The 57671-nt window shown below is 52.0% G+C and carries 46 protein-coding genes and 2 pseudogenes (1 of these 48 running past the window's edge); 36 read left to right on the forward strand and 12 right to left on the reverse strand.

Annotation, left to right across the window (positions count from 1 at the left end; all coding sequences use genetic code 11):
• Positions 1 to 19: 19 nt before the first annotated feature.
• Positions 20 to 919 (reverse strand): DMT family transporter, encoded by a 900-nt coding sequence (locus tag KDC22_RS15555; protein ID WP_211723710.1) that lies wholly within the window; start codon positions 917 to 919, stop codon positions 20 to 22.
• Between the two features lie 121 nt (positions 920 to 1040).
• Between KDC22_RS15555 and KDC22_RS15560 the strand changes: the two genes are divergently transcribed.
• Positions 1041 to 1922 (forward strand): LysR family transcriptional regulator, encoded by an 882-nt coding sequence (locus KDC22_RS15560; RefSeq protein ID WP_211723711.1) that lies wholly within the window; start codon positions 1041 to 1043, stop codon positions 1920 to 1922.
• A 121-nt stretch (positions 1923 to 2043) separates the two neighbouring features.
• On the opposite strand, the gene KDC22_RS15565 is transcribed toward KDC22_RS15560, so the two are convergent.
• Positions 2044 to 2937 (reverse strand): putative RNA methyltransferase, encoded by an 894-nt coding sequence (locus KDC22_RS15565; RefSeq protein WP_343222017.1) that lies wholly within the window; start codon positions 2935 to 2937, stop codon positions 2044 to 2046.
• A 236-nt stretch (positions 2938 to 3173) separates the two neighbouring features.
• Positions 3174 to 4493: a transcriptional regulator gene (locus KDC22_RS15570; RefSeq protein WP_211723713.1), complete on the reverse strand. Its 1320-nt coding sequence runs from the start codon at positions 4491 to 4493 to the stop codon at positions 3174 to 3176.
• Positions 4494 to 4734: 241 nt separating this feature from the next.
• On the opposite strand from KDC22_RS15570, the gene KDC22_RS15575 reads away from it, so the two are divergent.
• The 5 genes from KDC22_RS15575 to KDC22_RS15595 all read left to right on the forward strand — a co-directional run bounded on the left by KDC22_RS15575 (position 4735) and on the right by KDC22_RS15595 (position 10240).
• Positions 4735 to 5961 carry a M20 metallopeptidase family protein gene (locus tag KDC22_RS15575; RefSeq protein ID WP_246553600.1) on the forward strand — a complete coding sequence of 409 codons (1227 nt, stop codon included), beginning with the start codon at positions 4735 to 4737 and terminating at the stop codon, positions 5959 to 5961.
• Between the two features lie 29 nt (positions 5962 to 5990).
• Positions 5991 to 6830 carry an enoyl-CoA hydratase/isomerase family protein gene (locus KDC22_RS15580; RefSeq protein ID WP_173127057.1) on the forward strand — a complete coding sequence of 280 codons (840 nt, stop codon included), beginning with the start codon at positions 5991 to 5993 and terminating at the stop codon, positions 6828 to 6830.
• Positions 6820 to 7656 (forward strand): enoyl-CoA hydratase/isomerase family protein, encoded by an 837-nt coding sequence (locus KDC22_RS15585; protein WP_211723715.1) that lies wholly within the window; start codon positions 6820 to 6822, stop codon positions 7654 to 7656. Before KDC22_RS15580 ends, KDC22_RS15585 begins: the two co-directional genes overlap by 11 nt.
• Before the next feature lie 22 nt (positions 7657 to 7678).
• A complete protein-coding gene (locus KDC22_RS15590; protein ID WP_173127061.1) occupies positions 7679 to 8887 on the forward strand; it encodes an L-serine ammonia-lyase in 1209 nt (402 codons plus the stop codon).
• A gap of 192 nt (positions 8888 to 9079) precedes the next feature.
• Complete coding sequence (locus KDC22_RS15595; RefSeq protein WP_211723716.1) at positions 9080 to 10240, forward strand: Gfo/Idh/MocA family protein; 1161 nt, start codon at positions 9080 to 9082, stop codon at positions 10238 to 10240.
• A gap of 128 nt (positions 10241 to 10368) precedes the next feature.
• Here KDC22_RS15595 and KDC22_RS15600 read toward each other — a convergent pair whose 3' ends face one another.
• Positions 10369 to 11262 carry an AraC family transcriptional regulator gene (locus KDC22_RS15600; RefSeq protein WP_211723717.1) on the reverse strand — a complete coding sequence of 298 codons (894 nt, stop codon included), beginning with the start codon at positions 11260 to 11262 and terminating at the stop codon, positions 10369 to 10371.
• A 125-nt stretch (positions 11263 to 11387) separates the two neighbouring features.
• On the opposite strand from KDC22_RS15600, the gene KDC22_RS15605 reads away from it, so the two are divergent.
• Both KDC22_RS15605 and KDC22_RS15610 read left to right on the forward strand, forming a co-directional pair.
• Positions 11388 to 12275: a sugar phosphate isomerase/epimerase family protein gene (locus KDC22_RS15605; protein ID WP_173127071.1), complete on the forward strand. Its 888-nt coding sequence runs from the start codon at positions 11388 to 11390 to the stop codon at positions 12273 to 12275.
• A gap of 16 nt (positions 12276 to 12291) precedes the next feature.
• Positions 12292 to 13335 (forward strand): Gfo/Idh/MocA family protein, encoded by a 1044-nt coding sequence (locus tag KDC22_RS15610; RefSeq protein WP_211723718.1) that lies wholly within the window; start codon positions 12292 to 12294, stop codon positions 13333 to 13335.
• A 1024-nt stretch (positions 13336 to 14359) separates the two neighbouring features.
• Here KDC22_RS15610 and KDC22_RS15615 read toward each other — a convergent pair.
• Positions 14360 to 14566 (reverse strand): DUF1657 domain-containing protein, encoded by a 207-nt coding sequence (locus KDC22_RS15615; protein ID WP_036728736.1) that lies wholly within the window; start codon positions 14564 to 14566, stop codon positions 14360 to 14362.
• 245 nt (positions 14567 to 14811) lie between these two features.
• Between KDC22_RS15615 and KDC22_RS15620 the strand changes: the two genes are divergently transcribed.
• The 10 genes from KDC22_RS15620 to KDC22_RS15665 all read left to right on the forward strand — a co-directional run bounded on the left by KDC22_RS15620 (position 14812) and on the right by KDC22_RS15665 (position 25631).
• The gene (locus tag KDC22_RS15620; protein ID WP_211723719.1) at positions 14812 to 15672 is read left to right on the forward strand and encodes a DUF421 domain-containing protein; all 861 of its coding nucleotides are present in this window, start codon (positions 14812 to 14814) and stop codon (positions 15670 to 15672) included.
• Positions 15673 to 15786: 114 nt separating this feature from the next.
• Positions 15787 to 16764, forward strand: coding sequence for an aldo/keto reductase (locus KDC22_RS15625; RefSeq protein ID WP_173127674.1), 978 nt, complete (start codon positions 15787 to 15789; stop codon positions 16762 to 16764).
• Positions 16765 to 16924: 160 nt separating this feature from the next.
• Positions 16925 to 18358, forward strand: a complete 1434-nt coding sequence (locus KDC22_RS15630) for a spore germination protein (RefSeq protein WP_211724057.1) — start codon at positions 16925 to 16927, stop codon at positions 18356 to 18358.
• Positions 18355 to 19515, forward strand: a complete 1161-nt coding sequence (locus KDC22_RS15635) for a Ger(x)C family spore germination protein (RefSeq protein ID WP_211723720.1) — start codon at positions 18355 to 18357, stop codon at positions 19513 to 19515. The genes KDC22_RS15630 and KDC22_RS15635 overlap by 4 nt, the downstream gene beginning before the upstream one ends.
• Positions 19516 to 19531: 16 nt before the next feature.
• Positions 19532 to 20620 carry a GerAB/ArcD/ProY family transporter gene (locus tag KDC22_RS15640; RefSeq protein ID WP_211723721.1) on the forward strand — a complete coding sequence of 363 codons (1089 nt, stop codon included), beginning with the start codon at positions 19532 to 19534 and terminating at the stop codon, positions 20618 to 20620.
• Between the two features lie 100 nt (positions 20621 to 20720).
• A complete protein-coding gene (locus KDC22_RS15645) occupies positions 20721 to 21698 on the forward strand; it encodes an AAA family ATPase (protein ID WP_211723722.1) in 978 nt (325 codons plus the stop codon).
• 3 nt (positions 21699 to 21701) lie between these two features.
• Entirely contained in the window at positions 21702 to 22790 is a 1089-nt protein-coding gene (locus tag KDC22_RS15650) for a DUF58 domain-containing protein (RefSeq protein ID WP_211723723.1), read from the forward strand.
• Positions 22787 to 24115 (forward strand): hypothetical protein, encoded by a 1329-nt coding sequence (locus KDC22_RS15655; protein WP_211723724.1) that lies wholly within the window; start codon positions 22787 to 22789, stop codon positions 24113 to 24115. The genes KDC22_RS15650 and KDC22_RS15655 overlap by 4 nt, the downstream gene beginning before the upstream one ends.
• A 15-nt stretch (positions 24116 to 24130) precedes the next feature.
• On the forward strand, positions 24131 to 24565 hold the full coding sequence (locus tag KDC22_RS15660) for a MerR family transcriptional regulator (RefSeq protein ID WP_211723725.1): 435 nt from the start codon (positions 24131 to 24133) through the stop codon (positions 24563 to 24565).
• Positions 24566 to 24668: 103 nt separating this feature from the next.
• Entirely contained in the window at positions 24669 to 25631 is a 963-nt protein-coding gene (locus tag KDC22_RS15665; RefSeq protein WP_211723726.1) for an alpha/beta hydrolase, read from the forward strand.
• 104 nt (positions 25632 to 25735) lie between these two features.
• On the opposite strand, the gene KDC22_RS15670 is transcribed toward KDC22_RS15665, so the two are convergent.
• Positions 25736 to 27799: a beta-galactosidase gene (locus KDC22_RS15670; RefSeq protein ID WP_211723727.1), complete on the reverse strand. Its 2064-nt coding sequence runs from the start codon at positions 27797 to 27799 to the stop codon at positions 25736 to 25738.
• Positions 27800 to 27946: 147 nt separating this feature from the next.
• Here KDC22_RS15670 and KDC22_RS15675 point away from each other — a divergent pair, with 147 nt between their 5' ends.
• From KDC22_RS15675 to KDC22_RS15695, 5 genes and pseudogenes are all read left to right on the forward strand, one after another.
• On the forward strand, positions 27947 to 28780 hold the full coding sequence (locus KDC22_RS15675) for a helix-turn-helix transcriptional regulator (RefSeq protein WP_211723728.1): 834 nt from the start codon (positions 27947 to 27949) through the stop codon (positions 28778 to 28780).
• Between the two features lie 183 nt (positions 28781 to 28963).
• Positions 28964 to 31591, forward strand: coding sequence for a hypothetical protein (locus KDC22_RS15680; protein ID WP_211723729.1), 2628 nt, complete (start codon positions 28964 to 28966; stop codon positions 31589 to 31591).
• A 49-nt stretch (positions 31592 to 31640) separates the two neighbouring features.
• A pseudogene (locus tag KDC22_RS15685) lies at positions 31641 to 32306 on the forward strand (ABC transporter ATP-binding protein); the annotation flags it as partial.
• Between the two features lie 269 nt (positions 32307 to 32575).
• On the forward strand, positions 32576 to 33976 hold the full coding sequence (locus KDC22_RS15690) for an ABC transporter permease (protein ID WP_211723730.1): 1401 nt from the start codon (positions 32576 to 32578) through the stop codon (positions 33974 to 33976).
• 24 nt (positions 33977 to 34000) lie between these two features.
• Positions 34001 to 35104 carry an efflux RND transporter periplasmic adaptor subunit gene (locus KDC22_RS15695; protein ID WP_246553602.1) on the forward strand — a complete coding sequence of 368 codons (1104 nt, stop codon included), beginning with the start codon at positions 34001 to 34003 and terminating at the stop codon, positions 35102 to 35104.
• 514 nt (positions 35105 to 35618) lie between these two features.
• Here KDC22_RS15695 and nagZ read toward each other — a convergent pair.
• Positions 35619 to 36986, reverse strand: coding sequence for a beta-N-acetylhexosaminidase (nagZ, locus tag KDC22_RS15700; protein WP_246553604.1), 1368 nt, complete (start codon positions 36984 to 36986; stop codon positions 35619 to 35621).
• Between the two features lie 116 nt (positions 36987 to 37102).
• Here nagZ and KDC22_RS15705 point away from each other — a divergent pair, with 116 nt between their 5' ends.
• The 3 genes from KDC22_RS15705 to KDC22_RS15715 all read left to right on the forward strand — a co-directional run bounded on the left by KDC22_RS15705 (position 37103) and on the right by KDC22_RS15715 (position 39919).
• Positions 37103 to 37606 carry a ferritin gene (locus KDC22_RS15705; protein WP_173127115.1) on the forward strand — a complete coding sequence of 168 codons (504 nt, stop codon included), beginning with the start codon at positions 37103 to 37105 and terminating at the stop codon, positions 37604 to 37606.
• A 354-nt stretch (positions 37607 to 37960) separates the two neighbouring features.
• A complete protein-coding gene (locus KDC22_RS15710; RefSeq protein ID WP_173127119.1) occupies positions 37961 to 38824 on the forward strand; it encodes a cation diffusion facilitator family transporter in 864 nt (287 codons plus the stop codon).
• Positions 38825 to 39013: 189 nt separating this feature from the next.
• On the forward strand, positions 39014 to 39919 hold the full coding sequence (locus KDC22_RS15715) for an NUDIX hydrolase (RefSeq protein WP_211723731.1): 906 nt from the start codon (positions 39014 to 39016) through the stop codon (positions 39917 to 39919).
• On the opposite strand, the gene KDC22_RS15720 is transcribed toward KDC22_RS15715, so the two are convergent.
• The gene (locus KDC22_RS15720) at positions 39911 to 40054 is read right to left on the reverse strand and encodes a hypothetical protein (protein ID WP_211723732.1); all 144 of its coding nucleotides are present in this window, start codon (positions 40052 to 40054) and stop codon (positions 39911 to 39913) included. The genes KDC22_RS15715 and KDC22_RS15720 overlap by 9 nt on opposite strands.
• 789 nt (positions 40055 to 40843) lie before the next feature.
• Here KDC22_RS15720 and ltrA point away from each other — a divergent pair.
• The gene (gene ltrA / locus KDC22_RS15725) at positions 40844 to 42136 is read left to right on the forward strand and encodes a group II intron reverse transcriptase/maturase (protein ID WP_211721745.1); all 1293 of its coding nucleotides are present in this window, start codon (positions 40844 to 40846) and stop codon (positions 42134 to 42136) included.
• A 540-nt stretch (positions 42137 to 42676) separates the two neighbouring features.
• Here ltrA and KDC22_RS15730 read toward each other — a convergent pair.
• On the reverse strand, positions 42677 to 43909 hold the full coding sequence (locus KDC22_RS15730) for an MFS transporter (protein WP_425517042.1): 1233 nt from the start codon (positions 43907 to 43909) through the stop codon (positions 42677 to 42679).
• A gap of 478 nt (positions 43910 to 44387) precedes the next feature.
• Here KDC22_RS15730 and KDC22_RS15735 point away from each other — a divergent pair, with 478 nt between their 5' ends.
• The 7 genes from KDC22_RS15735 to KDC22_RS15765 all read left to right on the forward strand — a co-directional run bounded on the left by KDC22_RS15735 (position 44388) and on the right by KDC22_RS15765 (position 51484).
• The gene (locus tag KDC22_RS15735; protein ID WP_246553605.1) at positions 44388 to 45587 is read left to right on the forward strand and encodes a metallophosphoesterase; all 1200 of its coding nucleotides are present in this window, start codon (positions 44388 to 44390) and stop codon (positions 45585 to 45587) included.
• A gap of 279 nt (positions 45588 to 45866) precedes the next feature.
• Complete coding sequence (locus tag KDC22_RS15740) at positions 45867 to 46313, forward strand: MarR family winged helix-turn-helix transcriptional regulator (protein ID WP_211723733.1); 447 nt, start codon at positions 45867 to 45869, stop codon at positions 46311 to 46313.
• A gap of 117 nt (positions 46314 to 46430) precedes the next feature.
• Positions 46431 to 47249, forward strand: a complete 819-nt coding sequence (locus KDC22_RS15745; RefSeq protein WP_211723734.1) for an NmrA family NAD(P)-binding protein — start codon at positions 46431 to 46433, stop codon at positions 47247 to 47249.
• 85 nt (positions 47250 to 47334) lie between these two features.
• Positions 47335 to 48012, forward strand: a complete 678-nt coding sequence (locus tag KDC22_RS15750; RefSeq protein ID WP_211723735.1) for a response regulator transcription factor — start codon at positions 47335 to 47337, stop codon at positions 48010 to 48012.
• Between the two features lie 38 nt (positions 48013 to 48050).
• Entirely contained in the window at positions 48051 to 49397 is a 1347-nt protein-coding gene (locus KDC22_RS15755; protein WP_343222021.1) for a sensor histidine kinase, read from the forward strand.
• A 282-nt stretch (positions 49398 to 49679) separates the two neighbouring features.
• Positions 49680 to 50804, forward strand: a complete 1125-nt coding sequence (locus tag KDC22_RS15760; protein WP_211723737.1) for an ABC transporter permease — start codon at positions 49680 to 49682, stop codon at positions 50802 to 50804.
• Positions 50801 to 51484, forward strand: a complete 684-nt coding sequence (locus tag KDC22_RS15765; RefSeq protein WP_211723738.1) for an ABC transporter ATP-binding protein — start codon at positions 50801 to 50803, stop codon at positions 51482 to 51484. The genes KDC22_RS15760 and KDC22_RS15765 overlap by 4 nt, the downstream gene beginning before the upstream one ends.
• Positions 51485 to 51814: 330 nt before the next feature.
• Here the strand turns inward: KDC22_RS15765 and KDC22_RS15770 are convergent.
• Together KDC22_RS15770 and KDC22_RS15775 are read right to left on the reverse strand one after the other, a co-directional pair.
• A pseudogene (locus KDC22_RS15770) lies at positions 51815 to 52668 on the reverse strand (SDR family oxidoreductase).
• 48 nt (positions 52669 to 52716) lie between these two features.
• Positions 52717 to 53409 (reverse strand): GntR family transcriptional regulator, encoded by a 693-nt coding sequence (locus tag KDC22_RS15775; protein ID WP_173127149.1) that lies wholly within the window; start codon positions 53407 to 53409, stop codon positions 52717 to 52719.
• A gap of 123 nt (positions 53410 to 53532) precedes the next feature.
• Here KDC22_RS15775 and uxaC point away from each other — a divergent pair, with 123 nt between their 5' ends.
• A complete protein-coding gene (gene uxaC, locus KDC22_RS15780) occupies positions 53533 to 54969 on the forward strand; it encodes a glucuronate isomerase (protein WP_211724062.1) in 1437 nt (478 codons plus the stop codon).
• An 824-nt stretch (positions 54970 to 55793) separates the two neighbouring features.
• On the opposite strand, the gene KDC22_RS15785 is transcribed toward uxaC, so the two are convergent.
• Complete coding sequence (locus tag KDC22_RS15785) at positions 55794 to 56627, reverse strand: helix-turn-helix domain-containing protein (protein ID WP_343222022.1); 834 nt, start codon at positions 56625 to 56627, stop codon at positions 55794 to 55796.
• A 159-nt stretch (positions 56628 to 56786) separates the two neighbouring features.
• Between KDC22_RS15785 and KDC22_RS15790 the strand changes: the two genes are divergently transcribed.
• Positions 56787 to 57671, forward strand: partial view of a Gfo/Idh/MocA family protein gene (locus KDC22_RS15790; protein ID WP_211723739.1) — the 5' portion only. It continues 279 nt past the right edge of the window; 885 of the gene's 1164 nt are visible here — the first part of the coding sequence; its start codon is at positions 56787 to 56789; the stop codon falls past the right edge of the window.

A 57671-nucleotide genomic window follows, 5' to 3' on the forward strand; every position in this document is an offset into this window, starting at 1 on the left:
ATGTATAGGTTGCACACCATTATAAGCCAGCCCGCCGTTTCTTGAGCATTCTTGCAGGCGGGGCGATATGGATTCTGCCGAGCAGCTCGGAGGCTAGAATACCCAGCAGTACAAGAGCCGCACCGGCATAGCCCTGAAGCGAGAGCTGCTCATGTACGAACCAGTAACCGAAGAAGGCAGCAAATACCGGCTCCAGGGCGAAGATCAGACCTGTACGTGTCGGTGTTGTGTACTTCTGGGCAACAGGCTGCAGGATGAAGCCGCAGGCGCTGCAAAAGATCCCCAGGGCCAGAATCGCGGTCCAGCCCGGAAGGGTGGACGGCAGCGAAGGGGTCTCGAAGATAGCCGACAGAATGAAGGCATACCCTCCGGCGAAGCCCAGCTGCAGGATGCCGATGTTCAGCGAGTCACTGGACTCAACAGCCCGGCCTGTCACAAGAATCTGTACAGCGTAGAATACAGCGGACAGAATGCAGAGGAGATCGCCGGGCCGGACCTGCAGCGAGCCGTTCAGGGTGAGCAGCCCGATGCCGCAAATAGCGAGGGTCGCACCGAAGATCTGCGGGGGTGCGACTCTTTTTTTGAAGATCAGAACCTCCAGCAAGGGGACAAACACAACGGTCAAGGCGACCAGGAACCCGGCATTCGAGGTCGTAGTGGTCTTCAGTCCAAAGGTAATACAGGTAAACACCCCAAGCAGCAGAAAGCCGAGCAAGGCCCCGTATTTCATTGTTCTGGCATCCACGCTGCGCAGCCGTTTACGGAACAGCAGAGCCGCCAGTACAAAAGCAAGCCCGAAACGCAGTGCAATCAGATTGAATTCTCCCAGTGTGCCAAGTCCCATCTTCATGAACAGGTAGGAGGAACCCCAGAACAGGGTTACTGCCATGAGCATCAGCTCGGCCTTTAGCGGCTTCATTCATCCATCATCCTTCTTTATTTCAAGTGAGTATAGTATAATACGCTCGAATACATAAGGTAACTGAATGTTTATCATAGGATACATGAGTATATCTCATGTAATGAGCGGAGGTTCAGGCATGAGTCTGATCAAGTATGAAGTGTTCCTCAAAGTAGTAGAATTGGGCAGTCTGACCAAAGCCGCCGAAGTGCTGGGCTTCACCCAATCCGGCATCAGCCATACGATCAGCAGTCTGGAGAACGAATTCGGCTTCCCGCTGCTGGTGCGGAATCGTTCCGGTGTGAAGCTGACGGTGAACGGGGAGCAGGTGCTCCAGCCAATCCGTGAAATCCTTAACTGGAATGAACAGCTGAAGCAGCAGGTCGCAGATATTCACGGTCTGGAGACAGGGACAATTACGATAGGCACCTTCACAAGCGTATCCGTTCACTGGCTGCCGGACATGATCAAACAGTTCCGCAAAGAGTACCCTTACATTGAGTTCAAGCTGATGGAGGGAGGGTATCTCGAGATTGAGCAGTGGATTGAGGCCGGAGTGGCTGATTGCGGCTTCCTCTCGCTGCCTACCCGGGAGAAATTCGAGGTGTTTCCGCTTAAGCAGGACCGGATGCTGGCGATTCTTCCCCTGGACCACCCGCTGAGCACAGCCCCGTATATGCCGCTGGCCCAGATCGCCTACGAGGATTTCATCATTCCGAGGCCCGGCTCGGACTATGATGTGCAGCGGGTGCTGGAGAAGGCGGGAATTAAGCCGAACATCAAGTTCTCGGCAGGGGATGACTATGCCATAATCGCAATGGTTGAAAAAGGCCTGGGCATCAGCATCCTCCCGGAGCTGGTCACCCGGTTCCAGCATGAGCATGTGGCGATGCTGGAGCTGGAGGAGCGCAGCTTCCGTTCTCTTGGCATTGCGGTCAAGTCGATGAAATATGCTTCTCCTGCAACGAGGCGGTTCCTGCAGCATGTGCAGAATTGGTCGTCCGGCCAGGAAGGGATTTGACTTGATAAATCCAGCTGTTCGGTGAAAATAAAAGCAGCGGCAGTCTAAGACTTGATAAACAAAGTCTTAGACTGCCGCTGTAGTCGTTCAGCTAACGTTTCCCGTTTAATGAAATTTTACGTTATTGTTTTTTACCAATCAAGATTTTGAAGTCCATAGTGACTTGTTTCAGATTCATCTTTTGGATTTTCTTTTTACGATAACTGGACACCCCCCAAGATAAAGGCGTCATACCGAGCAACGGATCAATTAAGGACTCATTCAGACTTGCTGGATATCGAATGCTTACAATGTCTAGCAGCTTGAACTGTTTATTGAAATAATTGATTATAGGTCCATTAGAATAAACCTGTTTATTTGACCCCTCATGCAAAACTTCTCTTATTTCTTTTAAGTGATCCTGTTCAGGAACAACTTTAATTACCATACCTTGATCCATAATCATTCTCTTGAATTCCGAATAATTTGCCGGAGAAAGGATATTAACAATGTAATTAAACTGCTGATTTGCAAATGGACAGTTTGCAATGTCCGCGACACACCATATCGCATTTGAATATTCAGCTGCTGCAGAACTAATTCCTTCTTTTGAAATATCGATTCCTACAGCCAAGAGAGGATTTGATTTTTTCTTTTGCATTTCTACTTGTATACGATTTAAATGTGAGCCTTCTCCACAACCTGCATCCAGTATACTCAAAGGTTCATCGCTCTGAAGTTCACTCATCATAATTTCACTTATCACAGCGTGTAAAGGATTAAATAAACCGCTTTGGCTGACCGCTCTTCGGTTATCAAATATCTTCTGATCATATTTAGTATTGCTGGCCCGAGAGGATAGGTTGAGATATCCACACTTGGCTATATCAAAACAATGCTGATTTTCACACACTAAACTTTTCAAATCGACCAGTTGCATCTGTTTTTTACATAGCGGGCAGATAAATATCTCCTGAAATTTCTCGATTCTCTCAGCGCTGATTACTCTTTTCCTTTTAATAAACACAAAAATCACCCTTCCATTCGTAAATGATGAATGAAAAAAGGTGCAGACAAATAAACCCAGGACTTTTAATTAAAAAGCTGGGCTATGTCAGCTGCACCTATCATTATCTTAAACGAATGAATTTGATGATCATGATTGAGCTCTCCCTCAATGGATAAATTAAAGCAATTCAATATTAACATGGTTCACCAAGTGTAACAAACTATTGCATTAAACTGCCCGTGAAGCATTGACAGTCTAATACTTTATTTTTCTGTGCTTAATTTACGCCCTTCTTTGTCGAGAAACAACAGCTCGTAGTATTTTTTCGGCCGGCCTTTACTGTTGTCACGTTTTTCAAATACGGTTTGGACGTATTTTTTTTCTTCAATTTTGTTAAGGATACGGTTTGCACCTTTGACGGTAATGGACAGACACCCGGCAACATCCTCAGAGGATAATTTATTGGTTCTCATCATTTCCGCATAGGACATGATTTTCTGCAAATTGATGTTGTTTATTCCAATATTTTTGGCCAATGCGATAATTTCCGGGTCCCCCTGTTCAGAGAACTGGATGACATTCATGCTCCGCATGGGGCCGATAACCTGCTGATCCTCGTTAATAAAAAAGCTGCAGCTGCCCGTAAAGGCTTCCGCCTGCCGGTGGGCCTTGGTGGCGTTGACGTTAGCCTGAAAATACTCGTGCCCCGAGCCCCATCCGATCTTCACCTTGTCACTTATGAATCCTTCCAGATACTCCAGCAGGGTGCAGTTATGCGCGTTAGAGGTGATTCTCATGAAATGTCCGTAGGTGGTGTATAGTTTGACATGGCCATCTGAGATTTGAGCCGTGTCAGCCAGATTCACGCTATGCAGAAACCTGCCAACCAGGGCTTTCAGCTCTTGAAGCAGCTCTTCAGATGGTGGCTGCTCATTGTGGACCGATAAGTATGCGACAACGGCCCGCTGGTTCTTAAGCTTGCGGATGGTAATCTCGTTGATGATCTCGCTTAGGGTCTCTTTAACATCTTCCAAAGTGGGCCGGATCAAGATATATCTGACTCCGTGCTTTTGGAGCTCTGGAACAAAGTGGCCGAACGCCGTAATGGACAGATCAATCTTCTTGTCCTCCCACAGCGTGATATGGTTCTCCAGCATGGTCTCCACCCGTTCGAACAGATCTCCGCTGTCAACGGGCTTCCCTTCATGAGTCAGGTATTGCTGGAATTCACTGAAGGAATCAATAACATACGCATAATCCACATAGATCCTTGATATATCAAGCCCTGGTTCAGTGACCAGCAGCCGGAAAAGCTCTCTATACAGAAGGTTCTCATTATCCTGCAAAATGTGAATAGGGACCTTCTCATCCAGGCAATCCTTATCTATTGACTCATAAAGCATTCTGCCGCTGACCACAAATCCATCCACCGAATCTAAGTTCTGCAGATACAGGTCTGTTGTTTGTCCGAAGGTGCTGATGGTAAGGAACCGGAACTGGCATATGGGCCGCATTTCTTCTTCAATGGCGCGGAAATAATCCATATGGCTCTCCGGCGTGATAATACCCAGCTTGATTTTCATAGTATATTCCTTTCAAAAGACAATGCAATCAAAAGAGTTATATCACAATAAATGTGATATTACAACGTTCCGGCAGCCCTTGAAATGATGTTCTTAAAATGTCTAATAATCTCTTGACAGCGAATAAATTCAAAAGTATGATGAAAGTGTTCTTAAAAAGTCTTAAAATATTAAAAGTCATAAATATGAAGGGGGCTATTTAAACTCTGTATTTACATTCATTCAATTTGTGTTACGGGAGATGTTCATTGTGATTGAAGAAGCTGGAGACGATTTGAGTATGGCTCATCAGCTGCAGGACAAATTGGTCATGTACAGGCATCATCTTCATGCGATTCCGGAGCTTGATTTAAGTTTGCCCAGGACAACTGCTTACGTAAAAGAGGTGTTGGAGTCGATGGGGCTTAAGCCCGCTCCCGTAGGGGAATCAGGGCTAACGGTTACCATTGGCGGACAGCATGGCGGGAAGGTGGTTCTTCTCCGTGCAGATATGGACGCTTTGCCGATTTCAGAGGAAACGGAGCTTGCATACGCGTCGTTGAACGGGAACATGCATGCTTGCGGTCATGACATGCATACTTCCATGCTGCTGGGAGCGGCGGAGATCCTGAAGGCTAACGAAGAGCAGCTTCGCGGGACGGTTAAGCTTATGTTTCAGCCGGGTGAAGAGACGCTGCACGGGGCAAAAATGATGCTTGAAAATGGGATTCTCGACAATCCTAAAGTGGATGCAGCCATGATGCTTCACGTGTTGACCGGAATGCCACTTCCTATCGGACAATTTGTAGTGCCTGAGGAAGGTGGAGCGATCTCTGCTTCTTCGGATTGGTTCGAAATCATCATCCGCGGAAGGGGCTCACATGGCGCAATGCCCGAGGCCGCAGTGGACCCCTTAAATGTGGCTGCTCATCTTCATCTGGCGCTGCAGGGTATCCTCAGCCGGGAAATTTCGCCGATTGATAATGCAGTACTTACCATCGGCGTGATGGAAGGCGGAAGTACAAACAATGTGATTCCCGATACGGCCAGATTGAAAGGCAGTGTGCGCACATTTAACACCCTATTGCGGGATAAAGTGGAGACCCGAATCCGTGAAATTAGCGCAGGGATCGGAGAAACTTTTCAGGCCAAGGTGGAAGTGATCTATACAAGAGGCTGTCCTGAAGTGAAAACGGATGGCGGGCTTAATGAGCAAATGAGGGTTTCGGTTGCAAATACCTTTGGTGACGGTTCCTACATTGGTATAACTGAGCTGGTACCCGGCGGCAAATTAATGGGCTCGGAAGACTTCGCCTTTGTCTCACATGCGGTGCCAAGTACCACAGTGTTTCTTAATGCAGGCAATATCGAAGATGGTTATAGTTACCCTGTACACCATCCTAAGACAATGTTCTCGGATGAGGTGCTTCATAGAGGGGCTGCGGCTTATGCAGCTTTTGCCAGAGATTGGCTTGAAAGTAACAGTTAAGCTCAAAACCAAACTTAGGAGGAATTACAATGACAGAGAGACGTATGATTGGACCCACCAAATTTGAAGAGTACTCGGAGAAATACAAGGAATTCCTGTTAATGACCCGCCGTGACGGAATCATCGAAGTGCGGCTGCACACCGACGGAGGTTCGTACAAGCACAATTGGGAAGCCCATACCGCCTGGTCTCATGCCTGGTCAGATATTGGCCGTGACCCTGAGAACGAAGTCATGATTATTACGGGAACCGGGGATAAATGGCTGATTGGCGATCCTGAGGTCTGGAATACGAAATTCATGGACTGGCCGAAGCAAAAGAAGCTCGAACAGTATCATGAATCACTGAGACTGCTTGAAAATCTGATCTTCTGCATTGACATTCCGACCATCGGGGCGGTCAACGGGCCGGGAACGCACTGTGAACTCGCAACGCTCTGCGATATTACCATTTGCACGGAAGACGCGGACTTTTTCGATCCGCATTATCTGGGAGGCACGCCTCCAGGAGATGGAATGCTGCTAACACTGCAGAACATGATCGGTTTCAAAAAAGCAGCCTACTACGCATACACCGGTAAGAATATCAACGGTCAGACCGCCTTGGATCTGGGTATTGTCAGTGAAGTTCTGTCCCGTGAGCAGCTTCTTCCACGCGCTTGGGAGCTCGCGGAGATGATCATGCAGGCACCGCGTTCAACGAGACATCTGTCTCACTCCATTATCTCCCGGCCATGGAAGCAGGCTCTGGTCGCCGATCAGGGATTCCAGCTTGCCCACCAGATGTACGACATGGCTATTGATGAAGAAGGAGCACTGGAGCGGCTGAAGAAAATGCAGGGACGCCTTATGGGCAACGATGTTCAATAGAAAGATGACGGGACCTACCCGGCTCGAAGAATACTCGGAGAAGTACAAGGACTTATTCCTCATGACCCGCCGCCGCGGCATCCTAGAAGTGCGTATGCACACTGACGGGGGACCTTTACAATTCGACTGGCCGGTCCAAGCCGCATATGGTCACGTATGGTCAGATATTGGCCGTGATCCTGAGAATGAGGTCATGATTCTTACAGGGACAGGAGAGTTATGGCAGACCGGCAATCCTGAAGTCTGGAATACGAAATTCATGGATTGGCCGAATCGCCGGAAGCTGGAAATGTACCATGAATCACTTAGAATGATTGAAAATATGGTTCAGTGCATCGACATCCCCACGATTGGGGCGGTTAATGGCACTGGTGCACACTGGCAGCTGGGAACGCTTTGTGATATTACCATCTGTGCGGAAGACACGGCGTTCTTCGATGCCCATTATCTGGGCGGTGTTCCGCCTGGAGACGGAATCGTCCTGGCACTTCAAAGGATACTGGGAACCAAGAAAGCGGCATACTATGCATACACGGGCTTGAACATTAATGCTCAAGAGGCATTAGATCTCGGTCTGGTCAGTGAGGTCCTGCCTCGTGAACAGCTTCTTCCACGGGCATGGGAGCTGGCAGAAATGATCATGCAGGCACCCCGCTCTACAAGACATCTTACGCATTCGATAGTGTCGCACCCGTGGAAACAAGCTTTTGCAGAGAATCAGGGTCTTCAGCTTACTCACCAATTGGTTGACATGGCTATTGATGAAGAAGGGATTCATGAGCGGCTGATGAAGCTTAAGGAACGTTTTCAGAGGAATGAGCAATAGCCAGAAAGGGGATAAGGGTGCTATGAGATCGTTGACTGAGCTATTTAAAATTGGCAGCGGACCGTCCAGCTCCCATACTATGGGGCCGGAGAAGGCGGCCGGGATCTTCAAATCAGAGAATGAAGACGCAGATGAGTTCAAGGCGTTGATCTATGGTTCCCTTGCCAAAACAGGCAAAGGCCATTTGACGGACAAGGCTATTCTTAGAGCACTTTCACCCGTTCCGGCGGAGGTTGAATTTGTTCCGCAGGCTGATTTTGTTCTGCCGCATCCCAATACGATGGACTTGTTCGCTTACAGAGAAGGGCAGCAAACCGCATCCATGCGTGTTCTAAGCATCGGCGGCGGGGATATCGTTATTGAAGGGCGGGAGGAGGTGCGGGGACCTGATGTCTACCCGGAGAACAGCTTTGCTGAGATCAGTACCTTTTGTAAAGCGAATCATATCCGCTTAAGCGATTACGTTGAGCAGCGTGAAGGCAAACAGATCTGGGATTTCCTCCAAGGAATTTGGGAAGCGATGAAGCGTTCGATCGACGAAGGGCTGTCTGTCACAGGTATTCTGGAGGGCGGTCTGAATGTCGAACGAAAGGCGAAATATCTGTATCATCAGCGGGATACGGATGAGAGCCCGGAGACGAGGGAGAACCGGATCGTCAGTGCGTACGCTTTCGCCGTCAACGAACAGAATGCCGCCGCCGGCACAGTCGTAACGGCTCCAACCTGCGGGGCCTGCGGTGTTGTACCCGCCTCGCTCCGTTATATGCAGGAGAAGCTGCAAGTCCCGGACGAACAGATTCTCCGGGCGCTGGCCGTAGGCGGGCTCATTGGCAATCTGGTCAAGCAGAACGCCTCGATCAGCGGTGCTCAGTGCGGCTGCCAGGCGGAGGTGGGCACGGCTTGCTCTATGGCAGCGGCAGCGCTGGCTGAGCTGTCCGGGATGGAGATCGGCCAGATTGAGTATGCGGCGGAGGTTGCCATGGAGCATCACTTGGGGTTAACCTGTGATCCTATTAACGGATTGGTTCAGATCCCTTGCATTGAGCGGAATGCTGTGGGGGCGATGCGGGCGATCAATGCGCTGAGTCTGGCTAAGTTCTTGTCTGGTACCCGTAAAATATCCTTTGATCTGGTTGTACAGACCATGTACGAAACTGGCCTGGATATGAACAGCAGGTACCGTGAAACTTCAGAGGGCGGGCTCGCTAAGTTCTACAACATGGGCAGTTAACTGATAATGATATCGCTATAGACGAGGAACGTCCCTTGCTGCCGGTTGGCAGAAGGGGCGTTCTTTCGTTTTGCGGGAGGACCTGTAGGATGGAGCCGGCTGTAAGAAAAGAAGTGATTTGACGGAGGGCGGCCGGGATGAGAAAATGTATGCGTGTACATGCAGCAGTGAATTAAGTAGAGGAGGCACCAAATGGAACAGCTACGCATTGGAATGATAGGTTATAAATTCATGGGCAAGGCCCACAGCAATGCTTACCGCAGCCTGCCGATGTTCTTCCCGAAGGCAGTTAAGCCGCACATGTCGGTCATCTGCGGACGCAATGAGGAAGCGGTTACAGAGGCAGCAGCACAGCTTGGCTGGTCGGAGAGTGTAACCGACTGGAAAGAGCTGATCGGGCGTGACGATATTGATCTGGTCGATATCAACGCGCCGAGCAATGCCCATAAAGAGATAGCTCTTGCAGCCGCGGCGGCAGGCAAGCATATTTTTTGTGAGAAGCCGCTGGCCCTGAATCTGGAGGATTCCCGTGAAATGCTGGAGGCCGCAGAAGAAGCGGGAATCGCTCATATGATCGGCTTCAACTACCGGTTCTCCCCGGCTGTCAGACTGGCCAAACGGCTGATCGAGAGCGGGCGTCTGGGTACAATCTATCATTTCCGTGCCTGGTTCCTGCAGGACTGGATTCTTGACCCGGAATTCCCGCTCGTCTGGCGGCTGCAGAAAGAGATTGCAGGCTCGGGATCGCATGGCGATCTGGGGGCGCATCTGATTGATCTGGCTCATTTCCTGGTAGGGGATGTGCAGGAGGTCATCGGCATGAGCGAGACCTTCGTCAAGGAACGGCCGCTGGCCACGGAAATGACAGGTCTGAGTGCCAAGGCAGGCAAGGATGCTCCCCGTGGTCCGGTAACCGTGGACGATGCGACATTGTTCCTGGCCCGTTTTGCAAACGGTGCCCTGGGCAGCTTTGAGGCTACACGTTTTGCTGCCGGACACCGGTCCACGAATTCTTTTGAGATTAACGGCAGTCTGGGCAGTGTGAAATTTGATTTCGAGCGGATGAATGAGCTGGAGGTCTATCTGACCTCGGATGACGAGGATGTGCAGGGCTTCCGCCGGGTGCTTGCGACCGATCCGTCCCATGACTATGCAGAGGCCTGGTGGCCGCCGGGTCATACCATCGGCTTCGAGCATACATTCATTCATGAGATGCTGGAGCTGTCCAATGCCATCGCTGAAGGACGTCAGCCGGAGCCGAACTTCAGGGACGGCGTGAAATGCCAGGCGGTCCTGGAAGCTGTAGAACGTTCGATTGAGCAGCGGCGCTGGGTTCCAATATCCGAAATGTAAAGCAAGACAGGGAAACACCGCCGGCTGCTTTGTGGCTGGCGGTGTTTGCTGTGGCTGGAATGCAAAGGCACAACGGCCAAATATAATCGGAAAACCGAACACAATGGGACTGGGGGCGCCGCGTCAGATTAGGCCTGTTTTCGTGCCTGGGAAGGGGTAAGGCCCTTGTACTGCTTGTACAGCTTGGTGAAGTAATTCGGATTATCGCAGCCGACCCGGCCTGAGATCTCGGTAATGGTCAAGTCCGTCTCCAGCAGCAGCCGCTGGGCCTCATCCATTCTGCAGAAATTCATATAATCAATGAAGGTCCGGCCGGTCAGCTTCTTGAAGGTTTTGCAGAAATGAAAAGGGTTCAGGTTAACGAACCTGGCAGCAGCTTCAATGGATAATTTCTGATCCGCATGGTTCTCCAGGTGTTCCAGCAGCGGCTTGAAGCGTTCACGGTGGACCGAATGGCGTTCACTCTGCTCCCGCTCATTCCGCTGCCGGGCCGGGAAGCTCCGGGACAGCAGGGTGAAGAACAGGTGCAGTTGATTTTTGACCACAAGCTGAAAAGCCGGCTCCTTCGTCTCCACTTCATGAATCACCCGCTCCAGTAAAGGATAATAGGCTGCGCATTCCGGATTCTGTGCGGCGGGCATCACCGGGAACTGATTGAGATTATGGAGATACGGTGCCACAAATTGCTCATGCTGGGAATCCTGGTTCCGGTCCTTGAACAGAGAGGCGTGGAACACAATAGAAACATAGGATAGGTCGCCGCTATACCGGCTATAGCCGACATGAAGCCCTCCGGAAGGTACGATAAGGACGTCACCGGGTCCGGCTTCATAGGGTTTGCTGTTCACATGGAAGGTGGCTTGTCCTTCGCGCATCACGATAATCTCGAAATGCTCATGCCAGTGCAGGAACAGGATATTCTGCTCAGGCTTCAGGTCCCGGAAGGTATTGAAGAACAAGCGGAACGGATACGTTTTCTCTTCGAGCTTAGGATATTCCTTCAGTTCTTTCGGATAGGTCATGAGTGGATTCAACTCCCGCAAGATTCAGCTAGTTTAGCACAAGATAAGTAGAGATTTTGCCCGAAATGAGGGATATACTTGGAATGTTGAATTAACTATAAACCAATATTGGAGTGGTATACAAGATGCAGAATACACTAAGAATCGGAACACTGGTTGGAGGCGGGGATGCGGTTAGAGTCATTCCACAGATTGTAGGTCATGGATTTGAATCCTTCAGCCTGACCTTCTGGCAGACAACGGGTGCTATAGATCTCACAGAAACTGCGGCACGGGTGCGTGAATTGGCTGCGGAGCATGATTTCACAATTTCTTCTGTCGGCATATTCGGGAATCCGCTTACAGGTACAGGCGACAATTCGGATACGCTTGCAAGCTGGGAGCGGCTGATTGATCATGCCCATTTGTTCGGTACCGATCTGGTGTCCGGCTTCACCGGGCGTCTGCCTGGGGTTTCGATAGATGAGTCGATTCCGAAGTTCGCGGAGGTGTTCGGTGAATTGTCCAGAAGAGCGGCGGAGCGGGGTGTCAAGATCGCATTTGAGAATTGTTCGATGGACGGCAACTGGCGGACGGGAGACTGGAATATTGCCCATAACCCTACAGCCTGGGAGAAAATGTTCAACGCAGTGAACGCCGATAATCTGGGTCTGGAATGGGAGCCCTGCCACCAGATGGTGCAGCTGATTGATCCGATTCCGCAGCTGCGCAAATGGACGGACAAGATCTTCCATGTCCATGGTAAAGATGCAACCATCGCCTGGGATATTGTTAAGGAATACGGAATCCACGGACCTCAGCCGTATGTGTGGCACCGGACGCCCGGCTTCGGAGATACGAACTGGACCGATGTCATCTCGATTCTCCGTCAAGCCGGGTACAAGGGTACTATTGATATTGAAGGCTGGCATGACCCCGTCTACCGTGACGACCTGGAGATGACCGGGCAGGTGCACGCACTGAATTATCTCAAAACCTGCCGGGGCGGCAGCTTCGTGCCCAATCCGGTATAAACAGGAGGAACAACCTATGACGGCAGAGTATCGTGTAGTTGTGGCGGGCTGCGGGGGAATGGCTAATGAATGGATCAGCTATGCACTGAAACATGCTGAAATAGAGATCGTAGCCCTTGTGGATCTTCGGCCGGAATCCGCTCAGGCCATGGCGAAGAAACACGGGCTTACCTGCCCGGTATTTACCGAGGTGTCTCAGGCTCTTGCCGCTACGGCAGCTAATCTGGTATTCGATGTGACGGTGCCTTCCAGCCACTTCAGCATTGCCAGTACGGCGCTTGAAGCAGGGTGTCATGTCTTCAGCGAGAAGCCGCTGGCAGAGACGATGGCAGAGTGCAATGAGATCGTTAGTATCGCCGGACGTACCGGGAAGAGCCATGCGGTAATGCAGAACCGCCGGTATGATCCGCGTATCCGCTCCTTGCGGGACTTAATAACGTCAGGGACCATAGGCCGGACTGGCTACTTAGGCGCCAACTTCTTTCTGGCACCGCATTTCGGCGGCTTCCGGGATGCGATGGACAGCCCGCTGCTGCTGGATATGGCGATCCATACCTTCGATCAGGCCCGCTATATTAGCGGTGCTGATCCTGTAAGCGTATACTGCCAGGAGTTCAATCCGCCCGGGTCCTGGTATGAAGGGAATGCGGCGGCGGTGTGTATTTTTGAGATGTCGGATGGCTCTGTATTCTGTTATCAGGGCTCCTGGTGCGCAGAAGGCGCGCCTACATCCTGGGAGGCTTCCTGGCGGATACAGGGTGAACGGGGCGCAGCCATCTGGGATGGCCGGGACATGCCGTATGCCGAAGTGATTGCGGACCATCAGGAATCCGGGCCCTTCCTCCATGAATATGTACGGGTAGAGGGGGCAGAGGTGGAGATGGCAGAGACCTTCCACCACGGCTGTCTCGATGAGATGTTCCGTTCGCTTGCCGAGGGCCGGCCGGCTGAGACGGATTGCCGGGACAACCGCTACAGCATGGCTATGGTGCTTGGCGCACTGGAGAGTGCGCGGACAGGCAGCAAGCTGAGCATCGCGGAATTCATACGTGGAGTTTAGCAGCCCGGTATAAGACGTAGGCGGGGATTCAGAATAAGGGATAAGGTAAGAGATACAGCGGAGGTTATAGATAGAGATTTAGAATAAGCTATAAAGAGGATATAGATCAGGTATAAAGAGGATAGAGATCAGGTATACAAAAGTGAAGCTAGAGTTAGCAGGAGGGCAGCCGTGAGGCTGCCCTGTTCTCGTTCTGCTCGTTGTAACGTGTTGCCCGCTTGCTGCTGGTCGCTGCTGGTTGCTTTGTGGGGAATTAGTTGGATTTTCAACACTTGCTGATGGCCCATATCACGACTCTGCCACAGTAGTTGTATAAACAGCACTTAAATGATCACATTTCACCTTATAGTAGCAAAACTCCCCCAACAGTTGTACTTATTCCACTTGCTGTCAGGTAATGCTCTGAAATCGCGATATTAAGATACGTTTTTCCACCTACTGGTTGGCGAGGGATGTTATTGTCTCTCGGGTATGTGCATGTTGTTCGATATATCCGACTGTAAAAGTAACATTAATCCATATTTGTCTGACATCGCTGTATTCCTGACCGCTCGGATGAAGATTAGAATGAAAACAAGGGATTAAATGGTTAACACAGGAGTGATCCAAATGAAGGAAGCGTTAAGAGTAGTGATTGGAAGCGGGGCTAGTCCGCACAACCGGGGATGGCTGCATACGGAGGAGTCTGAGCTTAATCTTCTCGTTGTAACTTGTTGCCCAGTTGCTGCTTGTTACCATGTGGGGCAGAAATAGTTGGATTTTAAACACTTGCTGATGGCCCAAATCAAGACTCCGCCACAGTAGTTGTATAAACAGCACTTAAATTATCGCATTTCACCTTATAGTAGCAAAACTCACTCCAACAGTTGTATTTTTTCCACTTGCTATCGGACACTGCTCAGAAATTAAAATATTAAGATACGTTTTTCCACTTACTGGTTGGTGCAGCTTGCAAAAAGGCTGATCCCGGCAGCAACATTCCGCTGCGCAGAGATCAGCCTGTATTTGGTTCCACCGCTTGTGGCTAGAAGCCCCGATATTGCGGTTCTTCTTTCTCCAGCTCAGTTACGCGTCCTTCGACCTGCTGAACAATCTGCTGAGTCTGCTCTGCAGCATTGGTGAACAGGGTTTTGGCTTCCTCGTTCTGTGTCTCCATGGCGAATTGCTCAAGGCTGGCCTGGGCGCTTTTCAAAGAAGCCACGCAGGTTTTTACTTGGGAAGCAACAGTCATCGGTATATCCCTCCTTATCTAGAAACGGATCAGAATCCATAGACTATCGTGTCTGCATTCCTCCCCTCTTATTCTGGAAACTATTCCCACACCATTAGAAGGCGTTGAAGAGTTGTTGAAGAGGTGTTGAAGGATTTGAAAGGACACGCAGGAAATTTTTTGGTTAATCCCCCCTGTTTTGACAAATACTGAAGCTGACGAGGTAGCGCATGAATAACACAAACTCAATACAGGGGGTTACACAAATGCCGGAAGCGCTGGAGGTTGTCCTGCGGACCATATTTGCTGTGGTCGTTTTGTTTTTTCTCACCAAATTGCTGGGGAAACGGCAGGTTTCGCAGTTGTCTTTTTTTGAATACATTACCGGAATTACAGTAGGGAGCTTGGCGGCGTATATCTCGCTGGACACGGATAAGACCTGGCACCTCGGCCTGATCGCCTTAGTCGTCTGGGTGGCCTTCTCGCTGGGGATCGAATTCCTGCAGATCAAGAGCAAGAAAGCCCGGGATTTCATTGACTTCAAATCGACGGTGCTGATCAAAGACGGCAAGATTCTGGAGAATAATATGAAGAAAGAGCGTCTGAGTACAGATGAGCTGCTGGAAGAGCTGCGGAAAAAGGATGTCTTCAGAGTAGCCGATGTTGAATTTGCGATCATGGAGTCAGACGGGGCGATTAACGTACTGTTAACCCGGGAGAATCAGCCGCTTACACCTAAGGATATGGGGATAAAGGTTGCTCCAGAGAAAGAGACACTTGCGGTGATTATGGACGGTAAGGTTATGGATGAACCGCTTGATAACATGAATCTGTCCCGGGGATGGCTGCAAGGGGAGCTGGAAAAGCTGAATCTGAACGTGGAGGATGTATTCCTGGGTCAGGTGGATTCTTATGGTGAGCTTAGCGTCGATCTGTATGCGGATAATATGAAGGTGCAGCAGCCTCAGGACAAACCCCAGCTCTATGCGCTGCTGAAGAAATGCGAGGCTGATCTGGAGCTGTTCAGCTTGTCTACTAAGAATAAGGCGGCCAAGCAGATGTATGCGGGCTGTTCCGATCAGCTGCAGGCTTTGCTGCAGGAGCTGAAGCCCTTTATTCAGAACTAGCAGTGGTCGGATAGAGAGATGAACAGGGCGGATTTTCCATTCAGCGGTAACAGAGGTATACTATAATCGGATTTCATAGAATCTACTTCAAGTACGGGGAGGATGCTGTCGATTATGGAATATGTGAAGCTGGGAAGTACCGGACTGGATGTATCACGGATTTGCCTGGGGTGTATGAGCTACGGGGTGCCGGAGCGCGGGACCCATCCCTGGTCGCTGAATGAACAAGAGAGCCGGCCGTTTATCCGCAAAGCGCTGGAACTCGGCATTAATTTCTTTGACACCGCTAATATTTACTCCGATGGTACCAGTGAAGAGATTGTCGGGCGGGCGCTCAAAGACTTCGCCTCCCGCGATGAGGTGGTGCTGGCGACCAAGGTGCATGGCCGTATGCGTCCCGGTCCCAATGGCGGCGGACTGTCCCGCAAAGCCATTATGAGCGAAATTGACCATAGCCTGAAGCGGCTGGGGACGGATTATGTGGACTTGTATCAGATTCACCGCTGGGACCCGGCCACCCCGGTTGAGGAGACGATGGAAGCCTTGCATGATGTGGTGAAGGCAGGCAAAGCCCGGTATATCGGCGCTTCTTCCATGCCGGCATGGCAATTCCTGAAGGCGCTGCAAACCGCAGAGCGCCATGGCTGGACCCGGTTCGTATCCATGCAGAACTACGTGAACCTGCTGTACCGGGAAGAGGAACGGGAGATGCTGCCGCTGTGTGAAGCGGAGGGGATTGGCGTTATTCCGTGGAGCCCCCTGGCCCGCGGCCGGCTGACCCGGGACTGGCAGGAGACCAGCGCCCGCTCGGAGAGCGATCAGTTCGCCAAATTGCTGTATTCGCAAACTGAGGAAGCCGACCGGCTTGTCGCGCTGCGCGTACAGGAGATTGCAGAGCAGCGGGGAATCCCCCGTGCACAGGTTGCGCTGGCTTGGGTTCTGCACAAGAAGCCGGTCACTGCGCCGATTGTCGGGGCAACCAGAATGAGTCATCTGGAGGATGCTGCGGATGCGGTATCTGTCACGCTCAGTCAGGAGGAGATCCGGCGTCTGGAGGAGCCTTATGTGCCTCATCCGGTAATGGGCTTTTAGAGCGCTTTATTAGCGCATCTTAACAGCAGAATGCTATGAATACAGGAGCCGGTGATCCGGCTTCTTTTTGCCGTGTCAAGGCATAAATCCAGGAACAAACTGGAACACTAAGGCGGATTCCCATGAACGGAAGGAGGTATTCGGGTTGTCTGATCAAGATATGCTGGAGCTAATCAAAGAGCAGCTAACAGACTGCAGCGATGCGGTCTACCAGTCCATTAATGTCTATGGGCATTCCTGTATGCTGATCTATATTCCTTCCATTGTGGATACACTCAGCCTGCAGGAATTTGTCGCCACTCCCCTGAAGGCTGAAGCCAATGCGAAACCGAATTGGCCGGAATTCATGGAGCGTCTGGATCACGGATCAGCGTTCGCCATTCCTTATATCAAGGCCTATCATCCCGACAGGGTTGTGGATCTGATCGTCGGCGGAAATCCCATACTCAGCATTGAGGGCTTGCCGTATGTGTATTATTTTGAGATTGCCCACTATCAGAAAAGAGCGGTGTCCGAATCCCAGAACGAGCTGGTGGTCATTGGTCCGCAGGAAGCTTTTATTGAGGATATTCAGACGAATCTGTCGCTGCTGCGCCACAAGATCAAGCATGCCGATCTGAAGACCAGGCATTTCTCTATCGGCAAATACACGAAGACGGATGTATATCTGGTTTATCTCGAAGGACTCTGCAAGCCGGAAATTCTGGCGGAAATGCAGCAGAAGCTGGCCAGTCTCGATGTAGACGGAATTCTGGGCATCAGTTATCTGGCGGAGCATATGTCCGGGGGACAACTCTCCCCGTTTCCGGTCTATCAATATACGGAACGTCCTGACTCTGTCGCCGCCTCGCTCATGGAAGGCAGAATCGGCATAATGCAGGATGGCACTCCGTCTGCGCTGCTGGCGCCGGTAACTTTTTTTTCCCTGCTGCAATCCTCCGAGGATTATTACCAGAGCTTTTATGCCGGCAGCTGGATCCGGCTGGTCCGCCTCTTTTTCTCGCTGATCTCGATGATACTGCCGGCCTTATACGTCGCCATTACAACCTTTCACTCACAGATTATTCCCTCTGATCTGTTGATAACGATAGCTGCGGCCCGTGAGAATATTCCCTTCCCTGCCCTGACGGAGGCGCTGATTATGGAGCTAACGTTCGAAGCCCTGCGTGAAGCCGGGACCCGTATTCCGAAGCCTGTGGGTCAGACCGTCTCCATTATTGGCGGTATCGTGATCGGCCAGGCTGCGGTCCAGGCGGGCATAGTCTCGGCACCTATGGTCATCGTAGTGTCCATTACCGGGATTGCTTCATATATCATTCCGCATCTGGAGCTTGGCCTGACCTTCAGGCTGCTGCGCTTTGTGCTTCTCGTTCTCGGCGGAACGATGGGACTGATTGGTGTCTTTATGGCTGTATTTGTCATCTACAGCCATTTGGCCCATCTCCGGTCCTTCGGCTCACCCTATCTGCAGCCGCTGGCCCCGCTTGTTTTTGAAGACTGGAAGGATACGGTGTTTCGGGTCCCCACCCAGTATATGAACAAGCGGAGCAGCTCGTTTACCGACAGGAAGAATAGAAGGAGACAGAAGCCATGAGAGCCATTAAGCTGGGCATGGTACTGCTGATGCTCTTGAATCTGACGGGCTGCTGGTCCAAAACAGAGCTCGACGAATTGACCTTTATCTATGGGATGTACTTTGACAAAGGGAAGGAGCCGGGTACCGTTGAAGTATCGATCAGCTCGCCGCTGCCGAACCGGCTGATGTCAGGTAGCCAAGGGGGAAGCGGTGCTTCTGACGGGAAGGCATATTCGATGATCTCCAAGACAGCAGCTACCATCCCGGAAGCAGTGATCCTGATTCAGAAGGATTTATCCCGGAGGCTGGAAATCTCCCATATCAAGATTGTTGTGGTGGGCAAAGAGTATGCAAGTCAAGGCATTGGGGAGATGCTTGAATGGTTCAAAAGACAGCCGGAGATCCCTTTAGGAACCTATATCATGGCTGCTCCCGGCCGAGCCAGCGAGATTCCCAAATTGTCTCCGATCTTCGAACAGTTACCAGACCAGGTCCTCAGCAGCATCTCCAAGGAAAACCTTCTGTTCAGCACTACGATCAGAGATTGTATGCTCTCGGAAGCTTCGCATATGGGATATGCCATGAATTATTTATCCTTTGGCCAAAAGACCGACAGCACTGAGAAGAAGGATGAATACTGGGTTGGGGTCGGCGGTGTGATGCTGTTTCAGGATATGAAGATGAGAGGCCTTATGAATGTCAATGAAGGCAGAGACTTGGCTTGGGCTGCGGGGACAATCGCCGGACATATCACCTTCCCGATGTATCCGATAGTCTGGGATGATGACGGCAAGGGAGCTGCAAGTGCGATTTTCGTCAGGAACTCAGCCGCTTCCTCAGTGAGCATGACTCCCGATGGTCCGCTGTTTCAAGTGAAAATAAAAGGGAATGCGAGCATCACCTACTTCAAGGATTCCGAGCACCGTGATGCGGACAAGCTCAGTGCCCTGCTGGTGAGCAAGCTCGAACAGAAGGTGGCCGGGGAAGTCTCGGCTGCACTAGAGCATATACGGCAGGAGGGTGTGGATGTGCTGCATTTGGGTATGCTGGTGGAATGGAATTATCCGGCGGAATGGAAAAAACTGCGTGAGCGTTGGGAAGACTACTATACCTCGAAAGCCAGAATTAAAGTGACAGCGAAATTCGTTATCGAGGACTTCGGTTCAGAAAAATAAGGGGAAGAAGAACAGTATGCAGACATCGAAATGGCAAATCACCAGGTTCTCTATCGTATATCTGGGCTCACAGAGTACCATGTTTCTTGTTCCCGGACTCATTGACACCTCCGGCTATCAGGGGTGGATCGGGATTGTTGCAGGATGTGCCCTGGCGCTGATTCCGCTGTTCTTCACCGTTCAGATCGGGAAGCTGAAGCCCGGGACGGGCTGGGTGGACTTCGGCGCAGAGATTACGGGGAAGTGGGTGCACCGGATGATGGTCATCCTGCTGTTATGCTGGTGTGTCTACTATGCCTCATATGATATAGAGAACTTCGTCCTGTTCTTCGGGTCCAACTATCTGCGCGGAACTCCGCCGCTGTTCATCCAGATCCTTATTGGCCTGGTCATTATGTACACGGCTCATCTCGGAGTAACGTCTATAGTGTATATGGCTGACGGCATGTCGCTTATTTTCGTTGCTTCAACGATTCTAAGTATCTATCTGTTCTTCCAGCATGCCAATTACGCTGTCCTTCCGGCGTTTATCCATTACCATAATCCGCTTATCGCCTTCAAGGACTCAGTAACCGTCATGTCCTGGCTGGGGGAATGGGTGGTGTTTCTGTTTGTTGCGCCGGAGCTCAGAATCAGCAAGAGCACCATGAAAAAGCTGGCCCTCGGAGGCATCTGTGTCATGCTGACGATTCTGCTGGTCTGGGTGATGACCCTGCTTAATTTCGGAGCGTATCTGGGCAAAGAGCTGACGTTCCCCTACCTGCATCTGGTCCGCAGCTCTTCGGGCGACGGGCTTCTGGGCAATTCAGACCCGCTGCTGATCGGCATCTGGTCCGCTTCCATGTTCATCCACAGCTCCTTTCTAATCTATGTAGCGGGTAAATGCGCTGCCTATCTTACCGGGGAGAGAGCAAAAAAGCTGCTGGTTCCCGGTCTGACGGTCTGCTCTATGGTGATTGCCTATCTCTACTCCAGAGATCTGGCCCGGTATGATCACGACTATTATTCCTTCAATACATCTCTGGTATGGCTGATCGTAGAGTTTATTCCGCTGTACTATTTCATTGCGTTAAGGCTCCGGAAGAAGCGGGATAATCAGGCTTAAGCCCGGTTGCAATATCCTCTATTATATAATGTAGGCGCTTTCTGGTATGATTAGCTTATATGTACATACCTTTTTTTGGAACAGGATGGTGTTATTATTCATGAATCTTCAAGAAGCATCTGCTCTAATTGAATCAATCCGAAGCAATCTCGCCAAAGTCATTGTTGGAAAAGAGGACGGTGTAAATCTGCTGCTGACCGCCTTGCTTGCGAATGGTCATGTGCTGCTGGAGGATGTGCCCGGTACCGGTAAGACGCTGCTCGCCAAAACCCTGGCCCGTTCACTGGACTGCGCCTTCAAGCGGATTCAGTTCACTCCCGACCTGCTGCCTTCTGATCTAAGCGGCATCAATTATTACAATCAGAAGACTGGAGAATTCCAGTTCCGCCCCGGTCCGGTATTCGCCAGCATTCTGCTTGCCGATGAGATTAACCGGGCCACTCCCCGTACCCAATCCAGTCTGCTGGAATGTATGGAGGAGCGGCAAATTACCATCGACGGGGTGACTCATGAGCTTCAGCGGCCGTTCCTGGTCATTGCCACGCAGAATCCGGTGGACAGCCAGGGAACTTTTCCGTTGCCGGAAGCGCAGCTGGACCGGTTCTTAATGCGGATTACCAGCGGCTATCCCACATTCGAAGAAGGCATTCATATTCTCCAGCGGTTCCGCCAGGATAATCCGCTGGAGGACACCGCCGCGGTTGCAACCGCGCAGGAGATTCAAGACATTCAGCGTCTGGCTGCGGGCATTGCCGTCAGTGACGAGCTGCTCGCATACATGATGCGGGTAGTTGAAGCCACACGTACTTCCCCGGCAGTCCGCCTGGGAGCCAGCCCGCGTGCCGCATTCGCCCTGCTGCGCGCCTCGCAGGGCTATGCGCTGATTCAGGGCAGAAGCTATTGTATTCCGGATGATATCAAAGCAGTGGCCGTCCCCGTGCTGGCCCACCGGCTGATTCTTCAGCGCGGCCCCGGAGTCCGTGAAGGCCAGTCCGCAGAAGTAGTACTTCAGGTACTGCGCGAAATAGAGGTGCCGGCTGAGCACGCTGTCCTCTCCCGGGGCGGAAGGGTGGAGTGAACCATGTCGCTGCCGTGGTTCATTGCAAGCACTTTTGTCTTATTAATCCTGATCTCTCTGGTGTATGACCGGAATGCGCTGAAAAAAGTCAGCTATACCCGTTACTTTTCTGCCAAAGCGGTGTACGCCGGTGAACAGGTGGAGATGGTTGAAGAAATTATGAACAAAAAGCTGTTGCCGCTGCCTTGGCTGCGTCTGGAATCCAGCATTGCCAAAGGACTTGAATTCGGCAATCAGGACAATCTCGGCATCAGCAGCGGGGAGATTTCACAGAATCATGTCAGCCTGTTCTTCCTCAGGTCATTCCGTCATATCAAGCGGAGACATATTGTAACCTGCAAAGAGCGGGGCCGGTTTGTTCTGGAGACGGCAACGATGACTACCGGCGACCTGTTCGGACTAAGCCGTTCCGCCAAGACCTTCCCGCTCCAGCTGGAGCTGCTGGTCTATCCCGGTCTGCTTCGTTATAATGACCTTCCTTTACCGGTGCATAGCTGGCTTGGAGAACTGCCGGTTAAGCGCTGGATTGTTGAAGATCCGTTCCTGACCGCCGGTACCAGAGAATACAGTGCTGGAGATTCCCTGGCCGCTATTAATTGGAAGGCAACGGCCCGTACAGGGACTATGCAGGTGCATCAAAGGGATTACACTGCCGATTCCCGGCTGGTGATCTGCCTGAACGTGGAGACCAGTGAATCCATGTGGAAGACAGTTACCGATGCGGAGCGGATCGAGCTGGGCATCCGCTACGCGGCGACTGTAGCCGAATATGCAATCGGCCATGGCATTGAGACCCGGCTGCTCAGTAACGGAAGGCTGGACGGAAGCGGGGCGAGAGATTCGGTGGATACCTGGCCTATTGCCCATCCAGAGGAATTCCTTGGCCTACTCGCCAGACTGAATCTGGACCGGACAGTGCCGATGAGCAGGCTGATGGAGATTGAGGCAGACAAGGGTGAGGGAGATACGGATTATCTGATCATTACCTGCCACCGGGGGGCGGAGCTGCAATTGGCAGCTTCCGGCTTAAGCTTCCTGGGGAACGGTGTGGAATGGCTGGACATTCCGGCAGAAGGGGGCGGTGAGCTATGAAATCAAGGTTCCCGGTTTCCTTCAAAGAGAACTGCACCCTATGGATGTCTGTCTTCATCGAGTGGCTGCTTCTGCTTCCGGTATGGCTGGTGCTTCAGACTTATCTTCAGCCGGATGCTGGGGCGCTGCGCTGGATCTACCTGTTGCCGGTGCTGGCCGCTGCCGGGGTGCTGCTGAGGAACAAGTGCAGTCGTCTGGGGAAGCAGCTCCTGGCGGCACTTGTACTGGGGGTTCTGGCAGGGGGAGCAACTGGAACGCTGACGCTTATAGGACTCCCGCTGGTAGCCGGGGCAGCGCTAAGTGCCTTCCTTGGGATGACGGCAGCCTCACGGGTGAACCGGCTGCGGTTTTATATCGGGGGGATCGCGTTATATTTTGTAGCTTCTATCGCCTTCTCGCGTATTCCTGACCTCCAGCCGAATGTAATGATCTTAACCTGGAGCGGCAGCTTATGTCTGGTGCTGGCGCTGCTGGATTCGAACAGCAGTCATCTGCGCTATAGCTCTCTAAACGGAGATGCTGCCCGTTTGCCCGAGGGTCTGCGGCGGCATAACCGGCTGTTCGTAGTGGGCTTCATTATCCTTGCCGCTCTGCTTGCAGCAGGGGGAGGCAAAGCGGTTGGCACGCTGCTCTGGAATGCCGTGAGAGGTTTCTTCGCTTGGCTCAGCCGCTTATCCTCCGGTTCAGAAGAAGCCCCTCCAGAGCAGGCGCCGCCGGAAGCCATGCCGAGTCTTCCGGCAGCGGAACCGGGCGAACCGGGGCTGCTGTCCTTGATTCTGAACATCGGCTTCTATATCTTGGGTGCCGCTGTGCTGCTTGCCATATTCTATTTCATTCTGCGCTGGCTCTACAGAAATACAGGAGGACTGCTGCGGAGAGCGATAGATAGGCTGATATCTTTGCTGCGCAGAGAGACTCCCGTGACATCCGCTTATCAGGACGAGGAGACCAGCCTGTTCACCTGGGAGCAGACCGTTCAGGATTTCCGTCAATACTGGCGCTCCAAGCTTGCACCCGCCAGCGGCCGTGACCGCTGGGAAGGGATGACCGGAAGCCGTGAACGCATCCGCTGGCTCTACCGGCATTGGCTGCGGGCCAGACATGAGGAAGGGTACAAAGTAAAAGCCTACCTGACACCGCAGGAGACTGCCGCCGATGTGGCGGCCTGGTCACAAGACCAGAAGCGTAAGAAGCACAATGGCAGCGATAGACTAATCAATGAGCAGCTGCTTGGCCTGTACAACAAGGCCCGCTATACAGAGGAGGAACTGCCTGAGCTCACTGCCGCTGAGGCAGCAGCGCTTAAGGAGCAGCTGAAGCTATAGCGGAGAGCGGGCTGAGTGAATATCGGGAAAGGAGCAGCAGGCATGACCCTGTATCTGCGTGGTGAACTGGCTAAAGAGGCTCAGATTAATATTGAAACCCTCCGGTTTTATGAGAAAAACGGGCTGATTCCGCTGCCGCAGCGTTCGGCAGGCGGGTATCGTCTGTACCCGGAGGAGACGCTCCTCCGGATTGATTTTATCCGTAATGCCAAGAGCTGCGGGTTTACGCTTCATGAGATTAAGAAGGCACTGGTTAAATCTGCTGACAGCAGCATTGGAATCAGTGATTTCGTCGAAGTCATTGAGCGGAAGATGGCCTCTGTCGATCTGGAGATTGCCAGATGCAAGGAGACACGGAGTAAGCTTGAAGCACTGAAATCCGGTTTGGTGGCTCATAACAGGCATCCAGGCGTACAGGAAACCCTGGATATTTTGAACATGAAGGATTAATCTGCTGTCACCTGTAATTCTTTAAGCGCATACCGCTTGACTCTGTACAGTGCTACAGGGTTTATAGTATGGGCATCCCAGGATAACAGGAGGATTGATAAATATGTTGTATCCGAGTACTACCCCTATTCCACAGCTCCAGACAATCGAAGCTCATTTGAAAAGCAATAATAACTATTCAGGAAAGTCGGCGCAGGAGATCCGGGCTGCTGCTGCGGAGTCTGCCAGACAATTACCTGTGCTTGACGGTGTGAAGATTGAGCAGATAGTGACCGAGCCATTTTGCGGAGAGTGGGTCAGGGCTGAGGGAGGATTTCTGCAGTATTCAACATGGCCGCTTACTCCAGAGAACAAGGTTATTCTGTATTTTCACGGTGGAGGATTTGTATCAGGAAGCTGCGCTATCTACAGGGATTTCGCAGCCCGCATCTCCGCAGCCAGCGGAATAGCTGTCCTTACAGCAGAATACCGGCTTGCACCAGAATTCTGCTATCCCGCAGCTAACGAGGATTGTCTTGCAGCTTACCGCTGGCTGCTGGCGCAGGGAGTCTCTGCTGGAAATATAGTAGTCAGCGGGGATTCTGTAGGGGCCACGCTTGCACTTATGACGTTGATTACGCTGCGGGACCAGGGAGAGGAGCTTCCTGCCGGAGTATGTCTGTTATCTCCCCATGCCGATCTTATACACCTGGATGGGGAGTCGTACGATAGCCGTGCTGGAATTGACCCTACCGGTAGCCGGGAAGCCAATCAGAGAATGCTTGAGGAATATATGGGAGATTACGCCGGTGAATGGCCGGCGTTGTTGTCACCGCTGCGCCTGGATTTCCGGGGCCTGCCGCCACTGTTCATACAGGCTGGCGATCATGAGGTGCTGCTGAGTGATGCAGAACGTTTGGCTGAACAGGCAAGGGCGGCAGGCAATACAGCCGTGCTTGAGATCTGGGAGAACATGTGGTGCGGATTTCAGCTGTTGGCTGCCCTGCTGCCTGAAGCCCAGCAGGCTATTGTGAATATGGGCACCTTCATTAAGAGAAGATTATTGCTAGATGTTTCGCAAGAATAGGTCAGAACCGCCGCAATTGCAGCAGCATCAACACCAAAATAGGGTTCCGCTGTCCACAGAGCAATCTGCGGCAGCGGAACCCTTGTGGGTTCATCTGATCTTCTCTATTGCAGAACCAGAACGCCGAAGCCTTCCATCGCATAGCTTCCCGAAAGAGTCTGTCCGCTTAACAGGTCCGTCTTGGATTCCTTCAGCACAATCTGTGCCGGTTCTTCACTGTAGTTGAGCAAGAAAGTGACTCCGGTGGAGGTGTCCCCGCCAGTGGCTCGGATCTGCAATTCTACCCCGGCAGGTAATTCCGCCCAGTCTGCGGCAGGGGAGGCCAGACCCAGGCTGCCGATGATCTGCAGCACAGCCGCTTCGTTGAATACCGCCCCGTAATACCAGACTTCACCTTGGCCGCGGATATTGCGGGTTACCGCCGGTTTGCCGGCATAGTGATCGGTAGCATAGGTACCCATGATCTCCACGCTGTCCTCTTCCACATGCAGGATATCATTGAAGGCATCTGCACCGGTGAGCGCTTCAGGATCATGATTCCAGCGGATCGAGGTTGGGAGACGGGTGCCTTTGACCATCGTGAATTCTTCAACAGTTACACCGCACATCTCCTGCGCTGCCCCGGGAAAAGGCCGCATATAACATTGTCCGCGGGTATCCTTGTAGCCGGTGCGGCAGCCGAAGATCAGCTTCCCGCCTTGCTGCACGTACTGATCCAGCAGCGCCGCTGTATCGTCGCTCATAATCGCCGGATGCGGATAGACCAGCACCTCGTAGCGTGCAAGCTCTGCAAGCGTTGTGTTGCTGCGCATATAGAGGACATCGTTAGGAATATGCTTCCGCTGGAGCGCCTTGAACCATTCCTTGTTGCTCTGCCACATGAACGGGCCATGCCAGACATCATATTCCCCGTCCCATTCGTTGTCATAATCACGCAGGATGGCAATGCTTGCCTGAGTGCGGCTGCCGATGAAGGCAGGGCCAATCTGTGCCAGCTCCTGGCCGATCTGCTCCGCTTCCTTCACCCGCCGGTTAGGCTGGTTGTGATAGTCATTCAAGCCATGCCAATAAATCTCATTGCCCATCGTGGCTGTCCGCCAGCGGAAATAGAGCAGCATGTCAGCCCCGTGTGCGATAGACTGGTAAGTCCACAGCCGCATCTGTCCCGGCTTCGGTGAAGGCATATCCATCCGGTTCACCCAGCCCCCCGGGCCAGACTGCTGTTCCATGACACAGAAGTTGCTGCTGACCGAACGTACGGCCGACAGCGACAGCCCCCAGCCACGGTCGAGCATCGGATTCACTTCTGCCGGATCGGCGCTGATGGTGGAGAATTGCGGATAGGAATCATAGCTGAAGAAATCTAAATGATCCTCCGTCAGCTCGTGGCTGTCCAGATGTCCGAACAGACCGTTGGTGGTAACCCACTGGTCCGGCGCCTTCTCCCGGAGGATATCGGCCTGAATCTTGGCGAAGGAGATGGTGTTATCTGAGATAAAGCGCTTCTCATCCAGGGCCTGATGCGGATTCGGCTGGTTGGGCGAAGGCGTAGGGCGGGTAAGGCAGACCTGCGACCAGCGGGTGTAGGTCTGGTTCCAGAACACCGTGCCCCAGGCTTCATTCAGCTTGTCCAGTGTGACATATCTGTCCTGAAGCCAGGAGCGGAAGGCCAGATGATCGCTCTCTGAGTAGAACACATTGATCTCACAGTTCAGCTCGTTATCAATCTGCCAGCCAACCACACCGGGATGATTGGCGTAATGCTCAGCAAGCTTGGTTACAATTCTGGCACAGAGCTCGCGGTACTTGGGACTGCTGTAATTGTAATGGCGACGCATGCCGTGCTGGAGCGTCACTCCCTCATAAGTAACATTTAAGGCCTCAGGGTACTGCTCCGTAAGCCAGGCAGGCGGAGTGGCCGTAGGGGTTCCCAGAATGACCTTCAGCCCGTGGCTGTGTGCCAAATCTATCGCACGGTCGAACAGTTCATACTGAAACTCGCCTTCTTCGGGTTCAAAAATAGACCACGCAAATTCACCCAGACGCACCACGGTGAATCCGGTTTCAACCATACGCCGGTAATCGTCAGCCCACATGGATTCAGGCCAGTGTTCTGGATAATAGCAGACGCCGAGTTCAAATCGTTCTGCTGCAACAGGTTTCTTCATAGTAACCTCCAAAGTGTAAATATATGCTTTATCTTTGATACTAATCTATTGTATTATCAGCAGTGTATCCACTTATATAACAGAATATTGCTATTATATTATTATATTGCGTGCTTGATTCACAGCGGATAGAAGAGGGGGAGTCATATGAGAAAACACTGGGTGCTGCCACAGCCCGCTTATGCCCATTATGTATGTTATCCGGAGATGCTGGGGCATTACAGCGACTTCCCGGAACACGCAGAGCGCAGAAGCGAGGGATTCCTGAACAGCTATAATCTCCATATGATTTTTGGCGGAGAGGGGTATGTGTTTCAGGGAGGAGAACGGATTTCGATGAAGCGGGGCAGCGGATTTCTTTTTCCCCCGGGAGCTTATCAGCAATACGGCTCTGATCCCGGTCAGGCCTGGGATGTACGCTGGATGCACTTCGCCACGGCAATCCCCCTGCCTATGCTGGAGGAGGCGGACCAGTCGCGCGGTTACTTCTTTACGTTCGATCCCGGCACCGGCTATGATACGCTCTTCGAGGAGATGTACCGGCTTAGCGCAAGCTATGAGACCCGGAGTGAACCCCGCCTGTCCACGCTGCTCTATGAGATTCTGGTCACGCTGATGCAGAACTCCGAACCGCTGCAGGGCTCTGTTCCGCTGGAGATCAGACACTCCATCCGGCTCACAGCCGACAGGATATACAGCGAGTGTGAGCGGCCCTGGACGCTGGAGTCTATGGCCCGGCTCGCCGGTTACAGCAGCTACCATTTCCTCCGTCTGTTCCGCAGTATTATGGGGAAGACGCCGAACCGGTATTTAAGCGACTGCCGGATGGCCCGCGCCAAGCTGCTGCTGGCCTCCACCGGACAATCCGTTGCAGACATTGCTTTGCTGTGCGGTTTTCAGCAGTCCAGTTATTTCATCAAGGTATTCAGACAGCTCGAGGGAATGCCGCCGAATCAATACAGACGGTCCTTCAACTCCTGAAATCATCGTATATTAGGACCTAGTATTAACAAACTTTGTTACATTTCCGGCTGGTTTTGGGCGGTGCTTATCCTGTTTATAGGGAAAAGGTTACAAATGGAAGCGAAGGGTTACAAAGTGGATACAAATTCCACGCGCCGACCAACTATACTATTTCTAGTAAATACATCTGGAGGGAAATAAATGAGAAAGTATAGAGTTACATATGCAGCTCTGCTGGTAAGCACGCTGGTAGCCGGACAACTGGCTGGAAGTATAGCTGCACCGGCCGCAGACGCAGCCGGAGCCACGAAGACCCCGGCCGTATCCGCTCCGGCGGCGGCATTCAAGTTCAAGCCTGTTCCAATGGGAGCCGGAGTGACTGCGGTACTGGAGAATGTCAACATCTGGAGCCAGACCAGCGGGAACGTCTTGTCCTACACCCTTAAATATACGAATTCCGGGAACGCAAGCGCGAGTCTGATGCATTATTTCTCACGCGTAGTCACGCCGGGAGGCTCTGTGCTTCCGGGTAATCCCGTAGGTGCGGATGCCCTGAAGAAAAAAGTCGGCGCCAAAGAAACGCTGAGCGTTACCTACTATGTCAACGTGGGACAGGCTTCCTCCTTGCAGGGGATCAAAATCTCGATGCTCGTCTGGGATGCCAAGACTAAGGGATATCTGAAGCAGACGGGTTCTTTTGCAGTACCTGCTAATTATTCTACTGCGGCTGCGGCGGGAACGAGCCTTAATACTGCCATGAACGACATTCCGGTCACAGCAAGCGCAGACTCCCTGCAGCTCTATAAATACAGCGGCAAGGTCTATGCCAAAGTAGGACTCAGCCTGACTAACAAAGGCAATAAAGTCCTCAGTGATCCGGGTTATTCGGCGTATCTGGTGTCTTCAAGCGGCACTTCCTTTGAATTGGCACTAAGCGGCACGCAGACGGATTACAAGATTCAGCCGCAGGAGAAGCGGAGCATCTATTATCTGGCCGAAATCCCGGCCTATCTCAAGACAGACAATATGAAGCTGCAATTCACACAGAAGGATGAAACCTCGAAGCTGGAGCTGCCGAGATCCTCTTATAAGCTCCCCGCAGCAACCACGCCTAATCTGGTAGTAGGCAGCGGTGTGGTCAAAAAAATCATTGTAAACAGCAATACGGTTGACACGCTGCTCCGCAACGCCAATGTGTATTCAAAGGATGCGGACGCGGTATGGACGTTCCAGATGCAGCTCAAGAACACGGGCAACAAAGCCGTAACCATGCCAAGCTATGAGCTGGCTGTCAAGTCAGTGAAAGGCAAAACCTTCCCCGTGAATTCAAAGAGCTTAAGCGGATTAACGCTCAAACCGCTGGAGACCAAAATCATTCCGCTGACCGTCCGTGTACCGCTTGAAGTGGATCAGTCCGGGCTGCAGCTCATGATGATCGAGTCGGTAGGCGCGGACACTATAAGCGGGCCTGATACATCCGGGACCAGTGAGGGAGGGGGAACTACCGGTACTCCGGAAAGTCCGGGAACTCCGGCTCCGGCTCCGGCAAGTCCTGTGACCACGACCACTAAGATGATTTTCCCTGTAGCCTACTTCGTCATTCCTTACGCGCTTCGGACTGAGGTAATGACCGGCCAGGAGTACTTGAGCACGAATTCTTACGGTTCCTTCTCATACAGTGTTCAATCCCTGCAGCGCTACCCTTGGAAAGACGATGATATCTTAGCTGCCCGGCTGAGAATCACCAATACCCAGGATGTATCTCTTACGCTGCCGGAGCTGAAGGGCACCATTAAGCTGAACAATGAGAGCCTGCCCGTGACTACGGAGCTGTTCATGGACAACAAGGAATCTTTGGTCCTGGCTCCCGGTAAGTCGATGGAAGTGTACGTACTCGGCAAAATCGCCTATACGTCTGATTTCCGGGATATGCGGATTGCCCTGAACGGTACACAGAATACAGAAACCGTTCCGTTCCTGGATGTCAGTGTGAATAATTCCATCAACAGTATCCCGACCATTGCCCCGGGCGAGAGCTACAAGGTTAGCGGAAAAGGTAAAACGGCAAGTGTGCAGGAGAACCGGACAACGATCTATCAAGGCGAAAGCCACAATCTGGTATACACAGAGCTCTATCTGAGCAGCGAGGAGAAGAGACAGAGCAAAATGGCCCGTCTGCAGGCTTACTATAAGACCAAGGACGGCCAGTATTTCGAAGCAGGCACCAGCCAGTCGGAGAACAGCGCGTCTCCGGGTGCCAAGCAGCTCGTGGTCCTATGGGCCAAGGTTCCTAAGGCTACGGACCTCGCGGAGATCTCGCTCTATCTCGGTGCCGGTATCAAAGAAGGCAAGCTTATCGAGGCCAAGGAGGAAGCTACCGGATTCGTCAATGTTGCAGCGCTGCAGCTGAATCCGCAGGCTAACGTACCGAAGAATACACTGGAATCAACAGTAGTATATCCTTATACGATTTCTGTTCTGACCTCTGAAGGGAAGCGGATGAAGTCATCGGATACCTTGGATATTACTATGAACTACAGCCTGAGGAAGGATAACCTATACGATGCAGGCGTTCTGGAGCATAAGCTGATTCTGCAGATTACCGATCCGTTCGGCATCGCTACCGAGAAGGTCCTTACACTGGGCACAGATCTGATTGAAGGGACGAACAACCAGTATTCCTTCTCCCTCAGCAGACCCGTGTACAAGACGATGGACGGCGGCGCTTATAAGCTAACCTTTTATGATGAATTCCAGGGAGAACGTCTGATGCTGGGCAGCCAGGCCTTTGGAGTCACTAATGTGGTTCCGAAAAAAACAGAGGAATAATCGTCATTCGCTCTACTTAATATTACGGTTAAAAAAAGGAGCAGCTTCCATGTTGCGTGTTGAAGATATTACGCATTCGTACAAAAGCGGTAATGAATGGACCTCCGTTCTTCATAAAATCAATTTTGCCGTCAAAGAGGGGGAGATGGTTGCACTGCTGGGCAGTTCGGGGTCCGGCAAGTCGACGCTTCTTAATCTGATGGCCGGCTTGATGAAGCCTACGGAAGGTCATATCTATATTGCCGACAAAGACATTGTGAAGATGGGCGAGAATAAGCTTGCCGAGTTCCGGCGGAAGAATATCGGGTTTATCTTTCAGGCCTATGAGCTGATTACAAGCCTCACGGTCCGTGAGAATGTGGAGCTGCCGCTGGTCTTCCAGTCGGTCTCTCCCAGGGCCCGCAAGGCGAAGGCGCTTGCGCTGCTGGAGCAGGTGGGGATTCCCGACAAGGCGGATTTATTCCCCTCGCAGCTCTCCGGGGGACAGCAGCAGCGGGTCAGTATTGCCCGGTCGCTGATCACAGAGCCATCGGTCATCTTCGCAGATGAGCCGACGGGGAACCTGGATTCCAAGACCGAAGAGGAGATTATCAGCATTCTGCTGAATCTGAACCGTACGATGAAGACCACGTTTATTGTGGTTACCCATGAATACAAGGTGGCTGAACAAATGCAGCGGATTTTTACGCTCAAGGATGGCTTCCTGATTACTGAATCGCAGAGAGAACCGCAAGTACAGACAGAGCCGCAAATAGAACCGCAAATAGAACCGCAGCTTGAGCTGAAGACAGAGGTACAGGGTGAAGAGCAAATCGCTGAGGAAGCTGAACCGCAGACCATGGTAGAGGTCGAAGAACAATTAGCTGCAGGAGCTGAACAGGAAGCTGTAGAGCCGCAGACAGCAGCAGCGGATGAAGATCCGCCGGCTGAGGAACCTGAACACCAGACCGCTGCGGAAGCTGATCCTGCAGAGGGAGGGAAGCCGTGAAGATCAGAGATATTTCACGGATGGCCTGGGAACAGGTCAAACGGCGCAAGGTGGTTACCGGTCTCTGTATGACCGGGATTTCGATCGGCTGCGCAGCCATTATCGTAGCCTTGAGTGTGGGCCAGTCTGCTCAGGTCTATGTGACTGAACAGGTGAATCAGAATTTCAAAATGGATGAGATTATGGTCTCGCCGGGCGGAGGAATTCCGTCGGCAGGCGGACAGAGCGCAGGCGGTAACGGTAGCAGTGTATCGGGAGGGGGAGACGAGAACCTCGATCAGGGCAAGCTGACCGATCAGAAGCTGGAGATTATCCGCGGGCTGAACCATGTGAAGGCGGCTTCGCCTTTTCAGGAGGTCGGATATTTCCAGATGGTAACGGTAGACAACAAGATCGCGGATGTGAAGATTGTGGTGACTGATCTCCAGAAGCTGACAGCCTATGATCATAAGTTCAAGCAGGGCGGGGCGAACGACCAGATAGGAACGATAGTGCTCAATCACGGGGCTACGCTGGGCCTGATCGACCAGGAGACCCGGCAGAAGCTGTTCGAGCAGATGAGCAGCGGGCCGTATAACCCCGAGCTGTACGAGCAGTATGAGAAATTGTCCACGGTGCCGACAGAATTGTACCGTAAGCAGGTCCAGATTCAGGCTCAGGATTCCAGTTCTACTTCACAGACAATCAGGCTTAGCTCGCCCCTCCAGGTCGGCGGCATTCTGGCAAGTCCTAAGGGAATGGATGATCAGCGGGCCTCTTTTGACCAGACTATGTATATGTCGCCGGAGACTGCCCAGCAGCTGGCCAAGGAGCTGACCTTCGATAATTCCACCACCAGTGTGGTCAATCTCCCGCCGGAAGGAACCTACAACTCGCTTACGGTCAAAGTAGACGATGTGGCGAACATCAAGTCGGTGGAGCAGATGCTTCAGAAGCTGTCCCTGAACGCTCAAGATAATCTGTACCAGCAGGAGATGCTGAAGGAACAATTCGACATGATTAAGATGGCTGCACTTGGAATCGGCGTGTTCATCCTGGTGATCGCTTCGATCTCCATCATTGTGGCTATGACCATGTCGACACATCAGCGCCGCCGGCAGATTGGGATCATGAAAGTGCTGGGAGCGAACATGGGGCAGATCCGCAATATGTTCATTACAGAAGCTGCGCTTCTTGGACTGCTGGGCGGAATTCTGGGTGTTGCATTCTCCTACCTCATTATGATGGGGCTCAACAAGCTGGTAGGCAGTGCAGGGGAGGGGATGAATTTCTTCATTCCAACTATGAATCTGCCGATCGGGATGTCCTTTGCCATTATGACTGGTGTATTGTCGGGGATTTACCCGGCGATCAGCGCCTCCAGAACCGATGCATTAACTGCTATTAAACGAGACTAACCCTAAGCTAGAAAGGAAGCCGAAATGATGAAGAGGACTCTAAAGAAGAGCCTGAAATGGATCATAATCTTAGGTATTATCGGAACGGCCGGTTATTTCGGATATACCAAATTCTTCAAGGCTGAAGATACCGCTGATCTCCCGCCTGAACCGATGCAGGTAATCAGCTTCCCGGTAACGGAAGAGACGTTAACCAGCTCAGTGCAGATCAAAGGCAGATCGCAATACCAGAAGGAGACGCTGGTGTATGCGCCCTTTGCTTCCAAGGTGACTGCCTGGAAGGTGGAGAACGGGGCACAGGTGAAGAAGGGCCAGGTGCTCTTCACCCTGGATCAGAGCACACTCCGTAATGAGATTGCCACGGCAGAGGCAACCGCCCGCAAGGCGAAGCTGGAGGGAGAGCTGAACGCTTTTGTCAGCCAGCAGGAGGATGATAGTGCGACTCCGGCCGGTACGGAAGCGGAACGGCTGAAGGCCTTGGCCGCTCAGGAGACGGCGCGTCTGAACGACGAGCTGAATCAGGTGACTGCCGAGATTCAAGCCAAGGAGCTGTCGGAGAAGAAGGCGAAGCTGGGCACGGCCGTGTATCACGCACCGGAGAACGGCATCTTCCTGTTTGACAGCAGCACTGAACGTCCGCAGACGGTAACCGATAATCAGTACATCGGCAAGATCGTGGACACGAACAAGGTAGAGTTCATAGCACAGGTCGGGGAGCAGGATATCTTCCGCATCAAAAAAGGCATGAAGGTTAAAGTGAAGATGACTGCGGTGAAGGACCTGATCCTGAACGGAGAGGTGACCGAAGTAGCTAAATTTGCTACCACCACGACAGGACAGAACACAGCCGGCCAGCTTCCGCAATTCGAGGTGGTCATCTCCATGCAGCCGGACGAGCATTTGATGGGCGGCCTTAGCCTAAGCGGAGACGTCGAGACCTCGCGCAAAGAGAAGGCGGTAGTCGTATCCAATATCGCTGTTATCCGTGAAGGTGAACAGGCCTTTGTGATGGTGGACAAGGGGAACGGCAAGTATGAACGGAAAGAGATTAAGATCGGTATGGAAACAACAGACAAAACGGAAGTGCTGTCCGGACTGAAGGCAGGAGATACCGTAGTTCTGCAGTAGTATAGCATAGTGGATAGCCGCAAACAGTGGATAGCTACAAGTCGTAGAAAGCCCCAAACCTGGTCTATTGCCGGGTTTGGGGCTTTTTTAATACGGAAATTATAGGTTGCACTCGGTAACTTGTCCTTCTATTTCTCGCTGAAACGGTACCATACTTTAAAAGGACGGCAAAGCCGTTTCCAGTTGAATGGAATTTACAGGCGGAGCGCGGCGGATGGTCTAAGTGGAAATAGTACATCTAATTTCTGGTGGCTACCGACAATTCCTTTCAGTAGTTGGATAAACAACACTTAATAAGACCAGATTCTGCTGAAATTCATGGGGCTCGGCGAATTAAATGTACTTTTTCCAACTGCTTCCCGATAGCGCACGGTTTCGGCAGAATTAAGTGCCTTTTTTCCAACTCTGTTGGCTCTCCCCGCAGGCTACTACACAAAGGGCTAAGCTCAGCTTCCCCAAAGTATATGAATCGTTAAGGACGGTAAGTTTCAGCAGAACAAGTAGTCTTTAAGGACTACTTGTTCTGTTGAAACGGCTTGCGCCAGGTTTGGATGTCGCTGTTAAGTCCGGTAAGATCAGGCACGGGAATCGGCTGGTCTGACAGTTCATATTTGGCCTTCAGCGCCAGAATCCGGTAGACACTCTCATCAATCCGTGATTCAGAAATCATGCCGCTCTTGACGCTGTCCAGCAGTGCGGTCCGCACGGCCTGTTCGTTCTTGTACTCATGAGCGACCAGGAGGATGTCACTTCCGGCCAGTACGGTGTCAACTGCGGCAGCAGGGAGGCTGTAGTTCTTGACAATAGCGCCCATCGTCAGATCATCCGTAATCACAACCCCGTCATATCCCATCTGTCCGCGTAACTGCTGGCCGATGATTACTTGGGATAAGGAGGCGGGTCTGTCCGGGTCGAGCTTCGGATACAGAATGTGGGCTACCATCACGGCATCCGCCTTCTCCTTAATCGCAGCCTGGAACGGCAGCCATTCCAGACGGGCAAGCTGCGTCTCTGTCTTGTTGATGACCGGCAGCTCCAGGTGAGAGTCTACAGAGGTGTCGCCATGGCCCGGATAATGCTTGACGACGGGGATCACGCCTTCACGCTCCAGGCCCTTCATCTCGGCAAGCCCAAGCCGGGTGACCAGATCTGCACGATTGCCGAAGGAACGGTTACCGATGACCGGGTTATCCGGGTTGCTGTTGATGTCGAGGACCGGCGCGAAATCCATATTGAAGCCGGAGGACTTCACCGCCCGGGCCAGCAGCTCGCCCATAGTTCCGGCTGCATCTGCATCATCTGCGGCTCCGACTGCAGCGTTCGACGGAAAGGCTGCATAGTCAGCGGGAAGGCGGCTGACCTTGCCTCCTTCCTGGTCAATACTCATGAACAGCGGAGCAGGATTGCCTTCGTTACTCTGCTTCAAGGCGTTGGTAAGCTGGACCAGCTCCTTCAGACTGCCGACATTACTGGAATAGAGGATGATTCCGCCTATCTTATCCTCGGCAATCATCTGTTTGGCTTCAGTTCCGGCGGTCTTGCCTTGGATGCCGACCAGCAGCATTTGACCGATCTTCTCCTCCAGCGTCATTCCGGCGAGCTTCATGGAGATAGGGTCCGGAGTGTCTGTCCCAGCAGGTTCGGATACGGAGGGTGAGGGTAGGGCTGAAACTGTGGGTGAGACTGACGCTGAGGGTAGGGCTGACGCTAATGGTGAGGCTGAAGGTGACTCCACTGCCTGAGCAGCACCTGTGCCAGCCGGGGCCGAATTGCCCTTCCCGTCACAGCCGCTTGCCAGAAGCAGGCAGGCGGAAGCGGCAAGCAGGGTGAGGGAACGGCGGGCCGGATTCATTTTTATTTTGCTAAGGCTGAACCATTTCATTGTACGTTATCTTCCTTTCGTTTGCGGTTTGACTGGTAAGAATGATAAAATGTACGAGACCTTACATAAATGCTGCATCATGCATAATCAATAGAATAGGATGAGGTGACCTGTCAATGAAAGAGCAATTAATGAACACGCTTAATGAACAAATGAATTTTGAATTCTATTCCGCTCATGTCTACGTGGCTATGGCTGCGTATTGTTCCGGTGAGAGCCTGGACGGATTCGCCAACTTCTTCCTGGTACAGGCTGAAGAGGAACGGTTCCATGCCATGAAGATTTACAAATTCCTGAATGACCGCGACTACCGTGCTACCCTTGCGGCCATGCCCGAGCCGAACAACGAATATAGCTCCATGCTCGAGGCGTTTGAACATGCCTTCGCCCATGAGCAGCAGAATACGAAGAAATTCTATCATCTGGCGGATCTGGCCCTCGATGAACGGGAGCATGCGACGATCTATTTCCTGAAATGGTTCATTGATGAGCAGGTGGAAGAAGAAGCGCTCTTCAGTAACATTATCGCCAAGCTCAAACGGATAGAAACCGACAGCAATGCCTTCTATATGCTGGATGCGGAATTCGCTGCCCGTTCGTTCACACCACCGGTAGAGTAAGTGGCAACCGGCTTCATCCACGAGTTACAATCTCAGCGGCGTTCTCCTGTACAGGGGAAGCCGCTTATTTGTGTGCGAGGACGGCAATACGGTCTCCGCTTCGCGAGCGGTAGGCATAGGTTCATTCTATAGTTAGACTACGGCTGGAGGCAAAAGTTACCTTGTCCGGCAGTAGGAGATTAGATCCGATGTTGAACAAGGGCAAAGAATGTAGCGGACCGCAACATACTTCCGGCCTCCCAACTCTATTTAGCAGGGTTAACTCTTACGCTGTCCGGCAACACTGTTTCTCTAGACCCACCCTTGTGTCAGCGTGTAGTATGGAACAATACTATTCTTTGGAGGTCCTTTTTCTTGGAAAATTACAGCGATATCAAACAAAGTGAAAAAGGAGCATGGCTAAGTCTATTAACTTACATACTCTTATCTGCCGTCAAATTATTCATTGGCTCCATATCCGGCTCTCAGGCCTTGCTTGCTGACGGGCTGAATAACAGCACCGATATTATTGCCTCCTTAGCCATATTGACCGGGCTCAAAATTTCCCGCAGGCCCCCGGATTCCAACCACGGGTATGGTCATTTCAGAGCAGAGACAGTTGCCGCACTGGTCGCCTCTTTTATTATGCTTGCTGTAGGCTTCCAAGTGCTCTATCAGGGAGTGAACAAATTCATTCAGCCATCGCTGGACACTCCTGATCTGATTGCCGCATGGACGGCAGCTGCCTGTGCTGTGGTGATGATCGGAGTCTACAGGTACAATATCAAGCTTGCACGCCGCCTGAACAGTAATGCCATGCATGCCGTTGCGCAGGATAACCGTTCCGATGCGCTTGTAAGTATGGGCGCCTTCATCGGCATTATCGGTTCACAGTTCGGCATCCCCTGGTTAGATCCGCTCACAGCAACGATTGTCGGATTGTTGATCTGCAAGACTGCTTGGGATATATTCCGCAAAGCTACGCATGATCTGACCGACGGCTTCGATGCCGGCAGACTGGAGCTGATGAAGCAGACGGTGGCAGAGATTGAAGGCGTCGAGTCGATCAAGGATATCAAAGCCCGGATTCACGGCAACAATGTGCTGGTGGATACTACCGTGCTGGTGGATTCCAGCCTGAACGTGGTGCAGAGTCATGATATTACAGAGGAGATCGAAGATCAGCTCAAAGACCGCCATCACGTATCGACCGTGCTTGTCCATATTGAACCGTTGTGATTCTATGTAGTCATGCAGTATTGAAGAATTGCCTCGCTTTCGGGTGAGGCGATTTTTTTGTGCAAATTTTGAGAGCGATTGTTCTTGAATTGGGCATGGACTTGACTGGCATTCACGCTATAGGTATATAATAACACTATGTTATTAACAAGAGATTCCTATTAATTTGTCTAAAAGAAGGAGCATACCATGCCAAATCAACCGGCTACTGATCATAACGGCTTGAACGAGGAGGAATTCCTGGAGAATTATAATGCAGGGAGCTATGAACGTCCTTCTGTGGCCGTTGATATGCTGATCTTCACTGTCATGGAGCAGGAGCAGAATAACTACCGCAAGCTGGCGGAGAAGTCGTTGCAGCTTCTGCTGATTCAGCGGGGAGAGCATCCTTTTCTGGGAGAATGGGCATTGCCTGGAGGGTTCGTGGGGATCGGCGAAAGTGTAGAAGAAGCAGCCCGCCGGGAGCTGTATAGTGAGACGAACATTGATAATATCTATATGGAGCAGTTGTATACCTGGGGCGATGTACACCGTGATCCGCGGATGCGGGTCATCAGCTGCTCCTATATGGCGCTGGTTGACCGCAAGGCCTTGAGCGTACAGGCAGGGGATGATGCCGCCGCAGCCGCCTGGTTCGAGGTGTCTTACCTCATACTCGATACCAGCCGCGAGGTATTGGAGCAGGGCATCCGGCAGGAGACGCTGGTAGAGATTACTTTGCAGAGTGATGAGGAGAAGCTAAGTGGTGTAGTCAAGCTTACGGAGACCATTCAGGGGCATGTCCGCCAGATGAACCGCGAGATTGTCCGCAGCTCGTGTTTTTCTTTTGACCATCTGCTGATGGTGCAGTATGCGATCGAACGCTTGCGCGGCAAAGTTGAATATACAGACATCGTCTTCAATCTGATGCCGCCGATGTTCACCTTATCCGAGCTTCAGCGCGTATATGAGATCATCCTTGGCAAAGACCTGCTCGCTGCCGCATTCCGCCGCAAGATTGCGGAACGGGTAATCGAGACGGAGGAGAGCACCCGGGATGCCGGTCACCGTCCCTCCAAGCTGTACAGATACAATGTGGAGTGGAATTTATCGTGAGAACGCGACATAGATGCTGACACCCAGCAAGGCGCCCACTACGATCCAGGTAACAGGGTGAGCGGGATGAAGTGTCCAGCCGGGTCCGCTAATTTTTCGGGTAAACAGAGGGATGGATTTCTTTCTGCTGAACATGGCGTTGCACTCCTTCGGATAGAATTTGGCTGATGCTCCGGTAGATTCATAGTACTCCTTGTGAAGAGAAATGCAATGCCCAATATAACGGATGCCCTTCCGCTGCATACACTGTGATGTTGTTTATAGAACTTTCCTGTGGGGAGAACCGCTGCATCCGGATGGTACAGAGAAGCGGCTAAGCGAAACCCGATTGAAGATGATACAAGCAATCTTTGAAGCATAAAAGGGCCTATAGGGCTCTTTTTTGATGGGCGTGCCCAGAGGCACGCATTATCTAGTTGGTGAAAGTCCAACCAAAGGAGGGACCAAGCTACCTTTGTAGCTAGGATGCTTGCACATGGCGAAATCTGTGTGTAAAAGCGCATCGACAAAAGTACTGGTCAGAGACCGGGCGAGCAACAATTCAGGCCGCAACATCAAGTGAATCCTGCCGCGTCGTCAAAAAGGCCCTGCAAAGGGGAACAGAGGGAGCCGAGTCCCGCTATTATGGACGAAGGCCAAGGAAACTGTGCAGAACTTGGAACAGCAGTGAAGAATCCTCCGGCGTAATGGGAACGGCATGGATTGAAAGATAATGCAGTGAACTGGGGAGACCCTCCCCCACACGGAAAATTTTTTTTTTTTAGGAACCCGTAAAGAGACGCTCTATAAGTCCAGAAGACGAAGTGAACCGTCTGTGGGAAGGGAGTCCGAGGGGCTTATAGTACCGAAGAACCTAAGGACAACATAACCTTAGGGAGGGAAGGAGCCCTGCTTTGTTTACGCTTTTGGAGGAGGTACGAGTGAGTGAATGCCAAACGGCTAACGACACCCAAGGAAAAAGTTCAAGAACTCCAAGAAAAGCTAGGTCATGCGGCCAAGGAGAACAACAAGCGTAAATTCCACGCCTTGTACGACAAAGTCTACCGGTGGGATGTGCTATGCGAAGCCTGGAAACGGGTGAAAGCGAATAAGGGAGCTGCGGGAGTGGATGCCGTAACGCTCGTTGAAATCGAGAAACAAGGAGTCACGAGATTTCTCAAAAGCTGTGAGCGAGAATTGAAAGAAGGCAGCTACCATCCGCAGCCCGTACGGCGGCACTATATCCCGAAGAAAGACGGGAAGCCAAGACCACTAGGCATCCCTACGGTACGAGACCGAGTCCTACAGATGGCAACCAAACTGGTGATTGAACCCATCTTTGAAGCAGATTTTAAAGAAGTCTCCTTCGGATTTCGCCCGAAGCGAGGTGCAAAAGGAGCACTGGAACGAATCCGGAAAGCCTGCAACCGCAAAGGAAATTGGGTAGTCGACGTCGATATCCAAGGTTACTTCGACAATATAAATCAAGAGAAACTCATGAAATTGGTACAGATGCGTATCAATGACAGACGGATTTTGAAGCTTATACGGAAGTGGCTTCATGCGGGAGTGATGGAAGAAGGAAAGGTACGGCGCTCCGATCTAGGGACACCCCAAGGTGGTGTCATCTCGCCACTGCTGGCGAATATCTATTTGAACTACTTTGACCGGTTATGGGAGAAACACGGAAGTGGGCTGGGAGAACTGACGAGGTATGCAGACGACTTCGTTGTGGTCTGTAAAACCAAAAAGGATGCAGAACATGCGTATGAACTCATCCGCACCATTATGGAACGTCTAGAACTCACGCTGCATCCGACCAAAACCCGCATTGTAGGTCTGTGGACAGGAGACGAAGGCTTCGACTTCTTAGGAATGCACCACCGAAAAACGAAAGCAGAAACCTCTCAAGGGAAGGTGTACTATACCACTCAGCAGTGGCTAACGAAGAGGGCAGAGGAACGCATCCGAGGCGTGGTCAAAGACAGATTAGCACCGCCTGGCATGCGCTGGAAATCGTTTGAGGAACACGTGGAATGGCTCAACCCAAAGATTCAGGGATGGAGAAATTACTATTACACGAACTACAGCCAAAAGAGGTTAGCGAAGCTGGATTGGTATATTCTGCAGCGATTTACCCGGTGGTATGCAAAGAAGAGACAACGGAGGAGATGGATGAGCTCATTCCCGGAGGTCAAGTATATGGCCAATAAGTGTGGACTAAAAACGCTATTGTAATCTGCATGCCCATGAATGACAAACATCGGAAAGCCGTATGAGGGAAAACCTCACGTACGGTTTGATGAGGAGGGGCTGGGTTGTACCAGCCCTTTACTCTAGTATAGGAAATTATATTACAGCCCGATGTGGATAAGAGGTGCATAGCGTGGGGAGAAGTGCTCTTTGAATGAGGAGGCCGTATGAGTAAATGAGGAACCTAGAATGCCGAATGTAATCGGAAAACCGAACACAATTGGATTGGGAGCACCGCGTAGGCCAAATGTAATCGGAAAACCGAACACAATTGGATTGGGAGCGCCGCATAGGCCGAATGTAATCGGAAAACCGAACACAATTGGATTGGGAGCGCCGCATAGGCCGAATGTAATCGGAAAACCGAATACAATGTGCTGCGCGAAGATCGTAGGCAGGATGCCCCATAAATGGGCAGATAGATGAGGGTGAGGTAGCTGGTAGCCATACGAGTTGTCTGGACCGCAGAGGTTCTTATAAGCTGGCGCCCCTTAATGTAACAGGGACACCAGCAGCAGATGTATTTTAGCGTCTGTGGTCATTTATCCTATCTAAATTACGAATCGACGGAAGCAACACGCACAGAAGGGCAATTCCAATCATGCAGACCCCTGACAGCATAAACCACGTATGAATTCCAATCCGATCCGCAAAAATACCGGACATGATCAAACCAACCGGCATGGCCAAGGAAGTAAGACTGCCTATCAAGCCAAACACGCGCCCCAAAAACTCTGGTGGAATTCGCTCTTGAATGAGTGCCATCTGTACTCCGCTGTAAAAAGGGCTGGAGAAGCCCATCAGCGCGCCGCATATCACAAAGATAACGAAGCTATGGACCGGCAATAATCCGGCAAGGAATAAGGCTATCCCCATTAGTGAAATAGAGCAAATAATACTTAGCGCACGCTTTTTGAAGCCGCCCCACACGCCGAGCACTAAGCCGCCTGCCAGCATCCCGCCGGCAAAGACGATTTCGACGATAGAAGCATGGGCTGCCGTGCCTCCGAAATAGCTCATACTCATTAACGGGAACAAGGCATTGATTGGCAAAAAGATAAACGCATACAGCGCACCGGTCCACAGCAAGGCAAATAATCCGGCCGACGCTCTGAGCGCAAGGTAGCCTGCCTTAGCTTCTTCGAAGAAGTTGCTAGCAGCGCTTCGGTCTTGTGCCTCCGGCTTCGGAATAGGAACCATCGCTACAGTGACACAGGCGAACAATGCACCCAGCACATCAATGGCAATAATCATCTCCAGTTCCCATGCCGCATACATAAAAGCACCGATGGCAGGACTTAGAATATAGCTTGCTGATTGCACCGACTGGGTATAACCTGCGCACTTCGTTAGCTGATCCTCTGGGACCAGCAGCGGCGTGACTGCACTCAAAGCAGGAGTGTGAAAGGCTGACCCGGCACTGCGGATGAGCAGTACTATCATCACGACCCATACCGGCAGCTCAATGGTGAGGGCGACTACCGCCAAGGCTACACCTGCGGCTGCAATAAACAGGTCTGCGCCGATCATAACCAGCTTCCGGTTCCAACGGTCAACCCATACGCCAATGATGGTTCCTAGTAGAGCTTGAGGTAAAAAGCCTGCCATTGTGGCCAGCGAGAGAACCATGGCAGATCCGGTGGTATCGGTTAGATACCAGATGATCGCCATTTGCAGAGCGGAGCTGGTGATCAGTGAAACCGCCTGTCCTGCCCATATTGTAAAGAAACTTCGTTTCCAATTTTGTTGGATCATCATTCATCATTCTCCCCGTATTTTTATTGTCCGTCTGGTTGGTGGGCAATAAAAAATACAGATCCAGGTCCACAATGCGGGCCTCAGATCTGCATTTATCACGGTAGAGAACACGGCGATACCGGGCATAGCCAAAAAACCTAAATAAGCTATACGGATCGCAATTCTATGTCCTTCAATCGTAAAAGAAGCAGCTCAAAAAAAGCCCACACTTGTGGATGAAAATCCGCTTTTTTATTGCCACTACTCCCAAACGACCGGAAAGAACATAGATGATAATCCTCCTAATTAGAAATATGCTTTGAATCTTACCATTGACCTGCTTCTGCTGTCAACTCAGCAATTCCACGCTCACACATCGTATACCCGCTTGTATTCTCAGGTTTATCCCAGTTCCACAGCACAATTTATACCTCCCGAATACTTTGTGTTATGATCTGAAGTAGATAGTATAGAAACTTACCTTAAGGGAGTGGATAGGGTGAAAAACTTGCGGATGCTGGCCGGGGCTGCGGTCATGCTGCTTGTACTTGGACTTGTGAATTTCTATATTGGATGGCATCTGTCGGTATTGCTTCAGGAATGGCTGCCGGGGATGAATATTGCTGTATACTGGTCTATATTTCTTGTCATTTCCTTCTCTTATCTAATTGGCAGAATTCCGCTGCCGCAGGCGCTGAAACCGGTTGGCCGGTTGTTCAAGGTAGCGGGCTCTTATTATTTGGCCTGTATGGAGTTCGCCGTGATCATGCTGCCGTTGACTGATCTGCTCTACGGAGTGCTGGCGCTTGCTGGCGTAGGACTGTCCGCTTTTGTGACCGAGGCTGGGGCTACCTTGCTGGCAATGCTGGCGATTTTCCTGATCTGGGGTTCACGTAATGCCTGGAGTACGGTAGTGAGAAGTCATCGGCTGAATGTTGACAAATCCATCGGAACCAGTGTACCGCTTACGGTAGCTGTAGCTTCAGACCTGCATCTGGGCAACATTGTCGGCAACCGCCATCTGCGCAGAATGGTCAAGGAGATGAACGCAATGAACCCGGATATCGTGCTGCTGGCGGGGGATGTGCTGGATGATAGTATTGAGCCTTTTATCCGCAATGGCATGGATCAGCAGTTGAAGCTGCTTAAGGCACGTTACGGTGTCTACGCGGTGCTGGGGAATCATGAGTATTATGGCGGTTCGATTGCACAGTACACCGAAGTGATGAAGAATATCGGCATTCAGGTGCTGCAGGATGAGGTTGTGGAAGTCTCAGGCGTCTACGTTGTGGGGCGCAAGGACAAGACTGCCGAAGCGATGGAAGCGGGCGGGCGGCTCAGTGTGGATGCTCTACTGGAAGGGGTTGACCGCACCAAGCCCATTATTATGATGGATCATCAGCCGACCGGCTTCGGGGTTGCTTCACAGGCTGGAGTAGATGTGCTGCTGTCAGGACATACCCACCGGGGGCAGATTGCTCCGAATCACTGGATTACCAGACGCCTGTTTGAACTGGACTGGGGATATCTGCTCAAAAACAAGCTGCATGTCATCGTCTCTTCCGGCTACGGAACCTGGGGACCGCCGATCCGGCTAGCCAGCCGCTCTGAGCTGATCAAGCTGGAAATTGTGCTGGAAGGCAGTAGGGGCTATGGCGAAGAACCGGTGTCACCTGCGGCGAAGCCTGTGTTGATCTGACGGCTGCTGAATAGGCGTGAAAATTTGGTTACCGTAAACCCTCTAGTCTTCCCAGGGAAGGTCAGGGGGTTTTTGGTGCAAATATAAGAATTTATATGTTGCACACGATAACTTGTCCTTCTATTTCTCGCTGAAACGGTACCGTCCTTTAAAAGGACCCAAAGCCGTTTCCACTTGGTGGAGGAAGTTGTGCGCATTCTTTTGACAATATCGGATAAATAAGCTACGCTTGATGTAAATATAGTTAAGCTATTAACTAAATGGAGCTGACAATAACCCATGGATGATTTACAGAAGTATGTACTGGAGCTGCCGCTTGCGAATGAGGCGTTCTTCGCCTTGATAGGAGCGACAGCAGGCGCCGTAGCCGTCTCCGAGAAATACTGGCAGGCTCAAGGGCTCAACGGGGCCAGAATCCGCATACTGGTTGAGATTGCGAAGCATGGAGGAACGATCCTGCCTTCGCTGCTTGCAGAGAGAATCGGGGTAACCAAAGCGAATATCAGCCTCCTGCTGACTCCGCTGGAGAAGGATGGCTATATTACCCGGGCCGGTCACGCGCAGGATGGGCGCAAGACGGTGATTTCGATCACCGGAGCTGGACAAAGGCTGCTTACGGAGCAGTTGCCGGGGAACCGGGAAGCGGTTGCGGCTGTCATGAACCGGCTGGAGGAAGAGGAGCTGCGGCTGCTGCTGGGGCTTTTGAATAAGCTGAGCAGAGTGTAGCAGTGTTGGAAATGTTCCGCTTGTCGAAAGATCGGTATTGTAATGGCGGCTGGAAGTATTGTTGCTTGTATACGAAGAGGTATTTCAATATGCACATTGGAGAGGAAGATATCAACTATGACGATTATGATTACGGGGGCCACCGGGCAATTGGGGATTCTGATTATGGAGTATTTGCTTGAACGTATCCCGGCGGGGCAGATGATTGCCGGAGTAAGAAAGCTGGAACAGGCGGCGCCTCTACAAGAACAGGGTATCGGGGTTCGGGTTGCCGATTATGATGTACCGGAATCACTGAATGAAGCTTTTGACGGGATTACACGGCTCCTGCTGATCTCCAGCTCGCATACGGATGATAATGTTCGTCTGGCTCAGCATAAACGGGTGATTGATGCGGCCGTGCAAAGCGGGGTCGGACATATCCTCTATACGGGTTTTGCCTTCTCACAGCGGAGATCCGATCCGGGCAAGCCGGATAATGTGCATACCCTGACGGAACAGGCGATTATGGAGTCCGGGTTGGAATATACCTTTTTGCGCAATGCCCTTTATATTGATTTCGTTGGGGTGCTGGGACTGAAGGAGGCGCTCTCCAGCGGAGAGCTGATTACGGCGCCGGGAGAGTGGAGGTTCAACTCGGTTGGCCGCCGGGACCTTGCCTTAGCTGCTACTGCTGCTGTACTTGGTGAAGATGGAGCAGGCAACCATATCTATGAATTGACCGCTCCGCAGACCTGGGATTTTGACGATCTGGCTGAAGTTCTGACAGAGGTTGCCGGGAAGCCGGTGGTGCACCGTCAGGATGACGGAATTCAGCACTGGATCTATGCTTTTATGAGCAAGCTGGATACTTCGTCTACCTCCGGGGATCTGGAGCGGCTGATGGGCAGACCCGTCACCCCGCTGAAGGACAGCATCCTTCCGTTTCTGGTGTGAAGCCAAGGGAGTTACTATTGTCTTCATGTGGCTTTGTTGCTAGTATGATGTCATTGATCAGGCAAGCCGGAGGGAGAGTATGTAGTTGAAAAAGATTTTGGTAGCCGACGACGATGTTCATATCCGTACGCTGCTGCGGCATGTGCTGACGAGAGAGGGATATCATACGGTGGAAGCCGGGGATGGCCGGGAAGCGGCGGCACGGATGAAGGAGCAGACGGTGGATCTGGCCGTGGTGGATGTGATGATGCCCCATATGGACGGCCTGGAGCTGTGTGCATACATAAGGGAGAACTATGATATCCCGGTGATACTGCTCACGGCCCGCCAGCAGCTCAGTGACAAGGAGCAGGGATACCTCAGCGGGACGGATGATTATGTAACCAAGCCGTTTGAGCCGGAGGAGCTGCTGTTCCGCATTAAGGCATTGTTCCGCCGCTATTCTATCGCCTCTGACGATCGAATCCGCCTGAACTCGCTGGTGATTGACCGGAAGAATTACGAGATTAGTGACGGAACTGAGGTGCTGCTGCTGCCGGTCAAAGAGTTCGAGCTGCTGGCCCAGCTGGCCCAATATCCCGGACGCCTGTTCACGCGTGGTGAGCTGATTGAGCTGGTGTGGGGGGCGGATTACGAGGGGGACGAGCGGACGGTGGATGTGCATATCAAGCGCCTGCGCCAGCGGTTCAGCGAATACCAGAACGATTTCACGATCCGTACCGTGCGGGGAATCGGCTACAAGCTGGATATGGTGAACGCATGAGGTCGCTTTATGTAAGGATGAGTATTATCTTCTGCTCTGTGATTATTATCAGCAGCGTGCTGGGGTTTCTGGTCTCCAATCTCTATTACCAGTCCCAGATCAAGCCGAAGAACGATGCCAAGCTGACCCGGATGGCCACCGGACTGCAGCAGTTCATTGAAGACCACCCGGATGCGACCGAAGAATATCTCCTGAGTACCGCTTCCCTGGGGTATAAGATGTATCTGGTCAATGCCAACGGGGAGGAGCGGTTCTACGGTCTGCCTTTCCGCAAAAATGACCTTCAGCAAGAGGATCTGCGCAAGGTATTAGCCGGAGAGATCTATCATGGCGTGGGTCATTTCCCCGGCCAGCTGTTCGTGACCGGTTTTTTCGATAACCAGCTTAGTAATTCAATTGGCGTGCCGGTTCATATCAACGGGGAGACCTATGCCTTGTTCATGCGTCCGGATGCCCAGGTGCAGTTCGGGGAGCTGCGGATCTTTTTTGCCGTGCTGATCGTAGTTATTATTCTGCTGAGCCTGTGGTTTGTGCTGATTAGTGCATTTCATGTGGTGAAACCCATTACCCGGCTGACCGAGGCCACCCTTAAGATCTCCAAGGGCAGGTACGACATTAAGCTATATACCGCCCGGCGTGACGAAATCGGCCAACTGGCATCCCACTTCATGACCATGAGCCGGGAGCTGGAGCGGACGAACCGGGCCAGACAGGAATTCGTCGCTAATGTCTCCCATGAGATCGAATCGCCGTTAACCTCCATCCAGGGCTTCGCCCATGCGCTCAAAGACGGCACCCTGCCGGAAGCACAGCGTCTGGAGTATCTTGCGATCATCGACGATGAGAGCCGGAGGTTATCCATGCTCAGCACACAACTGCTCACCTTGTCCTCTCTGGATTATGATGAGAATGCCTTGGAGAAGAGAAGCTTCGATCTGCGCGCCCAGCTGCGCCAGGTCATTCAGATTATGGAATGGCATCTTACGGAGAAGGAGCTTGCGGTACGGCTGCATGCAGCAGAGATAACGCTTTTGGGAGATTCCAATCTGCTCTATCAGGTATGGATGAATCTGGTGACCAATGCGGTCAAATACACCCCGGCCGGGGGGACGATTAGCATTGCAGCACATGTGGAGGGCCAGCAATGTATAGTAACCGTGACCGACAACGGTGCGGGCATTCCGGCGGAGCAGCTGCCGATGATCTTCGACCGGTTCTATAAAGTGGACCAGTCGCGCTCCCGTGAGCGTAACAGCAGCGGGCTGGGGCTGGCCATTGCCCAGAAGATCATCCATGCGCATAACGGGACGATTGAGGTGACCAGTACGGTAGGGGAAGGAACAACGTTTACCGTTACTCTGCCCTGCCGCCCAGCCAATATATAGATGGAGTAGACGTATTTAAAATAGATGAAAGCAGCGGAGGGGAATTTGGAACTGTAGGAGCGATAGCGTACGCCTTTGTTACCGGATTTCCACCGCGTATGACGGTATAAATCAAGAAATCTGGGAACAACAGCGGCCGAAAGTCCAATATTCACCGCAGTTGCGCATACCATCTGTTTTGGAAACGTCTATATTTCAATCTATATAGTGTAATTCTTTATTCATACTCCGTTCATCTTCACTCTCTAGACTGTAGTTATACAGATTAGAAGGAGTGGTTGTATGTTTTTGGCTCTACGGGAGATGAGGCACTCCAAAGCACGCTACAGTCTCATTATGGTGATTATGCTGCTGGTATCGTTCCTGGTCCTCTTCGTGACCGGACTGGCGAGAGGACTTGCCTATGCTAACATCTCCGCCTTGAAAAATATGCCCGCCAATTACTTTGTCGTGCAGAGCGATGCGGACCATACCTTTAGACGTTCCCAGTTAGGCGAGACGGAGCTGGCGGCTGTCCGGGCGGTAGCCGGAGAGGCGAAGGCGACTCCGCTTGGCGTGCAGACCAGTACCATTACCGCTTCCGGTGCTGATGTTAAGGCAGACATAACTTTTTTTGCCGTCGATATGACGGGGATGCTGGCTCCTGAAGTGACGGAAGGCACCGGGATTACGAATGAGGTTCAGGGGAGCGCAGTTGCGGATTCCAAGCTGGAGCAATCCGGCGTGACCATCGGCAGCACGATCCGCGATCAGGCCTCCGGCATGAGCTGGACGGTCACCGGCTTCGTGAAGGACAGCTCCTACAGCCATACCCCGGTTGTCTATATCAATCCGCTTGACTGGCAGGCGATGAAGCAGGGGGCGGTTCAGGGAGGCATTGCTGACAGTACAGGCAGTGCTCCTTATAACGTGATTGCACTGGATGTAACGGCGGCACAGGCCGATCAGATTGCCGGGCAACAGCAGGCTGTTGAGGTTATTACACAGAAGCAGGCAGTCGCAAGCGTTCCCGGTTATGCCGCCGAGCAGAATTCACTGCTCATGATGATTGTATTCCTGTTCGTGATTGCTGCCGTAGTTCTTGCTGTATTCTTCTATGTCATCACGATCCAGAAGACCAGCCAGTTCGGAATCCTGAAGGCGATGGGGACGAAGATGTCCTATCTGGCCTGGAGTGTAGTCGGTCAAGTCATGCTGCTGTCCGTAGCCAGTCTGGCGCTGGGCATTCTGCTTACGCTTGGGATGAATATGGGCCTGCCCGACACGATGCCGTTTGAGCTGGACGGACAGACGATGGCGATGACCAGTCTGCTGTTCATTGGCATGTCGCTGCTGGGTTCATTGATATCGGTGGCAAGAGTAGCCAAGGTGGACGCCTTGGAAGCGATAGGGAGGACTGGAGCATGAGTGCGAAATTAGTGATGAAGCAGGTGACCAAGACCTACGGGGACGGAGACGGGGCAATGACTGTCTTGAATAATCTGGATCTTACGGTGAACGAAGGCGAATTCGTTGCTGTGCTGGGGCCGTCAGGCTCTGGCAAAAGCACGTTTCTCTCAGCAGCCGGTGCCCTGCTCACGCCAACCCGCGGAGAAATCTTCCTTGACGGTGAATCGCTGCGTGACAAGGACAAAGGGGAACTGACAGAGCTAAGATTGCAGAAGATCGGCTTCATGTTTCAGAGCGCGCAGCTGTTGCCATTCTTGAAGGTGGAGGAACAATTGCTCTACGTAGCCAAGCTGGCGAAGCTCAGCACGAAGGATGCCAAGGTTCGCGCCGCCTATCTGCTTAAGCGTCTGGACATCTGGGAGCGCCGCCACCATTACCCCGAACAGCTGTCCGGGGGCGAGAAGCAGCGGGTGGCTATTGCCCGGGCCTGGATGAACAAGCCGGCGATCCTGTTCGCCGATGAGCCGACGGCCAGCCTGGATTACAGCCGCGGCCGGGAAGTGGTGCGGATGATCGCTGACGAAGTTCGAAGCGAAGGCAAGGCCGCCGTTATGGTGACTCATGATGAACGGATGCTGGAATGGTGCGACCGGGTGCTTCATCTGGAGGACGGTGTACTGGTCGAAGCGCATAGCTGAAGTTTGTTCGTTCATTTGAACTGAACCCTGGTGACGGGGTTCAGTTTTTTTGAATTCCTTTTTTGGATTCCCTTGAATTCCAGTGGGAAATTAAGAGTTGCCGATTAGCGACGAGTTCGGATGCCATAGCAGGGAAATAGTTGGATTGTCCACACTTGTTAATGAACCAATGGACGCATAACAACCAACAGTTGGAAAAACAGCATCTAAATTGTCCCATTTCATCCAATAAAGCCAATAGTAACGATAGGAGATGCTGTTTATCCACTTGCTTCCGTCAAACGCACAGAAATCGCCGGATTAAGATACATTATTCCACTTGCTGGCTGTTCACACTCCGGAATAGGCCATGAAGCCGCCATCCACCGGGACAGTGATGCCGGTAATGAATCCTGACATTTGCTCGTCTGCCAGCCAGAGCAAGGTGCCGAGCAGATCCTCCGGTGTGCCGAACCGGCGCATAGGCGTCTGGGAGATGATTTTGCGGGAACGTTCAGTCAGCTCGCCATCCGGGTCAACCAGCAGTTGTTCATTCTGGGTAGTGATGAAGAAGCCGGGGGCAATGGCATTCACCCGTATCCCGGATTCTGCCAGATGGACAGCAAGCCATTGTGTGAAGTTATTGATACCCGCTTTGGCAGCGCTGTAGGCCGGAACCTTGGTCATAGGCGAAGCGGCACTCATCGAGGAAATGTTAATAACGGAGGCTCCGGGCCGTCCGAGCATTTGCTTGGCGAAGATCTGGGTCGGAATTAAGGTTCCGGTCAGATTCAAGTCGAGGACACTGCGAAATCCGCTGACGGACAGATCGAAAAAGGAGACGATATCGGGATTCTCCAGATCACCGTCCTGCAAAGTCTCTTTGGTAGTGATCGCCGACGGCTGATTGCCCCGGCCCCGTTGATTAACAAGTCGCAGGGACCCCAGTGCCTGCGGATCTCATCGGCAGCCTGCTGTACATTAAGAGCATCCATGACATCACAGGCCAAAGACAGCGATTGACCGCCGCCGGAAGTGATCTGTGCGGCGAGAGCCGCTCCTTTGGCCTCCGTACGGTTCAGAATGGCGACCTTCGCGCCTTGACGGGCCAGCTCCAGAGCCATTGCGCTGCAGAGTGCCCCGGCCCCTCCGGTAATTACGACAATTTTGCCTGCTAGTGCAGGATGTAAAGCCAACTCAGACATAGTGATCCAACCTCTCTCTGGTGAAAGTATGATTCTGCGGATGGTGTATCAGTTCTCTGGTCGCTGCTTGTAGTACTGCGGATATTTCGCCATCAGCATCTCCTGATCGGCGATAGTCAGGGCCATATGCTCCTGCATAATCTGATCCCCCTGATTGATATTATGCTGTTCAATGGCTTCATACAGACAATAATGCTGCTGATACAGATGCTCCCAGTTATGATCTGCGGTGAGCTTAAGCATCCGGCTGCGGTTCAGGTGAACCTTGATCTGCTGGATCACTTCCCAGGTATTCTTTTTGTTGCAGCCTGTGAAAATCACATGATGGAACTCTTCGTCCAGCATGAACATTTCTTTATAGTCCTGATCTTCGATGCAGAGCTTCTGCTTGTCCAGATTGGCCTTCAGATCAATGAGGTTCCTGGCTTGAAAGGAGCGGCAGGCTTCCCGGATCACTGCCCGCTCCAGATGCTCACGCATGAAGCGGGCTTCTTCAACAAGTTCAGAATCAATCAGGGAGACTACCGTTCCCCGCTGGGGATATACAGCGAGCAGCCCCTCCTGGGCCAGACGCACGAAGCTTTCTCTCACAGGTGTGCGGCTGACGTTGAATTTGAGTGAAATCTCTTTCTCTGAAATGCCGGTTCCCGGCGGAAGCTCCAGCAGCAGAATCTGGTTCTTCAGTGAACGGTACACGATGTCCCTTGTGGAAACCGCTTGTGTACCGATAGTGTATTCCATCGTGTAACCCTCCTGATGATCTATTGTGGAAGCACTACCATACTACCATACAAGTATGGTAGTATGGTAGTGCAAACGCGCAGAACCGGCTGCCGTCCGCCGGAGGACGATGGATCAACAAATATGAATGACGAGAGGCTGGAGAACACATTGAGTACCTCATCTTTTATTCATGACGATTGGCTGCTGTTAAGCTCAAGTGCACAAACCTTGTATCATGATTATGCCCGTAAGATGCCCATTTACGATTTCCATAGTCACCTGAATCCTCAGGAGATTAGCAGTAACCGCAAGTTCCGCAATATTACCGATCTGGCCTTATCCGGGGATCACTACAAATGGCGGGCACTCCGCTGGCTCGGCATTGACGAACAGCTGATTACCGGGAAGGCTTCGGATCAAGACAAGTTCATGACCTGGGCCCGCTCCGTACCTGAGATGCTGGGCAATCCGTTGTACCACTGGACCCATCTGGAATTGAAGCGCTACTTCGGTATCGACGAGCTATTGTCCGAAGATACTGCCGAGAGTGTCTGGGCACGCTGCAATGAGCAGCTGCAAGGAGAAGAATTGACTACACAAGGCATTCTAAGAAAATTTAACGTAGATGTCGTCTGCACGACAGATGATCCCGTGGACTCGCTGGAGCATCACATGCATCTCAAGAGCGACAAGGCGCTTGAGACAGTGGTTGCGCCAACCTTCAGACCGGACCGTGCGCTGAACATCCGTGATGAAGGTTTTGCCGGATATGTCGGATTGCTCAGTGAGGCGAGCGGTCTGGAGATTCACTCTTACTCCGGATTCATCCAGGCAGTGACGGCACGGATCGACTACTTCCATAAGCACGGCTGCCGTCTGTCGGATCAGGCCTTCGGTGAGCTTCCGCATGCCCATTCCACAGAGCATGAAGCGGCTTACATATTTGCCCGTGCCTTCAAAGGCGAAGAGATCAGTGCCCAGGAGGAACAGAAATTCCAGAGCCACACCTTGCTCAAGTTAGGCCGGCTGTACCATGAACGGGGCTGGAGCATGCAGCTGCATATCGGAGCGCTGCGCAATAACAACTCACGTATGTTCGGGGCTCTTGGCAGGGACAGCGGCTTCGATTCCATTCTGGACTTCAATATGGCCCGCAGCCTGAACGCGCTGCTGAATGAGCTGGATGCCAGCGGACAGCTGCCGAAGACCATCGTCTACACGCTCAATCCCTCACAATATGAGATGATTGCTACGGCAATCGGCAACTTCCAGGGCTCCGGCATCAAGGGCAAAGTGCAGATGGGCTCCGGCTGGTGGTTCCATGATCAGAAGGAGGGGATGCTGCAGCAATTGAAGGCGCTCTCCAGCATCGGTCTGATCAGTCCTTTTGTCGGCATGCTGACCGACTCCAGAAGCTTCCTCTCCTTCACGCGTCATGAATACTTCCGGCGGATTCTCTGCAATCTGTTCGGCACCTGGATTGAAGAAGGCGACCTGCCGCGTGATTATGCCTGGGTAGGACAGACGATTGAGAATATATGCTATAACAATGCCGAAGCGTACTTCGGGATCAAGTAGGCAGGCATCCGCCCGCACTGCTGTTTAAGCGTAAGGTGTTCCACTTCCAAACAGCAAGACTCCTAAAGTTGGAGGCTTACTGTTTTTGTTGTATGGGGCATCTAAGTGGAGCGAAGAGATGCCGGATCTTAGTGTGGTGTGTGGCGGAAGGTATATAAGAAGCACTGAAAAAAAATAACAACAAGCAAAAGAAACGGAGGGGAAATTTGGAACTGTAGGAGCGGTAGCGACCGCCTGAAAGCTTTCCGCAGAAAAGCTCACTCCGGAAGCATCAGCAGTCACCGGATTTCACCCGCGAAGAGCGGAATAGATCAAGAAATCTGGGGATGGGCAGCGGCCGGAAGTCCAAATGTTCACCGCAGTGACGATGAAGCTTCAAGTTCAAAACTTAAGTGCGTCTTATATAGCAGTTGGATAAACGTCATCTAATACCGCGGCAAACCCTGAATCTGGAGAATTAGTTGGAAAAACCGCACTTAATCCCACTGAAAATGGGGGTTAATAGGAGATCCGGCAGAATTAAGTGCCAAATTTCCACTTAGTCCCGATCAAGCAGCTCCCGCAGGAAAATTAAGCTACAAAAATTCAACTGCTATGTCTACCGTACAGGTGGAGGGGGCCACATAACAGTCTGGATCAGCACTTGTTATCACACAGGCGGAGGGGGCCCACATAACAGTCGCGTCCAGCAACGGATCAACTCGCAGTATAAATGGATGAATGGTACATCGAATCTCGGCAACGTGGAAAAGCGGAAGCGTCCACCCACCCACCCATCCATCCAGCCTGCTGATGTTGATCATACTCAGGTACTAATTAGCCCCCTACCTCGTACTGCTCCGGTAAGCAGACGGAGAGACGCCGGTGGACTTCTTGAACACCTTGGAGAAGTGGGCCAGCTCCATGCCGACCTGCTCGGCGATAGCGGAGATGCTGAAGCTGGTGTAGGAGAGCTGTCTCTTGGCCAGCTCCATCCGCTTCAGCTGCACGTACTGCATCGGGGGAACGCCGATGAATTTCTTGAAGTAGGGGATGAAATAGTTCGGATGCAGATGGACGAGTTCAGCCAGCTCCTCTACCACGAGCGGCCGCATTAACCGCTGATCAATATAGGTCAGCACATCCGCCAGTTTGCCCTGGTCGCTGGTATGCGTCAGGTCGTCAAGGAAATTGCTGTAGCCCCCGGATTCCAGACAGAGCGACAGCAGCGTAAGCAGTGAAGCTTGCGTCCGCAAGGTGGCGAGGAAGCCGGTATCCTGGAACCAATCAATCATCTCCGTGAAAATCGCTCTTACCGCCCCCGGATCAGGCACATCGCAGATATAGAGCTTATTCGCAGAATGAAACAGCGGCCATTCTCCGATCTGCGCGTCAAAATGGCAATAGTAGCGCGTATAAGGATTATCGCGGGAGGTGTCCGTGGTCTGAGTGGAACCGGCAGGCATAATCATGAGCTGTCCGGGTCTTGGATAATAGGCCACACCGTTGATAATTACCTTGCCTTCGCCGGAATCAATATAATAGAGCCGGTTAAAGGAAGGGGTCTCATTCGTCCGGTTCCATCCCGGGTATCGGCTGGTTAACTGGGCGTGGGTAACGGTAACGGTCAGATTGTGCAGCAGGCGTCCGGTCAAATTTCCGTTAGCTGTCATATTCATGGCTTGGCTCCCCCAAAACGATTATAAACCTATTATAACGCTTTCATTTATCTAATACATCTTATTTATATACAAATAGTTCTTAATTACAGTCATGGTCACCGGCGGCAAATAGGGTTATCCTCATATCATATAACAGTATCAGAAAGGAATTGGGAGATGAATACAGTACGCTATGGAATTATAGGAGTAGGTAATATGGGACGCGCCCATGCTCAGAGTCTGCTGAGTGAGGTTAAGGGGGCCGAGCTTGCAGCGGTATGTGACAGTAACCCGGAGCGTCTGGACTGGGCAGAGGAGCATCTGCCGGCAAGTGTACAGCGGTTCGGTTCACCGGAAGAATTGTTCAAGTCCGGCAGCATTGATGCTGTGCTGATTGCTACACCGCATTATGATCATCCGCCGCTGGCGATTGAAGCGCTGGGGTACGGGCTGCATGTTCTGATTGAGAAGCCCGCCGGTGTGTACACCAAGGCTGTGCAGGAGATGAATGACGCTGCAGCGAATTCGGACCGCAAGTTCGGCATCATGTACAACCAGCGGACGAACCCGCTCTATCAGAAGCTCAGAGAGCTGATTCAGTCCGGGGAGCTTGGGGAGATCCGGCGGACGAACTGGATTATCACCAATTGGTACCGCTCTCAGAGCTACTATGATTCCGGCGGCTGGCGGGCGACCTGGGGCGGAGAAGGCGGCGGGGTGCTGCTTAACCAGGACCCGCATCAGCTGGATCTCTGGCAATGGACGACGGGAATGATGCCTAAGCGGGTACGGGCTTTTTGCCACTTCGGGAAGTACCGCAACATTGAGGTGGAGGATGATGTGACCGCCTATGTGGAATATGAGAATGGCGCAACGGGGCTGTTCATCACCACTACAGGGGAAGCGCCGGGGACGAACCGGTTCGAGATTACAGGCGACAACGGCAAAATCCTCATCGAAGACGGCAAGCTGACCTTCTTCCGCCTTCGTACACCGGAGCCGCAATTCAATGCTGAATTCACCGGAGGGTTCGGAGCGCCGGAGTGCTGGAAGTGTGAAATT

Source organism: Paenibacillus tritici (assembly GCF_018207515.1).
Taxonomy (GTDB): domain Bacteria; phylum Bacillota; class Bacilli; order Paenibacillales; family Paenibacillaceae; genus Paenibacillus_AQ; species Paenibacillus_AQ tritici.

Bases quoted from the DNA above. Each gene is read 5' to 3' on its own strand.
- nagZ (WP_246553604.1), bottom strand. From the start codon at position 36,986: ATGAAATGGTTCAGCCTTAGCAAAATAAAAATGAATCCGGCCCGCCGT.
- KDC22_RS15740 (WP_211723733.1), top strand. From the start codon at position 45,867: ATGGATGATTTACAGAAGTATGTACTGGAGCTGCCGCTTGCGAATGAG.
- KDC22_RS15655 (WP_211723724.1), top strand. From the start codon at position 22,787: ATGAAATCAAGGTTCCCGGTTTCCTTCAAAGAGAACTGCACCCTATGG.
- KDC22_RS15765 (WP_211723738.1), top strand. From the start codon at position 50,801: ATGAGTGCGAAATTAGTGATGAAGCAGGTGACCAAGACCTACGGGGAC.
- KDC22_RS15670 (WP_211723727.1), bottom strand. From the start codon at position 27,799: ATGAAGAAACCTGTTGCAGCAGAACGATTTGAACTCGGCGTCTGCTAT.
- KDC22_RS15745 (WP_211723734.1), top strand. From the start codon at position 46,431: ATGACGATTATGATTACGGGGGCCACCGGGCAATTGGGGATTCTGATT.
- KDC22_RS15760 (WP_211723737.1), top strand. From the start codon at position 49,680: ATGTTTTTGGCTCTACGGGAGATGAGGCACTCCAAAGCACGCTACAGT.
- KDC22_RS15640 (WP_211723721.1), top strand. From the start codon at position 19,532: ATGCAGACATCGAAATGGCAAATCACCAGGTTCTCTATCGTATATCTG.
- KDC22_RS15695 (WP_246553602.1), top strand. From the start codon at position 34,001: ATGATGAAGAGGACTCTAAAGAAGAGCCTGAAATGGATCATAATCTTA.
- KDC22_RS15570 (WP_211723713.1), bottom strand. From the start codon at position 4,493: ATGAAAATCAAGCTGGGTATTATCACGCCGGAGAGCCATATGGATTAT.
- KDC22_RS15600 (WP_211723717.1), bottom strand. From the start codon at position 11,262: ATGACCTATCCGAAAGAACTGAAGGAATATCCTAAGCTCGAAGAGAAA.
- KDC22_RS15645 (WP_211723722.1), top strand. From the start codon at position 20,721: ATGAATCTTCAAGAAGCATCTGCTCTAATTGAATCAATCCGAAGCAAT.
- KDC22_RS15680 (WP_211723729.1), top strand. From the start codon at position 28,964: ATGAGAAAGTATAGAGTTACATATGCAGCTCTGCTGGTAAGCACGCTG.
- KDC22_RS15665 (WP_211723726.1), top strand. From the start codon at position 24,669: ATGTTGTATCCGAGTACTACCCCTATTCCACAGCTCCAGACAATCGAA.
- KDC22_RS15580 (WP_173127057.1), top strand. From the start codon at position 5,991: ATGACAGAGAGACGTATGATTGGACCCACCAAATTTGAAGAGTACTCG.
- KDC22_RS15585 (WP_211723715.1), top strand. From the start codon at position 6,820: ATGTTCAATAGAAAGATGACGGGACCTACCCGGCTCGAAGAATACTCG.
- KDC22_RS15730 (WP_425517042.1), bottom strand. From the start codon at position 43,909: ATGATGATCCAACAAAATTGGAAACGAAGTTTCTTTACAATATGGGCA.
- KDC22_RS15625 (WP_173127674.1), top strand. From the start codon at position 15,787: ATGGAATATGTGAAGCTGGGAAGTACCGGACTGGATGTATCACGGATT.
- KDC22_RS15555 (WP_211723710.1), bottom strand. From the start codon at position 919: ATGAAGCCGCTAAAGGCCGAGCTGATGCTCATGGCAGTAACCCTGTTC.
- uxaC (WP_211724062.1), top strand. From the start codon at position 53,533: ATGAATGACGAGAGGCTGGAGAACACATTGAGTACCTCATCTTTTATT.
- KDC22_RS15720 (WP_211723732.1), bottom strand. From the start codon at position 40,054: ATGTTCAGCAGAAAGAAATCCATCCCTCTGTTTACCCGAAAAATTAGC.
- KDC22_RS15630 (WP_211724057.1), top strand. From the start codon at position 16,925: ATGCTGGAGCTAATCAAAGAGCAGCTAACAGACTGCAGCGATGCGGTC.
- KDC22_RS15615 (WP_036728736.1), bottom strand. From the start codon at position 14,566: ATGACTGTTGCTTCCCAAGTAAAAACCTGCGTGGCTTCTTTGAAAAGC.
- KDC22_RS15590 (WP_173127061.1), top strand. From the start codon at position 7,679: ATGAGATCGTTGACTGAGCTATTTAAAATTGGCAGCGGACCGTCCAGC.
- KDC22_RS15635 (WP_211723720.1), top strand. From the start codon at position 18,355: ATGAGAGCCATTAAGCTGGGCATGGTACTGCTGATGCTCTTGAATCTG.
- KDC22_RS15595 (WP_211723716.1), top strand. From the start codon at position 9,080: ATGGAACAGCTACGCATTGGAATGATAGGTTATAAATTCATGGGCAAG.
- KDC22_RS15575 (WP_246553600.1), top strand. From the start codon at position 4,735: ATGTTCATTGTGATTGAAGAAGCTGGAGACGATTTGAGTATGGCTCAT.
- KDC22_RS15560 (WP_211723711.1), top strand. From the start codon at position 1,041: ATGAGTCTGATCAAGTATGAAGTGTTCCTCAAAGTAGTAGAATTGGGC.
- KDC22_RS15705 (WP_173127115.1), top strand. From the start codon at position 37,103: ATGAAAGAGCAATTAATGAACACGCTTAATGAACAAATGAATTTTGAA.
- KDC22_RS15715 (WP_211723731.1), top strand. From the start codon at position 39,014: ATGCCAAATCAACCGGCTACTGATCATAACGGCTTGAACGAGGAGGAA.
- KDC22_RS15610 (WP_211723718.1), top strand. From the start codon at position 12,292: ATGACGGCAGAGTATCGTGTAGTTGTGGCGGGCTGCGGGGGAATGGCT.
- KDC22_RS15650 (WP_211723723.1), top strand. From the start codon at position 21,702: ATGTCGCTGCCGTGGTTCATTGCAAGCACTTTTGTCTTATTAATCCTG.
- KDC22_RS15785 (WP_343222022.1), bottom strand. From the start codon at position 56,627: ATGAATATGACAGCTAACGGAAATTTGACCGGACGCCTGCTGCACAAT.
- KDC22_RS15675 (WP_211723728.1), top strand. From the start codon at position 27,947: ATGAGAAAACACTGGGTGCTGCCACAGCCCGCTTATGCCCATTATGTA.
- KDC22_RS15775 (WP_173127149.1), bottom strand. From the start codon at position 53,409: ATGGAATACACTATCGGTACACAAGCGGTTTCCACAAGGGACATCGTG.
- KDC22_RS15620 (WP_211723719.1), top strand. From the start codon at position 14,812: ATGCCGGAAGCGCTGGAGGTTGTCCTGCGGACCATATTTGCTGTGGTC.
- KDC22_RS15605 (WP_173127071.1), top strand. From the start codon at position 11,388: ATGCAGAATACACTAAGAATCGGAACACTGGTTGGAGGCGGGGATGCG.